The sequence below is a fragment of the Nostoc sp. genome, assembly GCF_036916735.1.
Classification (GTDB): Bacteria; Cyanobacteriota; Cyanobacteriia; order Cyanobacteriales; family Nostocaceae; genus Nostoc.
This window is the reverse complement of sequence record NZ_JBALFV010000088.1, coordinates 1-57,671: the sequence shown is the minus strand read 5'-3', so window position 1 is coordinate 57,671 and position 57,671 is coordinate 1. Positions and strand designations below refer to the sequence as shown.

Sequence of the window (57,671 nt, the reverse complement as noted above, 5' to 3'; positions counted from 1 at the left end):
GGTTCAGATAGCTGGTGTAATAGCAGCTAAGATCAACCAGTTGAATCGGGAAAATGTAGATGGGAGTAAGATTACCGTAAGTTGGAAAGCAGGGGAAAAATCGACTGACAATCAAGCGCAAAATAAAAGCGCCCCAGTCCAACAAAATGGCGATCGCTATGTAATCAAAGTTAATGACGAAGAATTAGTCGAAATCAACGAAGATACCCGACTAGCAGATACCACCAACAATCTAGCGCAAGATGCATTGCAAGCAACCAATCGCCTGCGGAGACTTCTAGGCAATGCATCTCCCTTAAAAGAAATTGCTAATTTACCAGTGCGTCTGCCAGAATCAATACAAAAGCTACCTCAAGAGGCTGTTGGAATAGTGCGAGCCACCTTGAGAGGCATAGCTTCTTATTACGGCTATGACGGTTCTGGTAATCGTACTGCTAGCGGACAGAGATTTAACCCAGAAGGAATGACTGCTGCTCATCGCAGCTTACCCTTTGGTACACAAGTCCGGGTAACCAACACCCGCAACGGTCGTTCTGTAGTAGTGCGGATTAATGACCGAGGCCCATTCGTTCGCGGTCGAGTCATAGACCTGTCTGCTGGGGCAGCTCGGGTTTTGGGAATGATGGGCAGTGGCGTAGCACCAGTACATATTGAAGTCTTAGGGAAATAGTCGAGTAGGGAATAGGGAATAGGGTTTTTCCCAATGCCCAATACTTCTCTACGAGAGGCTGCGCCAACGGCTTACCTCGGCAACGCTTGGCACAAGTCGCGGTTCCTGAGCGTAGTCGAAGGGGAGTACAAGTGCCCAATGCCCACTCCCCATAACAATTCCCCTAGCTCAATTATCTCTTCCCTCTATTTCAGATATAAACTAACGGGGGAGGGATCGATAAGAACTAGGGGTATTTTTGTGCGCCTGCTGACAACAGTCGCAGCTTTACGCTGCTATTTAACTAAACGCTGCTCAGAAAACAAGCTAATTGCGGTTACTGAGGATCTAAAACTAGATGAGATGACTGGCTGGTATCAGACGGCAGTCGGTCTGGTGCCAACGATGGGAAATTTGCATCATGGTCATTTAAGCTTAATTCAACGGGCGCGGCAAGAAAATTCTAGGGTGATTGTGAGTATTTTTGTCAATCCCCTGCAATTTGCTCCCAATGAGGATTATCAACGCTATCCCCGCACTTTAGAGCAAGACCAAAAACTGTGTGAACAAGCTGGGGTAGATGCAATTTTTGCGCCAACTCCGGAAGAGATGGCAGTTCCCCAGAAGAGTATACAAGAATCAAAGGTTACACAAGTTATCCCACCATCTGCTATGATAACAGGCTTGTGTGGTCGTTCTCGGCAAGGTCACTTTCAAGGTGTCGCTACGATTGTGACCAAACTTTTCAACTTGGTACAGCCTGACCGTGCCTACTTTGGCCAAAAGGATGGTCAGCAACTGGCAATTATTAAACGCTTAGTAGCTGACTTAAATTTGTCAGTAGAAATTGTTAGTTGTCCAATAGTACGGGAAGCTTCGGGTCTTGCCTTCAGTTCTCGTAATCAATATTTGACTGCAACGGCAAAAGAGCAAGCCGCGGTATTATATCGCGGCTTGCGACGAGCTCAAGCTGCTTTCCTTGCAGGCGATCGCAATAGTAACAGGTTGATAGCACTTGTCCAGGAAGAAGTGGCAATAGTCAAGACGATTTTAGTGGAATATATTGAATTGGTTGAACCGACTACGTTAATGTCTTTAGAAAAAGTTGAGGAGGAAGGAATGTTGGCGATCGCAGCTCGTCTTGGGTCTACACGTTTGATTGACAATATTATATTGCGCGATCGTCAACCCATTATCGCCATTGATGGCCCAGCCGGGGCTGGAAAATCCACAGTGGCGCGTCAAGTGGCAGCAAATCTAAATTTAGTCTATTTAGATACAGGAGCGATGTACCGAGCTGTGACTTGGTTAGTACTACAAAAGGGGATTGCCATTGATGATGAGTGTGCGATCGCAGAATTAACCAACCAGTCTAAAATTGAACTTACCCCTACCCAGGATTTACAATCGTCCGTGGGGGTTTGGATTGACGGTATCGATGTTACCCAAGCAATTCGCACGATTGAGGTCACATCTCAAGTATCTGCGATCGCTGCACAAAGTGCTGTCCGTCAAGCACTGGTTAAACAACAGCAAAATTGGGGAAAGAAAGGCGGTTTAGTCGCTGAAGGTCGAGACATCGGTACTCACGTATTCCCCGATGCCGAAGTGAAAATTTTCTTAACCGCTTCTGTAAGTGAACGCGCCCGTCGCCGCCAGGAAGACTTTCACAAACAAGGCCAACCCGAAGTGAGTTTAGAGCAACTGGAACGCGATATTGCAGAACGTGACTGGAAAGATAGTACACGTAAAGTTTCCCCTTTGCAAAAAGCGGCAGATGCGATCGAAGTTCAAACCGATGGCCTGAATATTTCCGAAGTCACAGCAAAAATTGTAAATTACTACCAGCAGCGTTTATCTCATCAGTGGTGATTGTAGCTTTTCCTAATCCAATGAGATACATCAGAGCAAGCTCTCGAAGAACAGGGAGGGAGTTGGGGTAGGGTTCTTTCAGCTACTCAACTGATAACCGCTATACCACTATTTGCTGTTAGTTTTTTAGTTCAAAAGGGTGGTAGATGAGTCATGATTCACTTACCATCCTTAAAACTGCACCCAAAAATAGCTCATCTGCAAAAGATTAACAATTTTGCTATTAGCTATATTTATTAAAATTTTTATTTTCCTATTCTAAACCTTAGCTTTATTTTAAGTACTAAATCATCACGCTTTCGACTGATCCTTAAAATTAGAATTAATCCCGCTACAGGTAGAAGCCAGAAAGCTTTAATTGTTAAATGCTAAGTAAAAGGTAGTTTTGCTGAAGGCAAAAGAACAGCAGTTGATCCGCTTGGAGAAACCCCTTCTCTGCCAGAGGCTTGTCTGTGACATGCTACTCGCGTTCGCCAACGTGTAGGTCTCGTAGAAAAGACTGCACCACCTCTACAAGGTAAAAGCTGCTCAGGAAGATGATTTCACTGGTTGGCATTTTACGTTTAACTATGTCTACCTACCTACTTAATTACTTATTGGTTTTTATCTAGGAAATATTAGTCATTTTTATTTATAGTCATTATTTCCTATTGATTTGACTTATTTTACTTATTAGACTAAGTACTTTGTTTTTATCTTCACTTTAGTAGTAAAATGACAATGTTAAGTTTTATGTTTCATCATTAAAAACATAAAACCTTAAAAATAAAAGCTGTTAATTTCCTAAGCTTCTGCAATAGCTTAAAACTAGAAATCGGTAAAGAGAGGATTTGACACAATGGCATTTGTACAAGAACCACTACCCTTCGATAAAAATGCTTTAGAGCCTTATGGCATGAAAGCTGAAACTTTTGAGTATCACTATGGCAAACATCACAAAGCTTATGTAGACAACCTCAACAAGCTTACCGAAGGTACAGAACTTGCTGATAAATCTCTGGAAGAGGTGATCCAAATTTCCTTCAAAGACTCCTCTAAAGCCGGAATTTTCAACAATGCTGCCCAAGTTTGGAATCACACCTTCTTTTGGAATTCCTTGAAACCAGCAGGTGGTGGTACACCCACTGGCGATCTCGCAGCCAAAATCGATAAAGATTTTGGCAGCTTTGACAAATTCAAGGAAGAGTTCTCTAACGCGGCCACAACTCAATTCGGTAGTGGCTGGTCTTGGCTTATTGATGATGGTGGTACGTTGAAGGTGATCAAAACACCAAATGCAGAAAACCCTTTAGCTCATGGTAAGAAGGCACTCTTAACCTTGGATGTTTGGGAACACGCCTACTACATTGACTACAGAAACGCCCGTCCAGCGTTCATCAAGAATTTTCTAGACAACTTGGTGAACTGGGACTTTGCTGCTGAAAACTTGGCTCAAGCTTATTAATTACAGAAAAGCCTGTCCAGCGTTCATCAAGAATTTCCTAGATAACTTGGGGAACTAGGACTTTGCCGACTAAAACTTGGCTTAAGTTTAATTAACTAAAAGTTTTAAAATAATTATCAGTTATTAATAATAATTGATAATTATTTTTTTAATCATAACTAAAAAACTGTTTATTATAAATGGTTTTAACAAGAGGTTTTACTAAATATAGCAATCCGATTTGATTCCAGAATTACTCGTAAAGACCGGCGACTGGGGACACAAAGACTAGCGGTAGTTGAATCTCGACTTGGCTCGATTACCGCGTAGCCGAAACTCGATTTTTGCAAAGTCGAAACTCAGTGCATCGCTGGGAAGAAGCAATAAAGGTGTACTGAGTTTTTTCAAAAATCAAATACGAGTCCTATATATAAATTAAAAATAATTAGTTAATAGTAAAGATTATCAGCAGCCATGATTAGCATCGTGGCTGTTTTTTATTGGCTAGGCATATAGAGCAGAGACTTTCTGGACAGAATATTAAAGTTATAGTTGACTTTCTTAAGATCCCATCTGTTGGTCGTAATGGTCGCAGCACTCCGTCTTCTAACTTCCTTGCGACTCCGTAAATAGCAGAGGTGATTTCTATCTCTAACAAGACTTACGCAAAAATTGCTAAAAAGCTTTATTTATCGAACTGCCTTCGCGCTTCGTGTTTTTCAAGGAGAAGACGCCTTCTGGTGCGTAGGCTTCCGCCAACCTGCAGCCTCTGGCAAAGAAGAATCTTAGAGTGCGCGTAAGTCTTACATAAGAGGGTATTGTAAACAGCCTGTTAATTGACAATTACTCTCCCTGATTTCCTTTGGTTTCTCTAAACTGCCTCCTGTATCATAAAGGAGGCAGTTTTTATTGTAAGGAGAAGGACGCCATTCTCATAGAGCCTTCAACCCTCATCAATTGCAAGCTAGCAAATCTGAGACTTTATACTCTTGCTTGTTTTAGTTGCTGTAGTTCTTGCTGAGGACACTATTTCCCCTGCCTCCTGTATCTTAAAAGTAGTAAGATTAAAATCAAAATATATGGATAGCAAAGAACTAGCCCAATATATCGAAGCAACTGATGGCATCACTAAACCTTGGCTATTGGTACAATTGCGTCTCAAGAAACTGCAAGAGCGTCGAGCCACGCTGACAGACGATACCTACTACAAAGAATTAAAAGACATTTACCAAGACTTGATGAATTTGGGAGAATGGTGGCGTGGTATTGAAGATGAGGTATTGTGAACTACTCATAGTTGCATACGGCTGAACAATTTGTTCTGTTTACGTTTAAGGTTTCTCTCTTGTTTGGCAAGGTGTTTAGGGTTATCATACTTGGAAACTTTTTTGCCGTCAGTAACAACTACAAAGTGTTTTAACCCTAAATCACTACCGTTTCAAACATCTTTAAAATTATCTCTATACAAAATATAAGTTGGAAACATAATTAATCTTTGGCTCGTCGTTCCGCTAGATTAACAATTTCTGTTGTTGTCAACTCATATCACAAACAAGACTGTCAGCGATTTACTTTGAATAAGTAATGATGATTTATCGTGCTTATCTAATCCCAAATATCATCTCCAAAAATAACTCAATGGAATTTCTGAATTTTTCTCCGGAAGTTCAGCACAATCATCAGAAAAAAATCTAAGTAAAGCTGATTAGTTGCTTTTTACTTGCACACCCACATTCACAACATGAAATCACATCTACTGGCGATTGCTTTAAGCAGTTTGGTTCTAGTTGCAGAACAAGCTAAAGCCTCACAATTACAGTCTTGGTACTATGATTCTAGCCAAAACCAATTAGACCTAACTACCACTTCGGGAATAGAACCAAAAGCCTTTTTATTAGATAATCCTAGCCGATTGGTAATTGACTTACCTGGAACTAATTTTAATTCTGATAGTGTCAAACAAAGTTTTGGGAATGCGGTGAGAGAAATTCGCCTCGGCAAACCAGAGTCTCAAACAACTCGTTTTGTCATAGAGTTAGCTCCTGGTTATGATGTAACTTCCCAAAATATATCAATTAAAGGAGATTCTCGTTCTCATTGGATTTTCAAATTCAATTCATTTGACCACCAAAACAATCCCATTATTGGGGAAAATAGAGAAGATATCGCCATCAAATCTACAGATGCATCTACATTTGCTGGAGTTGTAAATCTTGGTCAAGAGATGATTGGCATCACTTCTCAAATTCGCACTTTATTAACAAGTTATAAAACATTAAATTCAGGAATATTTTTCTTAGATTTAGCTACAGGAAACTATATAGATATTAATGGCGAAAAAAGATTTGCTGCTGCTAGTACAATTAAATTTCCCTTATTAGTGGCTCTTTTCCAAGAAATAGATGCAGGTAGAATTAAACTCACCGATAAATTAGTGATGCGGCGCGATTTAAAGGTTGGTGAATCTGGAACTATGCAATACAAACCCATCGGTACTAAATTTAACGTCTTAGAAACTGCTACCTTGATGATGACAATCAGCGATAATACCGCCACAAATCTGATTCTCGATCGCTTGGGTGGTGCAGCAAAAGTTAGCCAACGTTTTCGTAGCTGGGGATTGCAAAATACAGCACTTCGGAATCTACTTCCAGACATCGCTGGCACAAATACCACTAGTTCTAAAGATCTGGTCAGATTGGCGGCGTTAGTTTCTAATAATCGTTTGTTATCCCCAAATAGCCGCAATCAAGTTTTAGGCATTATGCGCCATGTCAAAACTAATAGTTTACTACCAGCTGGTATTGGTCAAGGAGCTACGATCGCTCACAAAACTGGTACATTGAGATTTATCATTGGTGATGCGGGTATAATTCAAATGCCCAATGGCAAAAGCTACTTAGCAGGTGTTTTGGTGCAAAGACCAAACTACGATCCCAAAGCTGGAGATTTTGTCCGTGAAGTTTCCAGAAGAGTCTATAATTACCTGGACAATACCAAAGTTAGCAATCTGGACAATACCAAAGTTAGCAATATAGAACCGATACTTGGCGATGCCTCCGGTGGTCACTGAGCTTCTTGCCTTGAGCGTACCCCTACGGGGAAGCAAGCTACGCGTAGCGTCTCGTAGAGAAGCCGAAAGGTATCGAAGTGCGGGCTACGCCTACGCACTCCTTAAATAAATATAGGGGCTTACAGTTAGCTGTATGCCCCTACATAATCTATCGGTATCAGGTATTTCGCGAAATGTTATTTCAAGAAATTTCGTATAGCACTACCGCCATACCTACCAACAGCAGGAATTTCCAGGAAGCTATCTGTAGCTTTGCCTGTACCATCGTCGGTAACAAATTTCTGATTACCTGGATGTCCATTGGGCACGAAAAGTTGCGGATGATCAAAAGGCGCTTTCTCATACCTAACTCGCTCATCAGTCAGTGCCTTTAAAAAGGCGACCAATTGCTGTTTTTCTTCTGGTGATAGATTCAGTGGGGGAAGAACTCCAAAGTCACCACCTCGATTGTAAAAATCAACCACTTGCTCTAAAGTTGCTTGACCTCCATTGTGGAAGTAGGGAGCAGTGAGTTCGACATTGCGAAGTCCAGGCGCTTTGAAAGCTCCGTTTGCAGTTACAGTTTCACTAGAATTCAACGGTGGATTGAGGACGGGAGGGTTTTCGCCAAGGAGAAGCTGAAATTTCCCTAACTGAGCCAATCGTGCCTCTGAAAGCGGATTATTCTGCACAGGGTCATTACCACCCAAACCGGGGTCGTCCGTAACAGGTCTAACGCCGATATTGAAGAAACCATTGTCTTCAGCGGGTCTTGCACCGAACGGCGCACGTTTGATTCGTCCGTCTTTAGCCACGCTGCTCACTGAAGCAGCTGTTAATTCCGATCCAACGTGACAACCAATACACAGAGCCTTGCCCTGGAACAGTTGTTGACCTAGTTGCTGCTGCTTAGTTAGGGCTGTGGTGTTTCCCTCTAAGAAGCGATCAAAGGGCGTATCGTTGGCAATGAGTGTAGACTCGTACAACTGAATTGCCAGCCCAAAGAACAGCGAGAAGTTATACTCCAACAGCGTGTACTCATCGGTGTTGGAAGAGTTATCAGCGCTATTGACAAAAGTCCGTCTACCTTTAGCATCAACCTGGATAAGTTGATTAGACTTCCACCACTCCGGGTTAAAGGCATCTTTAATCAGCTGATCGTAGGTTTTATCCTTGAGTCCGGGCTGAGGATATCTACTGTCTGCACCTAAAACGCTGTCTTGTGGATCCACAATCTGTTTGCCTAGCGGTCTGAGGCGAGATAACTTTTGCCCCAGGACTCGGGGGAGCTTTGTACCTCTAATTGACAGAACATTTTGCAGCAGTGTGCTCAGAGATTTACTGTCGCCAATTTGCGTCAAATTATCAGTAAGTTCATCAACGGAATTGAGTAGCGGTCCAACCAAAGTATCAGCAATGTTATCTAGATTATCTGGAGGCAGTTTGGTGAGAGATTTTTTGTTGTCAATTCGCCCGAACTTATCACCAATTTCTTGAAAAGTGCGACCATCACCCGACAACTCGAAGGAACTGAGTGGCGGCCCGAGCGCCTGAGAAGCCAAAGACGAATTACTCAGCCTGATTTTGACAAATTTAAGCTGATTTTGCTTTTCTGCTTTTACCACAGAGGCGTTAGGATCTCTTAAACCAAAGGGATTCACCCCATTAAAGATGTTCTGTGCCCTTCCATCCCAAAAGTTGCGGAAGTTGAATGCTGAATTAATTACGGTTGGGGTGTTACGCGGCTGGACGCGGCGCACATTTGTACCTCCGACGTTAAACACCGGATCTGGCTCCGTTTTTACTTTGTCTTCCGCGCTACCAGGGATGACATCAACAAACTTAGTATTGGAGACACCCTGAGAAGAACTGACATCATTTCGGTCAGATACAACGGTATTAGGATTATTCGGGTCTGACAGCTTGTGGAAGGGAAAATCTCCCGGTTTAAGTTGGTAGTTTGGCGCACCACCTATATTAAAAACTGTATCCGGATTCACAGTACCATCAGCGTTAATCCGCAAAAGCCCAGGAGAAATCTGATTTTTGGATCTATTGTCGGCTCCAGCATGGAAGTGACAACTAGCACAGGAGGTTTGTCCGTCGCTCCCAACCTGCATATCCCAAAAGAGAGTTTTTCCTAATTTGATTGCAGCTGCTTTGTCTTTTACGAAGTCTCCAAGATTGTCAGGCTGTGGAACCGATACGCTCTTGAGGGAAGCTAGCGGCAGTGTTACTTGGGCTGATACAGTATTTCCAGCTATTACTGCTGCCAGAATAATGGCAGCAATTGTTATAGTCTTTAAAAATCTTGATCTCAAGTAATTAAGCTTGTCATATCTGAATCTCCACCCTTGACGTTTTATTTTTGTCAGCAAAGATTTGAGTAAAAACCGACCTCTTGAGGTCAGTAGCAAGTAAATTGATAAGCCAGTAAGAAAGACTACTAAGCTTATTATGGGTATGATCCCCATAGATTTTTTGTAGTAAATTAACACCGAAAAAATTATACATCTGTAATCAAATTTCAAATGTAATATTCATGTAAAGTACCTACACAATTTACAAATTTTATGTGAGCAAAAAACCTATAAGACTACAAATAAATTCAGTTGGGTAGGTAAAGTATTCTATATTTAACCTGCATTAATCAGGTTATTAACATCAGCACTAATTTGGATAAAATATTTGAATGTCACTACATCAAAGTTCTGGTCGCTGGCGCTTAGGGCTAGCGTTATCGCTATTAACGGTATTATTGTGGGGCATTTTACCTATTACTCTGGCGATCGCTCTGCAAGTGCTTGATGTCTATACAGTCATTTGGTTTCGTTTTTTGATATCTTTTTTACTGCTTGGTATGTATTTAGGAATACGCGGTAAATTACCAAGGTTAGAACAACTGCGTTCTGCTTCTTGGAAATTATTAGCGATAGCTACCCTCTTATTAGGAACTAATTACTTTTTATTCATGCAAGGTTTAGCACTAACATCGCCTGGTAATGCTGAAGTTATCATTCAATTATCTAGCCTTTTATTAGGTTTCGGAGGATTAGTGATTTTTAAAGAACGTTATCGGCTGTATCAATGGATTGGTGTCAGTATTATGACTTGCGGTTATCTTTTATTTTTTCGAGAACAACTAACAAATTTAATTACAGCGCATGGCACATACATACTAGGTAGTGTCTTGATTGTGCTAGGAGCAACGGCTTGGGCTATTTATGCTTTGGCACAAAAGCAGTTATTACAATCTTTATCTTCCCCTAGTATCATGCTGATTATTTATGGGGGTTGTGCTTTATTATTCACTCCTCTAGCCAAAATACAATCACTTTTTATACTTGATAACTTCCATTTATTAATGCTCGTTTTTTGTGCTTTGAATACTTTAATTGCTTACGGTGCTTTTGCCGAATCATTAGAACATTGGGAAGCATCAAGAGTGAGTGCAGTAATAGCTCTTGCTCCCATTGTGACATTAATATCAATTGCAGCTGTATCAGTTATTGCATCTAAGTGGATGCCATCAGAAAACTTCACTTTTATCGCAATATTAGGAGCGGGTTTAGTAGTTACAGGTTCAGTAGCGATCGCCTTGGGAAAAGCTAATTAATTAGAATACTTTTCAGGATTTATACTGGGCTTTTCATCTAGTAAATTCGTGCCCTCTTCAAAGCTACAACATAAATACTGAGGCAGAGTATTTTTTATTTGTTATGATTTACTAGTGAAGGCAAACTATGGGGTCAGCCTCTTATAAGATGGATACTTTACCCATCTGTGTGACTCTGTAGGATCTGATTTTTGACTTGATAGCCAAAAGAAAATTCTTGAAGAAGAATTCAAAAATCAGAATTCAGAAGTCAGAATTAATTACTAGAGAATTCTAACTACTGACTCCTAAATTCTGTTTTGATAAAATCCAGGCTAATAACTTTAAGTAAACCAAGCAGGGCGCCAGAATAACTACCAAAGCCAACACCTGATAAAACCAGACTACCGAAATAGTTGAGCGATGAATAGTTTGTTTGGTAATTGGGCCAGCACCCTGAGAAAAAATTCCTTATTGCTGGCTCTTTCAATGGTGCTGCCAACGTTTGGAATTAGCAATTCTGTCTTGGCAGCAGAGCGGATTTATGCATCTTATTCAGCTTTAGAGCTTTCCATTTCAGTCACTACTTTAGAAAACTATGCCAAAACAGGTATAATTAACCAAGACTTGGCAGCCTATCAGCAATATCTGCCTCTTCAACAGCTTCAAGAATTGCGGCGGATTTTACTTAATCGTGTGAAAGTTAGTCCGGTAGTAGTTTCGCAACTCCTCTACACATCCCAAGGAGAATTGTTGCTGCATCGGTTAGCGCAAATCATTAAAACCAGTCACCCAGAACCAGGATTTGCTGCTTTGCGTTCGGCACTAATTTTAGCTTCTGGTGAATCGGAAGGCTTGACACTTTTAAATGTGTTGCGTAAATATCCCACCAGCAGCATTCGCCTTGACGTAGCGCAGACTTTGGAAATAGCTACGGAATTAGATAAACTTGTTAACCAAACCCATCGAGCGATCGCAGCAGTTTCGCAAGAGTCTAAAATAGAAGCTGCTACCATCAAACAACCGAATTTATCGCAATTGCCCGATTTAAAGGTTCCAGGAAAGTTTAAGTCGCAAAAATACACCCTAAAGTTTTTCGACTCATCACGCAATCGGCTTTTATTAACTGATATTTACATTCCCAATGTCCAGAATACCGCACCCGTAATTGTGATTTCTCACGGCTTGGGTTTAGATAGCAGCAACTTTCAATATTTAGCCACGCACCTAGCATCTTACGGATTTGCCGTCGTTGTTCCCAATCATCCTGGTAGTGATGCTAAACAATTACATTCTCTGTTGAATGGACACGTCAATGAAATAGCAGAACCAAGTGAATTTAAAGACCGACCTTTGGATGTAACATACATCCTGAATCAACTAGAAAAAGACAATCAATCTGATTCACGATTTAAAGGTCGCCTAAATCTGCAACAAGTCGGAGTATTTGGTCAATCTTTGGGAGGCTACACAGCCTTAGCCCTAGCAGGTGCTAAAATCAACTTTGAGCAGCTAAAACAAGACTGTCAACCAGCAGCACTGCAAAATACCTGGAATATGTCTTTAATGCTCCAGTGTCGCGCTTTAGAATTGAGCATCAGCAAGTCTGGCAAGGATTATAACCTGCAAGATGAGAGAGTGAAAGCTGCGATCGCAGTTAATCCCATTACTAGTTCTATTTTCGGCAAAGCTGGCTTAAGTCAAATCAAAACTCCAGTAATGATTGTCAGCAGTAGTGATGATACAGTTGCACCAGCTTTATCTGAGCAAATTTTACCTTTCTCCTGGTTGGCGAATTCACAAAAATATCTCGTCATGCTTGTAGGTGGTACTCACTTCTCCACTATTGGCAATGCCAACCCCGCAAATCAACAAGTAGCATTACCTGCCGATATGATTGGCGATGCTTCCCAAGCGCGTCGTTACATGAATGTTTTAAGTTTACTTTTCTTCCAAACATACATTGTAGGAAGACCGCAATACACCTCCTATCTTAACGCCGCCTACACTCAAAGCATTTCTAGTAAGTCGCTTGGTTTAAGTCTCGTTAAGTCATTGAATACAACCGAATTAGCACAATTGCTCGATATCAAAGGAGCCAAACTCGCAAAAAAAAACTCCCTAACAGCATAGTCAGCTTCGGATTTTGGATGTTGGATATTGGTGTTGCATTGCTGCATGTGATGATTTTTATTTGACTTTGTACAAATATAATTAATCAGAGCATGGCAGAGGGTTGTTGTTCATAATTATTTTTAGGCGTCAGTGGTAATTTACTATTTCAACTTCTGAAGCATTAATTATTAAACGAACCGCCAAGTACGCCAAGTACGCCAAGAGACAAGGAGTAATAATTGAGTGCAAGCTTATGGAAAATTGGTATTAGACAATCGCTAAATTAGTTAAGTCGCCTTTGTAGCCACTAATTTCAATAACAGCATCCGTGAGTGCAGAAAATCCATTAGTACTATCATTGAGTGCTACAAAAGTCCGTTGATGACTGCTTGTACCTAAGGTAAAAGTTGCCGCACCTTTAGCCACAAAAGCAGTTGCAGTCAATACTTTTTGTATGTCTGACAGATTCAAACTTGCAACAGTGCCAAGTTGAAGCAAATTGGTGGCAGAAACTGCATTTAGACCATCAATTTTATCTTCACCGATTTTCAAGTCAGTAATTTTATCAAAACCAGACAGCAGCGAATCACTTAGGTTATTAATCACAAATTTATCATTACCACAACCGCCTGTGAGGGTATCACTACCAGCGCCACCATTGAGGATATCATTACCTTTACCACCAACTAATTTGTCATTCCCTGCTAATCCAAATAGTTTGTCGTTGCCGTTTTTCCCGAAAATTTGATCGTTGCCAGTTCCACCAGTGAGTGTATCTTTACAGTTGCTACCGTATAAGGTTTTATTGGGTACATTTGCATCGTTGGTGGTTGTACTAAGCAGTTGACCGTTGGCATTATATAAATAACTGGTAACTGCATCAATAATACCATCGCTGTTATTGTCAATATCTGAGTCAGTTAGTTTGCCATTGGCATCGTAGTTGTAAGTAGTAATTTCGTCACCAAGTCCATCATTATTTTTGTCAACCACCTGTGCTGCTAGTCTGTTGTTAGCATCGTAGCTGTAAGCAGTTACCTCATCAATGATGCCATCACGATTATTGTCAATCTTTTCTGTAGTTAGTTTTCCCTTAGCATCGTAACTATAAATACCAACCGTATCAATTACACCATCATTATTGAAGTCATAACTGGCGGTTGTGCGTCCATAGGTATAGGTTTTGACATTATCAGCTATGCCATCGGGCTTGTAGTCATAAATACTATTAATAATTTCGCCCTTGCCCTTGTAGTCTTGGCTAGAGGATGTCAGATTGCCGTTAGCATCATAAGTATAGGTTGTGACACTATCAGCTATGCCGTCGCCATTGTAATCTTCGCTAAAGGATGTGCGGTTGCCCTTGGCATCATAAGTATAGGTATAGACATAATCAATTGAAGGGTTCTCAGTTTCGCCATTATAGACAGAATCAGCTATGCCGTTGCCGTTATAATCTTTGCTTTCCGATGTCAGGTTGCCGTTGACATCATAAGTATAGGTTTCGATATAATTAACTATGCCGTCGCCGTTGTCGTCACGGCTAAAAAATGTCAACTTACCATTGATATCATAAATATAAGTATTTTTTGATACATAATCAGCAATGCCATCGCCGTTGGTGTCTTCGCTTTCCGATAACCGATTGCCCTTGGCATCATAAGCATAGGTTGTGACACTATCACCGATGCCGTCGCTGTTGGTGTCACGACTTTCGGATGTCAACTTACCGTTGGTATCATAAGTATAGGTTGTGACAGAATTAAGGATGCCGTCGCCGTTGGTGTCTTCGCTTTCCAATATCCGGTTGCCCTTAGCATCATAAGCATAGGTTGTGACACTATCAGCGATGCCGTCACCGTTGTTGTCACGACTTTCGGATGTCAACCTACCGTTGGTATTATAAGTATAGGTTGTGACAGAATCAAAGATGCCGTCACCATTGTTGTCATAGGTTTTGGATATGCGGTTGCCCTTAGCATCATAAGTAGAAGTTTCGACATAATCAGCGATGCCGTCGCTGTTGTTGTCATAGCTTTCTGATGTCTGGTTGCCCTTGGCATCATAAGTATAGGTATAGAAATAATCAGCGATGCCGTCGCCGTTGTCGTCACGATTAAAGGATGTCTTGTTGCCCTTGGCATCATAAGTAGAAATTTCGATATAATCAGCGATGCCATCGCCGTTAGTGTCACGATTTAAAGATGTCTGGTTACCGTTGGCATCATAAGTAGAAGTTTCGACATAATCAGCGATGCCGTCGCCGTTGTAGTCATAGCTAGATGATATCTGCTTACCGTTGGCATAATAAGTATAAGTTTTGACATAATAAGGAATGCCGTTGTAGTCAGAGCTTTCCGATATCAGGTTATAGCCGTAGGTAATAACTGAGTTTATTGTCCCATCACTATTGTTGTCTATGCTCTGGGATATCAGTTTGCCGTCGCCATCGTAAGTATAAGTTGTGGTTGAGGTCATAAAGTTATCTTCCCAAATAAATATTTGTATGGCTCCAGTTGAATACTGGTATGGGTTTTAATGAGATTTATTTGAAGAGCGTAGGGAACAATACTGGTATCAGCATTCTCTCAGCGTCATAAATGCTTTGCAATCAGTGCTGAATACAGTAATTACCCAGTCGCATTAAATACCCTTATTGTATAAATAGAACTTAAAAAAAATTTATCGCATTCATTCTTATCACCATATACTTTAAAGAAATGTCACATTTAATTGCGCTATTGTAAAAATCAGCTTTACATAAGTTGATTTATGAGCCAGCCTGAAAATACTACTACCCAAGCTACTGCTCTGACTAACCATGATCGCAAACCTATTCATATACCTGGCTCTATTCAACCTCATGGCGTTCTCTTGGCACTCAGTACTCAACTAGAGATACTGCAAGTGAGCAACAATACCCAAGAACACTTGGGCAAAGCGCCAGAAGACTTGTTTGGCAAACCATTGAGCTACTTACTAGAAGCTCAACAAATAGAAACTGTAAAGCAGTGCTTGGTAAAAAAAATTGGCAGTCCTCATGCTTTCAAAGTATCAATAAATATTTTGGATCAGCAACGAGATTTTGACGCTATTGCTCATCGTACAGAAGAGGCTGTGATTCTGGAGTTAGAACCAACTGACTCAAAATCTGAGGTGAGTTTTTTAGACTTTCATGCTTTGGCGGGTGAAGCGATCGCAAAAATGCAAAAAACATCAAACCTGATAGAATTTTTGCATGTAGTGGCACAAGAAGTCCAAAAAATCATCGATTTTGATCGGGTGATGATCTATCAATTTGACCAGTCGGGAGCGGGTTGTGTTGTTTCAGAAGTCAAACGGGAAGATTTATCACCTTATTTAGGACTCCACTATCCTGCTACAGATATTCCAGCGCAGGCTAGGGAGTTATACAGGCGCTGCTTTCTCCGATTTCTCCCCGATTTAACAGCCGAACCTGTTAAGCTGGTTCCAACGGAAAATCCGACAACACATCAGCCTCTTGACTTAAGTTACTCTCTGCTACGAAGTTTTGATTGGTGTTGTGCTGAATATCATCAAAATATGGGAGTGAAGGCGCTTTTAGTGATTTCGCTGATTCAAGAGCAGAAACTTTGGGGATTAATATCTTGCCATCATTTAACACCAAAGTATATTTCTTACGAAGTGCAAAAAATCTGCGAATTTTTGGGACAGATTGTGTCTTCTGAATTAGCGCATAAAATTAATTATTCGGAATGGAACTATAAGGTAAAACTCAAATCACTACAATCTGATTTTTTAGAGTCTATTTCCCAGGCAGATAATTTTATTGATGCTCTAATTAAACCTGAAATCCGCTTGTTGGATCTTGTTAGTGCCACTGGAGCGGCAGTTTGTCTGGATAATGAAATTAGCCTGGTGGGAGCAACACCGAATATTGATGAAGTTCAGGCATTAATTGAATGGGCAGATATTCAAGTTAGTGATAACCTGTTTTCCACCGATTCTCTACCCAAGCTTTACTCAGAGGCGCTCAGATTTAAAGATACTGCCAGTGGCTTGCTGCTACTGCGGATTTCTAAAGTCCGGCGTTATTATATTCTTTGGTTTCGCCCCGAAGTTATCCAAACGGTAAACTGGGCAGGTAATCCCAACCAAACTATTCAAGCCGAGACAGATGCTAGCCTTACCCTATCTCCACGAAAATCCTTTGAACAATGGCAAGAAACGGTTAGATTAACTTCTCTACCTTGGGAAACTTGTGAACTTGAGAGTGCGATCGCTCTGAGTAATGCGATCGTTGGTATTGTACTATCTAACGCAGATGAGTTAGCTAAAATCAACCTGGAGTTAGAGCGCAGCAACCAAGAACTAGCCTCCTTTGCCTACGCTGCTTCCCATGACCTCAAAGAGCCTTTGCGGGGAATTTATAACTTCTCGACAGTGCTGCTAGAAGACTATGCCCAAGTCTTAGATGATGACGGAATTGAGTGCTTGCAAACAGTAGTTTCCTTATCTGTACGGATGGAAACTCTTATTAATGCTCTACTGCGGTTATCGCAATTAGGACAAGCACAACTGCGAGAGCAAGCAACTGACCTCAATGAATTAGTTACTCAAGTGATTGAAGTCTTTCGTGCTAGTCGCCAAGACTCCAGATTTGTGGATATTCGTATTCCTCGACCTTTACCAACAGTTCAGTGTGACCGAGTTCTCGTTAATGAAGTCTTCAGTAATCTCATTGGTAATGCCTTCAAATACAACGATAAGGCAGAGCAATGGGTTGAGATTGGCTACTTAGATGAGGGACTGGGGACTAGGGACTGGGGACTAGGGAAGATTTTTCTTAACCCAATCTCTAATCCCCAATTTCCAATGCCCCATGCCCAATCCCCAATCTTTTATATCCGAGATAACGGTATTGGAATTCCCCAGCATCACCTAGAAACTATCTTTCGACTATTTAAGCGGCTCCACTCTCAAGAAAAGTACGGTGGAGGAGCAGGTGCTGGACTAGCGATTGTTAAGAAGATTGTTGAGCTTCATAACGGCCAAATTTGGGTTGAATCTACCATAGGCATTGGTTCAACTTTCTATTTCACCCTGGAATAGTTTAAAATAATAACCAAATATATATTTTTGTTAAGTTCTTTTAAGACCACGAATGACAAAAAAACTTCATGAACCTCTGCTCGTTGTTGAGGACAGCAATGAAGATTTTCGGATGCTACAACGTCTGATGCAGCGCATGTCCGTCCAGAACCCCATACATCGTTGTACCAATGGGGATGAGGTGTTAGAGTTCCTCTATCAACAAGGAAGCGAACCCTTACGCAATTCTAAAGTAGCACTAAGACCCTCTGTTATCTTGCTCGATCTGAATTTGCCAGGTATTGATGGCCGTGACATTTTGGATCGGCTCAAGCAAGACAAGAGTTTTAAGGAAATCCCCATTGTTGTTTTTACTACATCATCTAACCCCAAAGATATTGAACTGTGCTACCAAAAGGGCGCAAATGGATATCTGGTAAAGCCGATGGATGCTCAGGAACTAAAAAAGACGATTCAGGCATTTGTGGACTATTGGCTTGAAGCCAATATGCCGCCTGTTTTGGGTTAATTTGTTTATTCTCTGTTGATCAAGTAGTAAAGAAAAAAGGATCATAAAAAAGACGGCTCAGAGGATATAGAAACACTTTCCTCTTTGAGTCACTGTGTCTGCTTGTCTTTTAGATGTGTTTTTCCCATTTTCTTGTTTATCTTACCGCTTATATTGCTTTATAAATTTTAAAGAATTTAGATTTTATTTACACTTAATTTTATATTATTTATAGAATTATGCAATAAAAACACAATCTGGATAAAAGGGATCTACATAGCTCCCCGATCCTCATACTTATTATGTTGGACACATGGACGCTACTCATCATCGATGATTGTGCAGCAGATCGAAAAATCTATCGTCGATATCTGTTGAAAGATCCGCACCAGTCTTACCAGATTTTAGAGGCAGACTGTGCAGAAGAAGCACTTGCTTTGTGCCAAAAAATGCACTTTGATGTCATCCTTCTGGATTTTTGCCTACCTGATATGAGTGGGTTAGAACTCTTCGATCAAATGCAGCAGCAGATATTTGAGACTTCTGTCCCTGTGATTATGCTGACAGGGCGCGGCGATGAAGAGATAGCTGTGCAAGCAATGAAACGGGGTGCTTTGGATTATTTGGTCAAGCAAAATCTAACACAGGATGTACTGCAACTAACAGTCCGCAACGCTATTAAGCAATCATGCTTGCAAGCCCAACTCTACAAAACTCAGGAGCGTCAACGCTTAATAGCCACGACTGCTTTAAGAATTCGCCAGTCTCTTAACCTAGAGCAAATTTTGAATACGGCTGTAGCTGAGGTACAGCAACTTCTGAAGTGCGATCGCGTCATGGTATATCAGTTCGCCCCAGATACCGACGGTAAGATAGTTGCCTCCTCAGTTGAGTCATACCGCACTGTAGCATTGTGCGATCGCATTGGGATGCAAGACTTGGAGCTGGGGACTAGGGACACTTCTCTACCAGAGGCTGCGCCAACGACAAGCTTAGTGCATCGCTGGGGGCTGGGGACACTTCTCTACGAAAGGCTGCGCCAACGACAAGCTGAGTGCATCGCTGAGGACAAGGAGACAAGGAAACAAGGAGACATACTAATAAATAAAGAAGAGTTTTCTCAACCCCCAATCCCTAATACTTCGGCTTTGCTCAGTACAAGTCCCCAATCCCCAATCCCTTATATTTATGAGCTTGGCTTATGTAATTGTGTCAGCCTGAAAGAGCAATTTAATACTGAGGCAAATTTGATGGTTCCCATTAATCTGAGTAACAATGGGAACCCAACCCTCAAACTCTGGGGTTTGTTGATTGCTCACCATAATTCTGGGGAACGACAGTGGCAAACTGATGATGCCCAAATGCTTAATGAAGTTTCGGTGCAACTAGCGATCGCTATTCAACAGGCGGAATTGCTAGCCCAAACTCAAGCAGCCCTTGCCAAAGAAAAGCAACTTAATGTATTTAAATCCCAAATAATTACAACGGTTTCCCATGAGTATCGAACACCGTTAACTTCAATTCTGGCTGCTGCATCAACTTTGGTAAAACATAGTCAGCAACTGGATGAGTCTAAACAACAGAGGTTCTTGGGAATCATTGAACACAAAGCAAGGTATATGTCCAAACTCGTGGATAATATGCTTCTGGTTAACCAACTTGAACTGGAAAAACCTAAACTTCAACCAATCTCAGTCGATTTACTAGAATTATTTTCTGAACTTTTAGAACAAGAGCGAGAAACGATAGGCGATCGCCACGAATTGATTTTTAAAATTACTGGTAATCATCATGAATTTTGGGGCGATCGCGGACTTTTGCAGCAAATTTTTACTAACTTAATGTCCAATGCAATTAAGTACTCTCCAGATGGGGGGACTGTAGAATTCCACCTCATTGGTAAAGAATCAGAAGTAATGTTTTATATCAAAGATCAGGGAATTGGTATCCCGATCACAGATCAAGAAAATTTGTTTCAATCCTTCAGTCGTGGAAGTAACGTTGATACAATCCCCGGTACAGGTTTAGGGCTGGCGATCGCTAAAGCTTGCGTAGAGTTACATGGTGGCAATATTACCTTGTCTAGTGAAGTGGGACAAGGAACTAAAGTTACAGTCAGCTTACCGAAGTTATTCCCAAAGGATTAAGTATCTTTATCATCAACTTCACCTCTTCAGGGAGCTTTGTAGTTTTTTCAACTGATTCCGGCCACATTAAACAATTTGTAATAGCCTTCAAGAAGAGATACCATCAAAAGATAAATGGCACATCAACAAAATATTTTTACGTCAATTTCTCAGCAAATAATGTGAAGAATATGGAAAGATGTGCCCTTCAGCAAAGATATCTAAGTAAATACGGTAGTATATAAAGTATTTGGTTATTTAGATGTTCTCTATTTTAAAACGAGACATCTACGCAAAATTTGCCCAAAAACAGTATAAAAATATCCAAGTAACCCAAAGCCAACTATTGACTATTTTCTCTTTTAGTAGGATTTAAACGCTGTCAATCAACCAAATATCAAGCGTGAATTCTAGTCATTCAACTGTCATATTTTTTAACTATTCTTGTTCAGTAATTTTCCCAAACTAGAACAATTAATTTAGCTGAAAAAGACCGATTATCCAGAATACACATGCTGATTAATTTGTACAGAGCTTAAGGATTAAATAGTTATATAGGATTATGTAAAAGCTATTCTGTAAGTGAATCTTTGAAAAAGATTACTGTTGCTTAAAGATGGCGAAAACGTATTATTGAGGGGGTTTATTTGTGCTTGAAAACAGCACTTAAATCAAGGTTGAGAACTGAAGTTATTGAAAAGCTAGATTTAGGTAGGTAAAAGTTATGGCAAATATCATTGGAACCAACGAAAATGATACCCTAATGGGCAATTATGACGGGGACACGATTAACGGTCTTGGAGGCAACGATACCATCATAGGTAACGGGGGTGAAGACACCTTAACTGGTGGCGGTGGCAATGATGAATTTGTGATCACAGGCTATGACACTAAGCGCATCACTGATTTTGGTGGCATTGGTAAAGGAACAAACCCAACACCAGGAGTCATTGCCGAAGTGGATACTCTAAAATTCCAGGGTGATAACTTAACTGGCTCAACTGCCCAAAATATGCTGCTGACCAAGAATGGCAGCGATTTGGAAATCAGCTTTGAAAATGTATATGACATTAATGGAGGTGCATTTTCTCCCAAAGTTATTCTGCAAAACTTTGCCTTGGAAAACCTAGATAACTTGAGCAAATCTACTGGAGCTACTGTAGATTTGGGTAATATAGAGTTTAATGGGCAAACTAGTATCACGGACAGCTTTGATGTCTTTGATGCCAACTCTACTCAAAGCACTATCTTCAATAAGAATACAGTCACCTTCCTTAACGACCTATCCAACAATGTTAACGGCTTTAATAATTCAGATGATGTGATCAATGGTCAGGAAGGTGATGACATCATCAACGGCTTGAGTGGAAATGACATCCTTAGAGGTGGTGTGGGAAATGACATCCTTAAAGGTAGTGCGGGGAATGATACTCTTGAAGGTGGTGTAGGAAATGACCTCCTTAATGGTGGTACTGGTAATGATTTCCTGAATGATAGCGGTTCAACAGGTGATAACCTGCTCTCTGAAGGCAATGGCAATGATACCCTTAACGGTGGTGCAGGAAATGATACCCTTGACAGTTATGCGGGAAATGACATCCTTAATGGTGGTGCGGGAAATGATACCCTTAATAATAATAGTAATGGTCTAGACAATGACACCCTCAACGGAGGCGCTGGTGACGATTACTTAAATGTTAAGTCTTTTGATTCTCATTTTGCTTCAACAGGTAATAACCTGCTGTATGGGGGCAATGGCAATGATATTCTTTACGCTTCTGGCGCATACTCAGAATATCGTGACGATATCACAATTTACAATTATCTATCGGGAAATAATACCCTTAAGGGAGGCGCTGGTGATGATCGCTTGGGTATTGATGCATCAAATGGCAATAACATCCTCTCTGGGGATGATGGTGACGATAGCTTGTTATTTGAGTATTCAACAGGCAATAACATCCTCTCTGGAGGCAATGGCAATGATCTTCTCCAGATTTTTAACTCCAGCCTCGACGACTCCGGCATTATCTACAAAGGTAATAACACTCTCGATGGTGGCGTTGGTAACGATAGCTTGGATATTCTCGAATCAGCAGGTAATAACATCCTCTATGGAGGCGATGGCAATGATCAACTTTATATATCAGTAGACAAAGATTCTAGCAATAATACCCTCAATGGAGGGAATGGCAATGATACCATTTCTCTAAGAATAGATGATTTGATAGGATCTACTACAGATTCCTTAGTGACTCAAGTGGTAGATGGAGGGACTGGGGACAATTTGTTGAGTGTCAATTACGACGAAACTACAGAAGGGATAACCTCCACAATCAATGCCAGTACTAACAGTGGAGCGATTACGGCAGGGAGCAATAGCGTTAGTTACAAGAATATTGAACGATTAGATATTTCTGGTACAGTCTACGATGACAATCTATTGGGAAGCAATGGTAACGATACCCTCTCTGGAGGGAATAGTGGCAATGATACCATAGATGGAGGGACTGGCGACGATTTGTTGAGGGTCTATTACGGTAATTCTACAAAGGGAATCACAACGACCATCAATGCCACTACTAACAGTGTAGTAGTTACGGCAGGGAGCAATAGCGTTAGTTACAAGAATATTGAACGATTAGATATTTTTGGTACAGCCTACGATGACAATATATTGGGCAGTAATGGTAATGATAGCCTCTCTGGGGGGGTTAGTGGCAATGATACCATAGATGGAGGGACTGGCGACGATTTGTTGAGTGTCTATTACGGTAATTCTACAAAAGGGATAACCTCCACAATCAATGCCAATACTAACAGTGGAGTGATTACGGCAGGGAGCAATAGCGTTAATTACAAGAATATTGAACGATTAGATATTTCTGGTACAGTCTACGATGACAATCTATTGGGAAGCAATGGTAACGATACCCTCTCTGGGGGGGGTAGTGGCAATGATACAATCAATGGAGGTAATGGTAACGATACTATCTTCGATACCCTATTGGGGGGGGATAGTGGCAATAATAGGATAGATGGAGGTAATGGGGACGATTTGTTAATAGTCGATTACAGGAATGCTACGAAGGGAATAATTTCTACAATCAATCCCACTACTAACAGTGGATCAATTACAGCAGGAACCAATAGCATTAGTTACAAGAATATCGAACAATTAGAGATTTATGGTACAAACTACGATGACAACATAGTGGGGAGCAATGGCAACGATACCCTCTCTGGGGGGGGTAATGGCAATGACACCCTCATAGGTGGGAACGGTAGTGATACTTTCGATTTAAATAATTTATACGCCGAAGGTGTGGATAGTCTTAATGACTTCGACCCCACTAATGACCTAATTGAGGTAGATATTTATTCAAGCGGTGGGTCGCCATCACCACGTCCACTTCTGACAAGTCAGTTTACCCTGGGAACATCTGCAACCACTAGCGATCAGCTATTTATCTATAACAGCTCTACAGGTGCATTGTTCTTTGATGGAGATGGCAGTGGGTCTACGTTGTCTCAGCAAAAAATTGCACAATTCCTTCCTGGATTGTTATTAACCAACAAAAATTTTGTTGTGGTTGGTTAATCTTTATTAGCCATCTGTTGTCACCAAGGGATGAGGAGGAAGAAGACCCGCTACCGCAACGCTTTCGCCGCGACAAGTTGACGTTATATGCATTCTAGTTGTGTTCTAGCAGGTTTAAAATCTTACTCACTAACTCCTCTGGTTCTAATGGCTTGGTAATGTGAGCTTGAAACCCAGCAGTCAGTGCTTTTTGCTGGTCAATATCTGCGGCATAACCGGTAAGTGCGATCGCCGGAATCGTTCCTCCCTGATTCGCTGGGCGCAAACGAATCTGCCCAATCAGCATGTAGCCATCCATATCAGCCATACCTATATCACTCACAATTACATCAGGAATGAAACTATTAAGTACTTGCAATGCTTTTAACCCAGACGCTACGGCTGTCACTTTTGCGCCATTTTGTTCTAGCAAAAATGCTTCAAACTTGCGTGAAAACTGATCATCATCCACGAGCAAAATTTGCAGGTTGCTTAAGGGAGTTTCTGCGCTTGATGTTTTAGCGTCGGCTGGCTCAAGTACAATTGGTGCTGATAGGTTCAAGATGGGTATTTGAACTGTAAAGGTTGTGCCCTGATTTTTACCCAAGCTTTCTGCCTTGACTGTGCCACCGTGCAGTTCTACAATTTGGTGGACGATCGCCAGCCCCAAACCCAAGCCACCAAATCTGCGTGTCGTCGAGCTATCCTCTTGCCGGAAATAATCAAATACATGTGGTAGAAATTCCGGTTGAATGCCAATGCCTGTATCGATCACCCGGATCTGAGCCTGCCCTGCAATTTGCCTTAATTCAATGATTACTTGTCCGTCATCTGGTGTAAATTTGACGGCATTTGTAAGCAAGTTCCACACCACTTGCTGCAAGCGGGCAGCATCACCAGAGATAGGTGCAGTCTGATCAAGATCGATCCGTAAGTTAATATTCTTTGCTTGTGCTGCTAAACGCACCGTTTCCAGGGCAGCAGAAATAACAGAGATTAAATTAAGGGGAGCCACCTTTACGGACAGCTTGCCCTGCATAATCCGCGAAACGTCGAGTAAATCTTCAATTAATTGTGATTGCAGTTTGGCGTTGCGCTCAATCGTTAGTAGTGCTTCGCGTTGACGAGCGGCATTGAGCTTGCCTTTTTGCAACAGTTGTGCCCAGCCCAAGATCGGGTTGAGGGGCGATCGCAACTCATGAGACAACACCGCTAAAAACTCGTCTTTAATCTGGTTGGCTCGTTGCAACTGTTCTGCGTGCTGCTGAATCGAGACAATTAGGTTTGCTCGGTCGAGGGCGATCGCTATCTGCTCAGACATCAATTGCAGCAAATCGATTTCTTCTGAGGTAAAGCGAGTGCGGGTGCAGCTACCAAACGAGATGGTTCCTAATAAGCGTTCTTGGACAATTAACGGTTGACTGATATAAGCGGTACCACTCTGGTCGCGGACAGTTTGGGCACGAGGATCGGTGGCAATTTCGGCGCGGTTGAGAACGATTTGCTGTCGTTCTTGGGCTGCAAAGCCACAGACGCATTCACCAAACTCAATCCACTCGAGCGCCTCAGCCAACTCTTGAGCCACGCCCTCATAGTTTTTCAAATGTAGGATGGGACGGTTGTCTTTTGACTCGATGATGTAGTTGTAGTAAAAGTCCAACCCTAGCTGGGGTGCGAGTTTGCCAAATAGGTTGTGCATCAGCGTCATCGGTTGCTCGACCTCCAGGAGATCGCTGGTGATCTCATAGAGCAACCGCAAGCGTTCATCGGCTTGCCGCTGTGAAGTGACATCGCGCATGATTTTGATAAATCCTTGCACGTCGTCGGCTTTATCACGTAAGGGCATCACAAAGCCACTACCCCAAAAGCGGCTACCGTCTTTTCGGATATGCCAGCACTCATTTTCTGCCTGTCCTTGAGTTTGGGCGGTCTGCAATTCCCAGCCAACGCGGTCTTTTAAGTTGTCTTCAAGGGAATAAAGGCTGCGACTGTCACGGCCAATCATTTCTGCTTCTGAATAGTTGAACAAGTGTTCGGCACCAGCACTCCAACTGGTGATCGCAGCGTTGGGATCAACGGTTAAAATGGCATATTCTTTTGCACTTGCCACCATTAACCGAAAGCGAGCTTCACTTTGTTTGAGGGCAATTTCGGTTTGTTTGCGATCAGTAATATCGTAGGACATTGCCAGCACACCATCAACTTCACCGCGATCATTGCGTAAGGGTGTGCCATGAGAGATATAGTAGCGATCGTGGCTGTTGTGCTCTAAGGCAAAGGATTCGCCATTGAGAGCTTGACGCAAGTAGGGTTCGTAGCTGTCTGCCAGGGCGGGTTCAAGGGCTTCCCAGAGTGTTTTGCCAACAAAGTTTTCAGTAGTCATGCCGACCCACTCCAGCGCTTCGCCTTCTGCAAGCTGGTAGCGCAAATCTCGATCCACAATGAACACAGCGCCATGAGGCAGTTTGGCCGCAACTTGACGCAAGCGGGCTTCGGCAAGTTGGCGATCGCGCTTTTCTTGGGCTTCTCGCAGCGCCCGTTGGACACAAGGCACCAACCGCCGTAAGTTGCGCTTTAGCACATAGTCGGTGGCTCCCAGTTTCAGCGCTTCAATCACCAATTCTTCGCCCATACTGCCAGAGACGAAAATAAAGGGTGTGTGAGGACAAAGGTTATGGGCAATTTCTAAGGCGGAAATGCCATCAAAACCGGGCAAGGCATAGTCTGCCAAAATCAAATCAAACGCATTGGTTTCTAATGCTTTCACAAACTCAGCGCGAGTTTCTACCCGGAGCAGTTCAAAATTAGCGCCGCCATCGTTCAGGGTGAAATGTATCACCTCTGCGTCGAGAGGATTGTCTTCGAGCAAAAGAAACCGCAGTGCTGTCATAACTACACCTCATGCTTTGGGAGCGAAAAGTAGAACGTTGCGCCCTGGTCGATTGCGCCTTCTGCCCATATGTGTCCGCCATGTCGATGAATGATCCGCCGTACAGTGGCAAGCCCGACTCCCGTGCCCGGAAATTCTTCCTGGGGATGCAACCGTTGAAATATGTTAAATAGTCGATCGCAGTATTTCATGTCGAACCCTGCACCATTATCTTTGACAAAGAAAATCACTTTCTGCTCCTGTTCAATACTACCGATTGTGATGGCAGCTTCGGTGTTATTGCGGGTGTACTTGACGGCATTCGACAGCAAATTTTGCAGTACTAGCCGTAGCAGTACCGGGTCAGCCTCTACCGTTGCCAATGGCTGGATTTCCCAATGTAGCGATCGCCCCACCAGTTCTAGCTGCAATTGTTCTTGCACCTGCTGTACCAATTGACTGATATTAACAGTAGTTAAATACATTTCTGTCTGTCCCAGGCGGGAAAATTCCAGCAAGTTGTCTACCATTTTTTCTGCTTCAAGAGCAGATTGCGTGATAATGTTGAGAATCTGCAAACTGGATGCATCGACGAGGGTTGCATTGAGCTTGGCTTGCAACTGTTCGGCAAAGCTCCTGATGTAGCGTAGCGGCGTTCGCAAGTCGTGGGATATCGAGGAAGAAAACGCCTCCAGTTCTTGGTTGATGGCTTCTAGTTGAGCCGTGCGAGCTTTCACCTGTTGCTCCAAGCGCTCATTGAGTGTTTGTACCGCTTGCATCACCTGTTCGCGGTAAGCTGCTTCGCGTCGCAATTGTGCCAGTTGGAGGTTGGCATTGACTCGCGCTAACAATTCTCGTGCCGAGAAAGGTTTAATTAAGTAGTCATCTGCCCCAGTTTCTAAACCCTCCACCCGTGATTCTTCACCAGCACGAGCAGAGAGCAAAATAATCGGGATTGTCTGGGTATTTGGTGAAGCCCGTAGCGATCGCAGCAACTCAAAGCCATCCATTTTCGGCATCATCACATCTGCTAACACCAAGTCATAGATGGCACTTCCACCACGCCGGATCGCAGTCAGTGCGGCTAACCCATCATTTACAGTTTCCACCTCGTAATACTGGTTTAACAACCGCCTGAGATAGCCGCGCATGTCGGCGTTGTCATCCACTAGAAGAATACGCGCCCTTTTGGAGCCTGGAGCTTGAACTTCCGAGCTTTGAGCTTGAACCTTCGAGTTTTGAGCTTGAACCTTCGAGTTTTGAGCGTGAACCTTCGAGCTCTGAGCTTGAACCTCCGAGGTTTGAAATTGAAATTCTGTGCTTTCTTCAGGTAGCCAACGTAAGGCTTCTTCAACAAAAGCATTCGCCGTTACAGCCGTCGATGCCAGTGTTGAGGCAACCCAAATTTGGTCGGCGGGTAGATGGGCGATTCCGGTGGGGATAGTGACGGTGAAGGTTGTGCCTTGGTCTACTGCGCTCGTAACCGCGATCGCGCCGCCGTGCCGCTTGACGAGTTCCTGCACCAGAGACAAGCCAATGCCTGAGCCTTCATAGCTGCGCCCCTTCGCGCCTTTGACTTGATAGAACCTCTCAAACAGGTGAGGCAGTTCTGAAGCGGAAATACCTACGCCCGTGTCGCTGACTGTCAATTCAACTGTGTTTGCTTTGGGTTTGAGCGAGACAGAAATCATACCCTCAAAGGTAAATTTTAAGGCATTGGAGAGTAGATTCAATACAATCTTTTCCCACATCTCGCGATCTACGTAAATGGGATCGGGTAGGGGAGGACAATCGACAACTAACTGCAAATTGGCATTCTCAATCGCCGAGCAGAAAACACTTGCCAGTTCAGCTGTGTAGGTAGATAAGTCGGTGGGTTCGTAGTTTGCCTTCAGGCGGTTGGCTTCGATGCGGGAGAAGTCGAGCAGGGTATTGACCAGTTTCAGCAAACGCAAGCTGTTGCGGTGGGCGAGTTCTAGCCGTTCCCGTTGTTTTTGAGTTAGGGGATTGGCCGAATCGCTCAAAGCATCCTGCAGGGGAGCTAGCAGGAGCGTCAGTGGTGTGCGGAATTCGTGGCTGACGTTGCCAAAGAAGTTGGTTTTAGCGCGATCAAGTTCTGCCAGCGATTCAGCGCGTTGGCGTTCTTCTTCACGAGCGGCTTGTTCTCGAATCAGCCGAATCCGATTCTCCTCTGCCTGTTTGCGATCGTTGATGACGCTGAAAACAACGGCAACCTGTCGGTCTTCGGGTTTTCCAACGGGGAATGCATAAATGTCAAACCAGCGCTGCAACTCTCTGGCATAGTTCTCAAGGCGAACGGATTGACCGCTCAAAGCAACATTGCCATAAATTTCAAACCAATACTCTTCGTGGTTTGGAACCAGTTCGCGCATCCGTTTACCAAGCGCGTCTGTCAGTCCTGTTTGTCGCTCAAAGGAGGGACTAATTTCCAAAAAGCGATAGTCAATCGGTTTCTCGTTTTGATCAAAAATCACCTCAATAACGCAAAAGCCATCGTTGATTGACTCAAACAGCGATCGATATTTCGCTTCCGATTCGCGCAAGGCTTCTTGAGAACGTCGGCGCTCCGTCACGTCACTGAAGATGAGAACGAATTGATTTTCTTGCGCCTGCTGCGGCTTGAAGACGTAGAACTCATACCAAATTCCGTCTGGCGCGGCATATTCCTCGCGGCGCTGGGGCTGACCGGTGCGCGCCGTCTCACCGAAAACATCGCGCCAATACTGTTCATAGGGTGCCAGTTCGCTCATGCGGCGACCCTTGGCTGACTGTCCGATCATCCGCACCGCAGCCGGATTCTCGTCGAGGTAGAAGATGTCCACGCAGCGCCCCTCTGCGTCGAAGATCGCCTCTGCAAAGTAAAAGCCCTCGTCAATAGACTCAAAGAGCGTGCGATATTTCTCCTCGCTTTCACGCAAGGCGTTCTCGATGCGGGCGCGTTCGACACGCGGGAAAATCCGGTCGGCGATGTTTCGCACCAACTCGATTTCGTCTTCTCGCCAATCGCGCGGCGCGGTGTCAGTGACGGCGAGGTAACCCGTCCAGCGTCCGCTGCTGTGAAAAGGCACGACGAGAAACGCACCGATTTTTAGGCGGGCGTGTGCGTCCGCGTCTGTTCGCTCATCGTCAGCGGTGTTGCGGATGACGAATGTTTCTCCGGCGCGGTTGGCGCGCGCGAACTCTTCGGTCAGGTAATCGGTGAGGCGAAAGGTCTGCTTCAAACTCGGCACGTGCTCTCTGTTCCAGCCGTGATTTACCGTGACAAGCCCTCGCTCCTCGTCCACATCCACAAAAATGCACGCGCTCAAGTTCAGATACGCACCGAGCCGCGACCCAACCGACTGCATAATTTCGTCGGGAGTTATCAGACGCGATAGATCGTCGCCGATTTCGACCAGCAAACTCTGATTCGCTTCGTGGCGTTTGCGATCGGTGATGTCGGTGAACAGGAGCGAGACGCGGTTGTCGCCAGAGCCACCAACGCGCAGAGCGTAAACGTCGTACCAGATGCCCATCGCTTCGGTGTATTGGACGAAGCGCACCGGCGAGCCGGTGCGCGCGACTTCGGCGAACCGCTCGAACCACGAGCGTTCGAGGTCAGGCTGAAAATGGCTGATCCGCTGGCCAATGGGATTGATATATCCCGTCTGCTGCTCGAACGCTGGATTCGCTTCGGTGTAAATCCAATCAACGGCATTGCCTGCGCCGTCGAACAGCAATTCAAAAATGCAAAAGCCTTCGTCGATCAAATTGAACAGCGTGCGGAATTTTTCTTCCGATTCGCGCAGGGCGACTTGGGCTTGCCGCTGCTCAATCAGATCGGCTGCTTGGCGGGCGAGTAAATCGAGAAAGCGCAGTTCTCTTTCAGACGGCTGATGAACGTCGCGCCAGTGCGTCGAAATCATTCCGACGAAGTGCCCGTCGCGCGAGATCAGCGGCGTGGACTGCATGGCGCGGATGCCACAGAGCCGATAATGCCAGATATCCTCGGTTCCGGCGACGAAATCCCAAAGCTCTACGTCGGGAACGATTACCGGCTCGCCGCGCGTCAACGCCAGAGCGCATGAAGTCGTGTCCTCCAGTTGCACCCATTCCCAAAACTTTGCCGATTCGGGAGCGAACCCTTGTTGAGCGAGAAGGAACAACTCGTTTCGTTCGGGCGAAAGCATTTGAATACTCGCCATGTCCGAACGCATCACCGAACGCGCTGCATCGAGAATCTGTTCGTGAAACGCGTTAATGTTATTTTCTTCGATCAAACTGCTGCTGATGCGCTGCAACTGTTGCGTGTCGGCGAGTTCGATTGCCAGTTTCGCTTCCGATTCGCGTAAAGCGACTTGGGCTTGTCGCTGCTCAATTAAATCAGCCGCTTGGCGGGCGAGTAAATCGAGAAAACGCAGTTCGCGATCGCTCGGTCGATGGTGTTTGCGCCAATGGGTTGAAAACATACCAATCGTTTTGCCAGAACGGGTAATCAACGGCGTGGACTGGGCAAAGAGATAACCTGCCTCCAGATGCATTCGGCACGAACCGTGGGGGTCTTCGCTTTCTGGCACATCGTAATTTATAAAAGTGCGCTTGCCCGTTGCCAGTGCAATCCCACAAGGCGTGTTTAAATCGGCATTGACTCGATAGAAATGCTCGCTCATATTTCGCTCAATGCCTTGTGTAGCTAGCAGCAAGAGGTCTTGCGTTGCTTCATCCAGAATTTGCACTGTTCCGGCATCTGCCTGCATGAGGGCGATCGCAACAGCTATAATCTCCTGGTAAAGCGTCTGAATGTCGCCTTCGGTTACAAGCCTCGCGCTCAGTTCGTGCAGCAGCTGCGTATCTTTCAGGTCTGACTCGACGGTTGCTTCGGCTTGTTTGCGAGCAATGGTATTTTTGTCAAGTTGCTGCGCTTCCAGCAATGCCCGTTGTACCGATGGCACTAACCGCCCTAAGCGTTGCTTGAGTACATAATCTGTCGCGCCCTGTTTGATCGCTTCAATTGCCAATTCTTCGCCCAAACTGCCAGAGATGAAAATAAACGGCTTCTCAGGACGTAGGCGACGGGCGATCGTTAGTGCTGCAATCTCATCAAAATTAGACAAGGCATAGTCTGCCAAAATCAAGTCGATTTCGTCGGTTTCCAGTGTTCTAATAAAATCAGCACAAGTCTCTACCCGCAACAGTTCACAGTTAATACCGCCCTCGATCAGCGTGGCTTGCACGACTTCTGCATCGGTTAGATTAGCTTCGAGTAAGAGAAACTGAAATGCGGACATTATTTTCCTTTTGGTTTTTGGTAATACCCAATGACAAGTGCGTGCGATCAACGGTTTCTTCGACATTTGCCGAGCAGATTTGCACCAGTGCCTTCATATTTCCATTGGTCACAAAAAGCTCTTTAGCCACCTACCTTAACTTCATTTACGGTAATAGTCAGGCAACGCCCGACCGAAGAATCTTACAGATCCGTTCCAGAAAGCCTTAAGCATAAATAATTACAATTTATATATATTTTGCCAATTTCATTCTAAATTTTAGTATCCTAAACTGTTTATCATGTTTCTACAACAAATAGCAGTCCCCCTTAGAGGTTGTTTGAAAAGTCATAATTGATGTATCAAATATTTTTTACCCCACCCTAATCCTCCCCTTGTCAAGGCTAGGGTGTACACACAAGTATGACCAGCATAGGTTTCAACTCTTTTAGTAGTTTCGTAGGGTGCGTTACAATACTTCTCGGTTAGCGCAATTATTCGTTGCAGATCCCCCCAACCCCCCTTAAAAAGGCTTGCTCCTAACCCTCTTTTACCCCCTTTTTAAGGGGGTCGCCGTAGGCGGGGGGATCTGAATTTAGGACGACTCAACCCTTATCCGAGAAGTATTGGGGTGCGTTATGGACACGCCGAAATAACAAATGCGTTCGCCGAAATAACAAATGCGTTCGCCGAAATAACAAATGCGTTCGCCGAAATAACAAATGCGTTCGCCGAAATAACAAATGCGTACGCCGAAATAACAAATGCGTACGCCGAAATAACAAATACGTTCGCCGAAATAACAAATGCGTTCGCCGAAATAACAAATGAGTATGCCGAAATAACAAATGCGTTCGCCGAAATAACAAATGAGTTCGCCGAAATAACAAATGCGTACGCCGAAGTTACAAAAGACAGATGACACCCCTTGCCAGTTATCTTTAATTATACCGACCTACTTAACTAATGATTTTGTGTTATTTCAAGGTTTTCTCAACTTAAACAAACCATTTGACTGGACTTCCCACGACTGCGTGGCGCGGGTGCGAAAATTATTGCGCCTCAAACGTGTGGGACACGCAGGAACCTTAGATCCAGCTGCTACAGGAGTTTTACCGATCGCACTTGGTAAAGCTACAAGATTATTGCAATATCTGCCAGAAAACAAAGCTTACAAGGCTACTATTCGGCTGGGTGTGCGGACTACAACTGATGATTTACAAGGCGAAATCATCACTTCTCAAGCTTGTGCTGGATTGAGTTTGGTAGAAGTGAAAACTGCACTGGCACAATTTGAAGGCAAGATTGAGCAAATACCACCTAGTTACAGTGCAATTCAAGTGGATGGTAAACGCCTCTACGACTTAGCACGCCAAGGGAAAACGGTGGAAGTTCCAGTGCGAACAGTGGAAATTTTTCAGATAGATATTTTGGACTGGAGAGAAGGAGATTTTCCCGAATTGGATGTAGCGATCGCCTGTGGTAGTGGTACATATATTAGAGCGATCGCTCGTGACTTCGGTGCAATTTTAGAAACTGGTGGAACTCTTGCGGCTTTGATCCGCACTCAAAGCAGTGGTTTCGATTTAACAGATAGTCTTACTTTGACAGACTTAGAAACTAAACTGCAAGCCGGAATATTTCAACCGATTTGTCCAGATGCAGCTTTACAACATTTGTCATCTGTTACTTTACCAGCAACAACTGCTCAAAAATGGTGTCAAGGTCAGCGAATTTATTTAACTTTCGATGTTCCTGAAATAGTAAGAGTTTATGATGAAGAAACTCGCTTTTTAGGTATTGGGCAATTACAAGATGAAGTGTTGATTCCCCAAATGGTTTTTGAACCGATTTCTTAAAAGTGTGATAAGTTAAAGGTTTTAATTTGAACACATGAATATTAGAAAATTTAGATGCCCGTAGACTAGTTCAAGAATATCTCGAACTATGTGATTATAAAGTTTGCGGCTACTAGGATGAGTAAGATAAATATTATGAAATAATTACTTTGCCTCGTATCCTCGAAACAGAATTAGTTAGTAGTTCTATTGGCTTTACTCACAAAAAACGCTTTCTAAAGCTAAAGTTTGTTTTCACAGTCTCTGGTATTGATGCTATAGATAAGCCAAGTCATAATGCTCAAAGAATTGGTGAGTTGCTTCTTGTCTATAATGAAAATCTAGGATTTGTAGATGAAAATTGGCTTTTAGATATTAATTCCCCTTTTTTGGATATCAAACTTCCTCACACCTGAATCCTATAGCAGCTTGAACTGTAATCGAACACTGCAATGCTTGGCAGCTAGCCGTATGACACGATTAGAAAAATAATATAACGAACTACTATGACAGAAAGGCCAAATCGAATTGAGACAATTTTAGAGCGGAAAGCACAAAGGGCTGAAGCGAATACGACAAAGATAGAAGCGATCGCTAGACAGGAGAACGACGAGTCATGAGCGATCGCCATTCTACTACCACTGCTTTCCGTCTCAATGTCTACATCCAAGGTCAAGGATTTCCCATTTTGGGCTTGCATGGTCATCCTGGTACTGGTCGTAGTCTTTCTGTCTTTACCAATCATTTATCAAAACGTTATAAAACTTTTGCCCCTGATTTACGTGGATACGGCAAAAGTCGCTGGAATGGCAATTTTAATATGAATGACCATTTAACCGATTTAGAAGCGCTGCTAGACCGCTTTGAGATTGAAAAATGCCTAGTATTGGGATGGTCACTTGGGGGCATTCTGGCAATGGAACTGGCATTACGTTTGCCAGAGCGGATTACAGGGCTGATTTTGGTGGCGACAGCCGCAAAACCCCGTGGTAGTCATCCTCCGATCACTTGGCAAGATAATTTATATACTGGTGTTGCGGGCCTATTAAACTATATAAAACCGAGTTGGCAGTGGAATATTGAGACTTTTGGTAAGCGATCGCTTTTCCGTTACTTAATCCAACAACATACATCTGCTACTTACAACTATATCGCCACTGATGCAGTACCAGCTTATTTGCAAACCTCTGGTGCTGCGACTCGCGCCCTTTATAGTGCAATTCAATCGGGATACAACCGACTTCTAGATTTGGAACAAATACAATGTCCTAGTTTAGTACTTGCTGGTGAGCAAGACCGCCACATCACATCTAATTCCAGCTTAGAAACTGCTCAACACCTCAACAATTCTCAATGGCAGTGCTATCCCAACACCGCCCACCTTTTTCCGTGGGAAGTTCCCCAGCAGGTGCTCAATGACATTGACCATTGGCTCGAAGTTCATCCACAGGTAATTGGTAGTCAATAGTCTAATGGTTAAAATTTTTGACTATTGACGAAGAAATGGAGAGTGAAAATGTGGTGACGCGGTGAGTGAAAAAGACACAGTAACGCGGTGAAAGAATTCTTTGTGTCACCGTGTCTTGCGTCCTTGCGTTCCATTCATTCTCTGGCCTAACTTAACTTAAATCTGACCGCCAAAGACAGGCTTTACTTTGCGGTCAAATCTTTCCCCCAAGTCTTCAGCGATTGTTAAAGCATTAGGTTTGCAGCGCTTGACATTCACAGAAATTCCCGTAGCTCCTTCCATCTCCAAATCTTCTATATATCCAACGCTTGACAATTTTGCATCAGAAGAACTCAGAAATGGCCCGAAGTAGTATGTGCAACGGGGATTTTGCGTCACAATCTCCACCCACCAAGCCAAGCCGATGAAGTCGAATGTGTTAATTAACACTTCCTTGAGGTTATGCCAAATGGTTTTCATGGTTTTCGCCAGTTTATAAACGTCTACAAGGTGTTAAACAATATGTGCTTTATTATCTTTTACATTTCTTTATACTCTGTTATGTTCTTTTTTTAAAGAAGTTTTTTGTAATTTATCAAGGTGGTGGGTATTTAGCGATCGCTGGCGATAAATTTCATAAAGTGTCATACCTGCTGCTACAGAAGCATTGAGACTAGGAGTCTTACCCTGTAGAGGAATCGATACTAAGAAATCACAGGAGCGTTGAGTTAACATACTCAGACCTTCGCCTTCTGAGCCGATTACTAAAACAATTGGGCCAGTGAAATTGACTGTATGCACAGGTTCGCTTCCACTTGCAGCAGTGCCGTAAATCCAATAACCAGCTTCTTTTAATTCTTCTAAAGCGCGGCTGAGGTTGACAACTCTAGCTACAGCAAAGTTTTCTAAAGCGCCTGCTGCCACTTTCATGACAGTAGAAGTGATCCCAGATGCCCTTCTTTGGGGAATCACCAATCCTTGAGCGCCTATTGCTTCGGCGGTGCGAATAATTGCTCCCAAGTTGTGGGGATCAGTAATTCCGTCAGCCACTACAATTACGGGATCGCTTACAGCTTTTGCCTGTTCAATTAGATCCGGCAATTCCATGTAGGCGTAAGGAGCAACTTGTGCCGCCACGCCTTGGTGATTAGCTCCGTTGGTGAGATAGTCTAAGCGCTTGGGTTCAACCTCATCAATAACTGTGCCATTTTCCTTCGCTTGCAGGAGAAAATGGTGAAAGCTGGGATCGTACCGCAGACGGGTAGTGATCCAGAGACGGTTGAGATTGCGCTGATTTTGCAATGCACTCAATACTGAATGACGACCATAAATGAGATCGTTATCTTCTTCTGTCGGTTGTGTAGATACAGACGGCTTGGAGAAGTTACGATTTTGTTGTCGGGAGTTGCCAGAAATGGGGTTGCTATCTATTTTCTTGGGATTGCCAGTGGGATTAGCAACAGAGATAGGATTGCTATCTATTTTTCTAGGATTGCCACTGGGATTAGCAACAGAGATGGGGTTGCTATCTATTTTTCTAGGATTGCGAGTGGGGTTAGTAACAACACGCTTACCCGGAATTTTTACAGGTTGTCCCCGATTTGATTCGTTAGAAGTCTTGACTTTTCTTGGTTTATTCTGCATTTGAGTTATGGATATAGCGTATGGTTGATCATCACAATTACCTCAATTTCTTAAACCTAATCTAGTGCTGTAGCTACTGTGAAATTTAGTTGTCACTTTTCTACATGAAGCATTTGTAACAGTTCGGTTAGGCGCTGGTAATCGGTGAGATATAAGTAGCCAATTAAGGTTTCTAGACTAGTTGCCTGTTGATAAATTTCGGGATTAAGCCGCTTAGGGCGTCCTGTAGCGGCGTTTCTACCTCGTCGGATAATTTCTAATTCGGTGTCCTTTAGATGAGGAATAAGCGATCGCAAATGTAGCGCTTGTGTTTCCGCTCTTACCTGCTCCACTACCAGACGATGGTAAATTCCTGACCGCTGCAATGGCAGCAGATAGAACATTCTAACATATAACTCATAAATTGCATCCCCCAAATATGCTAAAGCAGTAGGAGAAATCTGTTGCACTTGTGAGAGGGAAATCTGTTGGAATGGCACTGTAGTTGTCAAGAGTGCTTGAGTCCAAGATAAACTCTGTTTGGGAGTTTCATCTTGTCCATTTAATAGCTCTTGCTCCTGTGACTTCACAAATACATCATTCCTTGACGGGCTACATTTGGCAGGCATTCTTCGCCAAGACTGATTTTTCTAAAGTCTGCCATGATAGTATATTTAGCATAATCAATACTATCAAAATTACTTTTTAATTTCATCTTTTTGATTGAGAGTTGGCATTTTAAATCACCCTGATGTCAACACCTATAAACCAAATTTCGCCTACTTCTTGTGGTTTGTGCCTAAGATGGGTAAAATTTTGACATTAAACTCACCCTGTTATTGATCATATTGCCATGCTTACTTAGTAAGCAACAATTTATAACTATACAGTATCAAGTTAAGTTTACCTATAGACAAATCTGCTGGCTTTGTATTTATTACAAATTTTTCAGACTTAATTTTATCATCCAATATTCTAGCCAACGATTACATACCCAATAACTGGCTGTGTCTACCTTTAATTATTGCTCAACTTTAAACATAATAGCTTAACTGGCTTTGTGCCTCTCCCACAAGGAGAGAGGTTTTCTGCCAGAAATTTTAAAAATTAAGCTATCCGATGTTGAATCTGGATAGCCGAATTGATCTCTCGGTTCAAGCAATCAAGACTACTTGACGTTTTCTAGAGCTTCTTCAACTGATTTTTGCAGGGAGAGAAACTTCTCTAGGCGAACAAGCTTGACCGTTTGAGTTACCCGGGCATTTGTGACGATTTGCAAAGTGCCTTCAGCAGTTTGAGCCTGCTTGGCTAGCTGCACCAAAGCACCCAAGCCAGAGCTATCAATAAAGTCGATTTGTGAGAGATCCAAAATAATATGCTTAGGGCCCTCGTCAATCTTACTGCCAAGTACCTTGCGAAATGTCGGCTCAGAAAAGGCATCTAACAAACCTGTGAGGCGGAATAGCTGACAGTTATCCCGGACTTCACGAGTGCCCCTCAGGCTAACGGTTAGATTCAATGGATCAGCAATAATTCCCTCCTCATGAGTTAAAGTGAACGCTCAAGTATAGATGGTTTTTGAGCAAGTTGTCTACAATCTACTGAAGTAGGGGATTGAGGATTGGATACTGGGTATTGGGGATTGGAAGAAAATAGTATTTTTAATCTTATTTTCTATTCCCTATTCCCCATTCCCCAGTAAAGAGCAATGCACTGAGTTTCGACTTTGCAAAAATCGAGTTTCGGCTACGCGGTAATCGAGTTTCGGCTACGCGGTAATCGAGCCAAGTCGAGATTCAACTACCGCTAGTCGTTGTGTCCCCAGTCTCCAGTCCCCATTCCCCATTCCCTATTTTTACCTCACTTCGGCTGCCACGGTTTGACGTGCTGTTCGCATGGCTTGAACAAATTGCTCAAACAAGTAATCAGCATCGTGAGGGCCAGGACTGGCTTCTGGGTGATATTGGACGGAGAATACAGGTAGAGATTTATGACGTACTCCAGCAACGGTACGATCATTTAAGTTCAGGTGGCTGATTTCCACAACTGCCGTAGGCAAAGAATCTGGATCAATAGCAAAACTATGGTTTTGGCTGGTAATTTCTATCCGTTGTTGTAAACCGGCAGGCTGATTTAAACCACGGTGACCAAATTTTAGTTTATAGGTTTCTGCCCCTAGTGCATGACCTAAAATTTGGTGTCCCATACAAATACCAAAGATGGGTTTTTCACTTAACAAGAGTGCTTTGGCAGTTGCAATCCCTTCAGTAACGGCAGCAGGATCGCCAGGCCCATTAGAAAGAAACACACCATCTGGATTGTAGTTGAGGATTTCCTCTGGTGGCGTATCAGCAGGTACAACAATTACCCGACAGCCGTAACTTGTTAAGCGACGCAAAATATTGCGTTTTACGCCAAAGTCAAGGGCAACAACGGTAAAGGATTCCCCAAGATTTTCCGCAGCTTCAGAGTTGAATTCCCAAGCTGGAATTGTGGGATCTGACCATTCATAAGCCGTTGGGGTGGTAACTTCCCGAACCAGATTCAATCCTGCCATGTTGGGAGCCGTTAGTACCTGCTCGAGCAATTCTGCTTCATCGAGAATGGTTGTGGAAATGCCACCGTTCATGGCTCCAAACATCCGAATTTTGCGGGTGAGGGCCCGGGTATCGATGCCGTAAATCCCTGGTATTTGGTTTTGTTTAAGGTAGTCTGGTAAGGATTGTGTCGATCGCCAGTTACTCGGACGGTGACAAATATTCCGTGCGATCGCACCCCGAACCTGGGGCACATTTGATTCCTCATCTTCAAGATTGACGCCAGTATTGCCTAATTCAGGATACGTAAAAATGACAATTTGACCGCAGTAACTTGGGTCGGTTATTACTTCTTGGTAGCCGGTCATACCAGTGTTGAACACTACTTCTCCGATCGCGGTTCCCGTAGCACCGAAAGACCAACCGCGATAAGTGGTTCCGTCTGCCAGGACAAGTAAAGCTGGAATTGCGTCAGACAGGGGCATAGGCGATAGATTAGGGATTGGGTACTGGGGACTTGTACTGAGCCGAGCCGAAGTATTGGGTACTGGGGACTTGTACTGAGCCGAGCCGAAGTATTGGGTACTGGGGACTTGTACTGAGCCGAGCCGAAGTATTGGGTACTGGAAAAGTTTTCCCTAGTCCCTAATCCCCAGTCCCTAGTTCCTAGTCCCTAATACTGCGATTGTTAATTATCCCATGAGTTGAGCAATTGGGAGTTTTTAGAATAGTTAATTAAAATTAAAAGGCAATAAAATTAGCGGGAGTGGCTTTGGCAAAGCTTGGACGGTTAAAATTAATTATGCTTCAGTCTTTTTTATCCCGTGCAACCTTAATTTTTCTATCAAGCGCTCTAGCGGTTTTGTGTGTTGCCTGTAGTGAAGACCAAAGGAACAATGCGACTGGTGGCAATGATCAACCCGCGCCAATTGGGGAGCAGGCATCAGTACACCCCGCCGTCGAACCAACAACACCAGCAGTTACCCCTACCCCAGAAGCACAGCCGCTAGAACCGCTAGAGCCGTCTGAAAGTGAACCAAGTCTTTTTGAGATGGGGCTAGATAAAGCCGTTGGCGCTTGGAGTATCAGCCAATCTGCTCAATCTCCAGCTGATTGGATTTTGGTGGCGAATCAGTACCAGGATGCGATCGCGCTGATGCAAAGAGTGCGGCGACAAAGCCCAGAATTTGCGATCGCTCAAACTAAAATTACTGAATATCGCCGCCAAATTAAATATGCCCAAAGGCAAGCTAATCCTCGCCCTGTGCGCGTTGCCGAACCGAAGAGGATAGTAGTAGTAGTTCCCCAAAAAATAACCACACCAAAGTATACCTCACCTCTATCACCTCCACAAGAAATAAACCCGTTACCGCCAAAACCAGCTTTGCCCTCATCAGTAGTGGTAATTCCAGATCAGGAAGTATTTACAGCCCCGATTAAAAGGCGAATTGGGGGAACGCCAATTGTTGAAGTCACCTTTAATGGTCAGCAACAATTTGACATGATTGTGGATACGGGAGCCAGTGGCACTGTAATTACCCAAGGAATGGCCAATAGTTTGGGAATAGTGCCAGTAGGGAAAGCTAAGGCAAATACCGCCAGTTCCAGAGCTGTAGAATTTCCTGTAGGCTATGTTAATTCAATGGCAGTTGGCGGAGTAATAGTGAATAGAGTAGCAGTAGCGATCGCAGGTACGGAACTAGAAACTGGACTTTTAGGACATGACTTTTTTGGTAACTACGATGTCACCATTAAACGTAATGTGGTAGAGTTTCGTCCGCAATTGCGATCGCAAATCAATTCCCCAGAAACTCAACTAACTGCTCCAACTTCGTCCAAGCTACCCCGCTTTGTAGGATATCCTTAGCGATTTTAATCCCTTGGGCGTGATCGAGGAATGCGACTGTACCCGCTACTTGCAGTGCCAACGATGCATTTAAAGCAACTGCGTCCTGTTGCGCGTGAGTTCCTTTACCTTGGAGTACCGCCTTGAGAATTTGTGCATTCTCTTGGACATCTCCACCCCGAAGCATACCTATGGAAGCAGACGTTAAATCCAAATCTAGGGGATTAATGGTAGTTAACTGCACTTCTCCCTCCGATAACACCGCTAAGTCAGTTTCATCTCCCAGCCCCGCCTCATCAAGTTTTTCTCGCCCGTGCAGCACAATCGCCTTTTCCTTACCCAAATTTTGTAAAGCTTCGGCAACAGTTGCCAAAAGCTTAGGAGTAAATAAACCCACCACCTGCCCAGTTGGACGCAAGGGATTTACTAACGGCCCAAGCAAATTAAAAATTGTTCGCACTTTCAAAGTCCGCCGTAATGAAGCAACCGCCTTCAGTGCTGGATGCCAACCAGGGGCAAACAAGAAAGTGATCCCGACTTCTTGTAGTGCGGCTTGCACCTTTTCATTAGAAGCACTTAAGTTTACACCCAAGGCTTCCAATACGTCTGCACTTCCTGTAAGACTTGATGCGGAACGATTGCCATGTTTAGCGACAGGTATACCAGATGCTGCGGCAACAAATGCAACTGCTGTAGAAATATTAAAGGTTGATGACCCATCTCCACCAGTGCCACAGGTATCTATTAGGGGGATTGGGGATTGGGTAGATTCTTCCCTAGTCCCTAGTTTTGATTGAGATTGTAATACTTCAGCCATACCGGTCAACTCGTCGGCAGAAATGCCTCTAAAGTTCAGCGCTGTTAATATAGCTCCTGATAATTCTGGGGGAACCGCTTCACTGAGCCATCCTTGCATCAATTCAGCAGCTTGAGTACGGGATAAGGATTGGCCATCTATTAATTGTTGCAGCAGGACATACCAGCTACCAGAGGATTCTTGAGCAGGGATTGGGGAAGTTATCATACTAAGGTTTGTATGTTGTAGCTATATTGAGAGTTATGGGGTTATCCTACCGGAAAATTGGAAGCTATTAAAGTTAGGGTTAAATTTCAAGGCTTAATTGCAAAGTTGGACTAGCAAGATTCTGAACTTGTGATTTTTTTTCCAAATCAAGTTTAACTTCGTAGTTAGTAATGAATAACTCTTTTCCTTTAGCCGCACCACTTTGTTTATAGTTATTCATTCCATACTGTAATTCCCACTTCGAGATATTAGCCCATTGAAAGTTTTCTATAATTTGTGTTGAGTCGTCGTAGGTAATTAACCAGCGATGATGACATTGTTGCAAAAGTTCAGAAAATCTTTGATGTTCAAAAAAAGTGTGCAAGTTACCATCTTTACCATATAGCTTTGATTTAGTAGCACTAAAATATGGTGGATCTAAAAATAAGAATACATCTTTACCCTCTGATTTCAATAGATGGCTATAATCTAAATTCGTAATTTTGACGTTTTTTGATAAGATATTTTCTAACTTTTCAAGTCGTTCTATTGAAGAATCAGTAAAGCGCTTATGAAAAGCTTCTTGGGAAAAACCACCTGATTCTACAGTTCCAGAAAAAGTAATTCTATTAAGAACGAAAAAACGAACGGCTCTTTCTAAATCAGATAATGTATTGACATCTACACTGGTCAATTCTAAAAACAATAATTTGCCATCTATATACTTTACTTTTATATGGCGAATTTCTTTAACTAACTGAGCTAGATCGGATTGGGCAAATTTCCAGAATAAGAAGAGTTCGCGGTTTAAATCGTTAATCCAAATTTTGAGATAGGGAAACTTTTGTCTTAAATAAATAAATACAGAACCACCACCCACAAAAGGCTCTCGAAATTCTGAAAAGCTTTCTGGGAAGTATTCAGCTATTTGATTTATTGCTTTTGATTTACCACCAGGATACCGCAGAGGACTTTTAATCATAACGAAAAATTATAACCTTCCAAAATTACTGGATACTTCTATTTTAAGTTTCTGATTATTTTGAGCTTCTAAAGCCAATTTTTTGATAATGTTTTTTTGATTGGCATTAAAAATTTTGGCGTTGCTGAATTAAAGTATGAATCAGGATGTAGAGACGTAGCACTGCTACGTCTCTACAAAGATTTTGGTATTATGCAAAATCATTTTCATACATGGAATCAGCAACGCCAAAATTTTAATATTTTTCTGGAGTTAAGCTACCAAAGCTCATTTCTATGCCTCGTTCTGTACCCTATCAACCTAAAACTACGTATACGTAATATACATTACTGAATTTTGCCTTGATTTGATGTTGCATTCTCGTAAAATTCTGTTACATTACTTTACAGGCAGTGACAACTATTACAACGTAAAAGCTCGGAGTATTATTTATGGCAAACGTTAAGAAGACTACGCCTTCGGTTTCAGAAGATCCTAATGCTTTGCGCTGGGGCTTCACTCCTCAGAGCGAAAACTGGAACGGTCGTTTTGCAATGATTGGTTTTTTATCTGCCGTTCTACTTGAAGTGTTTTCTGGTCAAGGGATTTTACACTTCTGGGGCATTTTATAGATTTAAACGTTTTTAGCTTCATTAGATAATCAGGCAAGGCAGCGATTCGTAAAATCGTCTGCCTTTCCTTTAGCAGAGAATTCTGTTACCGTAATGAACGAAATATTACACGACCTGGAGATTCTTCTTGATTAATTCGTGCATATACCCGAAGACAAGTTAAGACTTCGCCAGGAATACCACCACAGTCTAGTTGTAGGTCATCCTTGGATACAGTACAAATATCTGCATAAAGTCCCGATAATTGGCGAATTCGCACTTCATTACCTGCATTAATTGCCTCATCAGCGACTTTCTTTAGGATGCGCCGTGATTCATGTTGTAGCTTTCCCCACCAAGAATAACGTTCAGCTGGTGGTACAAATACTAGGGAATGTATCGCTTCGTCCATGTCAATCCAGGCACGGAGAATTGATAGGGAATCAGTATTTTTCTCAGCTTTTTGGGTGCGTTGGAAGCGATCGCTTAAAGCATCAATATATTGATCTCGCTGTTCTGCTTTGGAGTGTAAGGAAATGACATCGAAGCTAAAAACGCTCTTTAAAGCATGATGTAAATCTGGGTCTATTTCGATAAAATTCATATATAAAAATAGGAATGCTGCTGAGAAATCGGATACATTCCCTTGGGGAATTTGAGAATTTGAAAGTGCCTGTTGATATAAGGTCAATCCCTGAGTTTGAACAGTACCACTAAGGCCAGGGTAGATAATTTCATCGCGGATAAAGGGAAGTTGATAGAGGTTAGAATTATCTGCGATCGCACCAACTTCTTGGGCTAAATCTAAGGTGCGCGATCGCCAAGTTGCAGCCAAATCCTCTGGTACTCGCAGCAGTTTGCGTTGAATCTCATTCCACAAATCAGAGTCCGTTGTGCTTTGCAATTGGGAATTACCTAGATAATAATTAAGTTCTGAGTCAGAATCGAAAACTTCCCGCAGGTGACTTAGTTTTAAATCATCTGGCGCATCTTCCCAAACAGCATTTTGTTGTGAGGGTGAAGGTTCCAATAAGTTATGAAGTTCTTGCAGCACCTCATCACATATTTTAAATCCTGGATCTAGTGGAAATTCTGTACGAGCCTGATTTAAAGTCGCCTCTAGTCCATACAAACTAAACCGCAGTAATTGGGCTATCTCTGAGTTTTCTATTTCTAATAATTGACGCAAGTGCTGCATGAATCTCACCTCCAAATATTACTTGTATGTGATTCTTAGCGAATTAAATTTGGTAAACCTTTGCGTTTACTTTGCGCCCTACCCTGCGGGAAGGTGAAGCGCCTATGCGTTTAAAATCTTTATTTTTCAATACAGAAGAATGCAAAGGTTTAATGCAAGAGTTAATGTATGCCACAAAATGGATCGCGTTCTTTATCAACTTCGTTGGGCTGCAATTCTAATTCAACAAGATAAACGCATCCTTCTTCTTTGAGGCATTCTTGACTGTTTGATGTCCAGTAAGGGACTTCACCAGCGTGCATCCGTAGAATACCTTGATCGTCGAGAGTTACACGATATTGGCAAGGGTAATCTGTTGTCACATCTGGTTTGCTGAGTGCGCCAATCCTGATCCATTTTTTGCTGTTGGTTTCGGCGTCTGTTTGATAAACATAGAAGGTGTGCTGGCCTGTTTGAGGGAAGGGAGGTAAGGGATTACTAATTAACCCAATCCCTGGTTCCGTTACACCATCGCGCAGATAGTGAAATTTTTGAAACAATTTACTACCATCATTTCCTACTTCAAACACAAGATGATAGGCATCTGGTTGATCAACAGTTGCAGACTCAATAACATTGACGGCAATATCACCATCATTTAAATCTTTATTGAAGCGTTCCACAGCAATATTCCAGTTCAATTTGCCATCAACAAATAACGCTGAATTTTCTGAAACTACCGATTCCAAATCAATGCCAGGAATGTCAATTAAATAATGGGGATTTCCCTGACAAAGCAACACACTAAATTCAAGGGTTTGGTCAATTTCAAACTGGATTTTAAGTTTTCTCAGAAACTCTGCTTCTTGCATTCCCAGTTTATTCATGAGGTTTTTGCCGTCGAAGCTACCCCATAGTCGTAAATCTCCATCTTCGTAGTCTTGACGGTAAATAATATTAGTTAATTGGATTCCTTGCCATGCAGTACGAACCTTAGCAGCAGTTTCCCAAGGTGCTAGTTGATAAAGTTCTTGTCCAGCTTTAAATATAGTTAGCAAATCATTACTTTGAGTTTTGCGTTTGAAGTTGCAGGGTAAATAATAAAATAGGTTTTTGACATCAATTTCTAGCTGGTTTGCTCCCTTACGCAGCAAGGTTTTTGATTCTTCTGGATCGAACCTTAATCTTCGCAGTTTCTCGGCATAGCAAGCACCAGCGGAGGTGGCTAATTTGGTAAATTCCAATACAAAGGTAATTCGTTCTGGATTCCACACAAAATATGGAGATTTACTAAATTCCTGGTAAATTTGGCGCTGCACTATGTCTAAATTACAAGTTTTTCCAGACAAAATTAACCAATCAACTTTTTGGGAATTCCAAGAATCTTTGGTGATATCATCAGGACGCAAGCGACTTTCCATCAATCCTTTGGCAATACCGATCGCTTCTTTAATCCCAGAAGTGGCGGCTCGTTCAAATTGGTGGTTATCTAGGGTAATGCAGATGCTATTTGGATCGTTGACTTGCAATTTAACACTGCTTTGGGTGAGCAGTTCGGAAATTTGCTGCTCAGAAAGTGTGAAGGTTAATAGAGAATTATCTGCTGGTGGCTTTTGACCAAGTTTAAGTTTAGCTGCTTCCGCATAATCCCAGAGGATATAAAATGATTGCAGGCGTTGGGGCGCTTGTTGCCAACGAGTGGGTAATACTTTCTCGGCAATATCTAGGGCATCTTTGTAAGCAATATCACCTTCTGGATTCTCTTTATCTAGACATTTTAAAAGACTGCCACTTTTGAATTTGCCTTGTTCTAAAAAGCGCTCGTTTAACTCTGAGTTAATTAAATCTTCTAGCTTTTCGCTTTGTATATTACCTATTGCTACTGCTGTCAATAAAAAATCTGCAATCGCAACTTTTAATAATCTCAAAATTCGCAGTGTAATTAACTCACCACCTAACTGTAAATGACCAGATGAACCTAATAATTTGGGAGTGAGTTTATAGTAACGTCCTCCTAAACCTCGGTCTTCATAATCGGCAAAATTAGGAGTTTTATCTTCTAAAGTCAGTTCAATTAAAGCTAAGTCTGTAGTTCCCCCGCCAATATCCAAAACGAGAACATTTTGTGACCATTTGTTTCCTGCTTGGCGACAACGGGTTTTGAATGACTCGATGCCAATGTTGAGATTACCACCAAATTCTCGCCATAAAAAGAATATTGCCACAGAAACAGCTTCATCATAAGCAGTTTGCACATCGTCGATCCCCAACTGCTCAACTAATTCCTTAACTTCCTTGCGAACAACTGGTGGAGCAACAGTGGGGTAGGTGACAACTGCTGTTAAAAAATCTCCTTCTGAAAACCTGCGTTGGGTGCGTTGGCGGTAATCTTCAGTTAACTCGATTAAATGCGCCCAAGCTGATTGGATCAGTTGATTAGCGGTAATTATTTCTTCTTCACCATCCAAAATAATTGCAAACAAACGATCCTGACCAAAATAGCGTTTGGGTGAATGGTGAAACTTGCTGATAATTTCCTTTAAAGAACCGCTTGTACCTTGAGCGATCGCTTTTTTTCGGTTATCTCTAGCTTCCCTACCCATCCGCAGTTTTAAGTCGCTTAACTGCGAAATTTCTGACTCGCTAGGAATTTCCGTATCGCGGCGATCGATATCCAACACAACTGGGATTAGATTTTGCGACTCTAGGGTAGGGACGCGAAATACCTCATGATAGATTTGGTAAAGTTTTTTGCTGACAGCACGGCGGAATCTCTCACTGTTTCCTAAAGAAACTTCAATTTGGCGAATTGCTTCCAAAAACCGCTCTTTATTGTCACTTTCAAAGACTTCACTCAATTGGCTGGGTTCTATCTCTAGGTTTCTGCTAATTTCTACAATAAACTTTTCCCAATCATCAGCACTGACATCTGGTAAAGCCACTGAGGCGGGAGAACTCAGCCATTGTGATAAGCGATCGCGCAACCGCATTTCCTGTTCTTTGGGTAAAATTTCTGCGATCGGTACTTCAATTGGATCGAAAAGTGTAACTGTAGAATTCGATGTACCAAAATCTAAAGCAAACCATCCTGGAAATCTTTTTTGTTGTTTCTCGCTTGGTTCTTGCTCGCTATATTTGTTGAGTTGAAAAGGGTTCATTATAGTATCACTTACTGTTGTTCGTTTTATAGTTGCATCAGGTGGAGGTGAAAATACCCATCAATCCCAAATATTGGTTCTTTAACTTCAACTGATTCAAAGCGATAACTACTAGTTTCGGCTGGTGGCTGTTCTACTAACTCGAAAAACAATCCTGGGACACGTTTAAAAATTGCATAAAAAATTGCATCATGTCTCACAAATACATCCTCATAGCGTAGCGATCGCAATCAGTCACTTTCTGAGTTGGCTTATCTCAAATCATCTAAGTAAGATACAGCAGCAAGTTCTGAAATAATCTGCAACCAAGTAGGAATTGCAATCTCAGATGGCAAGTCTCCAGCCACCAAATATCTCAGCAAAGTTTCTTTTTTTGAAATATTTTGTAAACTAGGAATAATTTGATCCAAAATACCTTCAAGTTCGGAATTAATTTGCTGATTAATTTCGCTAACATACTGGACAAGATGGAGGCTGGCGCTAGCAGTAATTTCATCTCGCAGTCGCAGAACAAAAAGTTGGTGATTACTCGATCTAGGTAAACCTTGGCTTTTTTCTGGTGCCCAGTCAAAGATTTGACCAACGTTGTGTTTATCGTCTTGACGCGCTAGAGGAAAGATAATTTCGGGCGCAACAGTTTTGTTTTTACTACTGATTTCGGAGATGATTGCTTCCTTCCATTCGTTAGGATCGCATCCTAGTAATAATTTGTAAAAGAGATCGGCATCTTCAAAACCAAATTTTTCTTCGATTTCTTGTTCCATTTGTGGGTGGAAAAATGCTTGCAATTGTTCGCGTTCTGGGGCAACATAATTTGACAATTGATTCAACAAATCTACCACTGCTTGATGGATGCGATCGCGGGCAAAATCTTCTACTTCTTTAACGGTTTTCTCAAATACTGGATAAAAATCATCGCTTTTAGTCGGAAGGGAACTATTGACCCGATTTCCCCGATCAAATAATTTCCCAGCTGCACCTTTAGATTCTGCCAGAGCGATCGCTCCATTGTTGGCTTTGTTGAAGAGTAAAGTCCACTGGTTCCAATTCAGTATTCTAAAAGTAAGTTCGTCTTTTACTACATCGCTGACAACAACACCGCGCCGATCTTTGAGTGGTTCTTTCCCTAAATCTTTTTGAAAATTCCTGTAGATTTTATCCAAGCTTTCGACCACAAAGCGCAATTCGATAAAGGCGGGACTATCGCCTGTGGGGATACCTTGATCGTGAATTTCATCTATGATGTCCTTTAAGTGATCTTGTTGCTGACTCACCACATCAGCCGATCTCCGAGTATCTTCATACAGTTGCTTCAGACCATGAGTCGCTACGTGGGTTTGAATCAATTCCCGCAGCTTACTAAGTCCCCCATCTTGACTAAAGTAACCTAGCTGTCTGCCCAAATAACTGCGAGTGTTAGATTCTAGTAGTCGTTCACTTAAGTGCTGCCATTTTTCTTGTAGCCGTTTAGACCGATCTAAATAATCAGGATAGTCTAAGTTAGCCAAAAACTCTGTTGAACCTGCTTTCACGGTACTAGAACGTTTTGCCAATTCAGCTAGTCCCAACAGTGGCGATAGTAAAACGATGCGGTCTTTTTGGATTGTAAACGCTTCTGCACCGTCAATGGTAGTTTGCAGAACTTTGAGTTTTTGGAAAACGGTTTCTTCTTGTAAATAGCTATCTTCAATCAGTTGGTCAAGTTCTCTTTCGCCACCTTCGCCCTCTAGGGGTAGTTGATCGAAGCGACCTACACCTACAAGAATTAAATCTTTTAGGTCTTGTCCAGGTCGCTGCTGCTGCATCATCGTAAAGATTTTATTGGCGCGATCGCTCCCAGGAGATTTACCATTTAGCAATACCAAAATTGTCTGTACTTCTGCCAATTCTCGCAGCGACAAAAAGGTATCCCTAGCCCCCGAATTAGCAGCCCCTAATCCCGGAAAGTCGATGAGAATAAATTTGGCTGCACCTGCAAAATCCCAAATTTCCCGTGAGATTTTCACATCAATATCCACGCGACGGATCAGTGGGAAACTGTTTTGTAATAACTTTGTTGGTAGTCTTTGGGGTGGACTCGGTAATCGGATATGCGCTGGCGGTAAATCCTCAAATTTCAAAGTTTGAATTGCCATTGGCTGTTCGACTAGCTGTAGCCCCTCGCGGGCGGTGGTAGCATCAATCTGGTAGCGCCCACCACACATAACTTCCCCATAAGCTTGATAAGCCCGCAAGAATAGTACTAACTCTCGCAGTAAATAACGTAGCTCTAAATTGTTACTGCTATTCCATGCTTCTTCACACCAGCCAATAATATCTGTACCAGAGTTGAGTTTCGATACTGGTATAGGAGGAAGCCCGGCTGCTGTTGTCCGTTTATTGGCTTCCCCTAGCATGAAGCGTAGACACTCATGTACTCCTTCATGAGAAAGATAATCTACCGTAAAATTACTTAATTGTGTAGTTGCAAAGTCCTCTTGTGGTATGATGTGTATAGCGGTAACATTACCTGTAGTGGGGTTTTCGCTGACCGGCAAAGCATCTGCATATCCAATTAGACTGCCTAAAAGTAAAGTTTTCCCACTACTGAATTCCCCCATCACGCCGATTTTTACAGGTGAAGTTGCAAGGTCTACAGTTTTCTGGGCAGCTGACCGCAGACGCAGGAGACAGTCATCAAGACTAGCTGGAACCCAATCTTCTTGTTTTGAAGGGTGCTGGGGCACAGAATCTATCTTTCGGAGGATGAATTCGCCGTACTCCTTAAAACGGCCCAGTTTATCTGGTTCCATAAAGTAGTTTCCGCCTAACATTAATTTCTCTGAGCTTTATAACATATAAAATGCGATTGCTAGCCATTGTTAGAACCTGTTGAGATCACATTTAGCATTTCCTTATTTAATTTGCGATTTTGGGATCAGGCGTTTTGAATGGTCAAGACAATTTTGATAAATCGGGTTTGAATTGGAAAATTGAAGAATAATTCAGAAGTAACTAAGTAGAGTTTTATACCATAACTTGACTAAATACTCCTTATTAGAGATGTGTGTATTAAACCCTTTTATACCCTTTATTTTAAGACGATGTCCGAAAAATATTAAGTGAATATAATTCGTTACTACACAAGCAAAGTCTACTTACGCAGAAAACCTAAAAAATCAAAAATTTCCAATCCAAGGAGATGGGTTTTGTCTGTATAGCAATCCTAAATGATTTGTAAACTTCTCTCCTTCTTACCTGCGCTTTTCTCTGCGAGATGCTTGCTGCGCGATAGCGGTTCGATAATTTTTACAACTCGAATAGGATTGCTATGTAGCCGCGACTTATAGTCACCAGGACTCTAATTCATGCTGAATTCTTCTTGATAAAAAATCAATATTGATTTGATATGAATTTTCTGATTATTGTAAATTTATGATAAAGATGTAAATATTTTATAATGAATCATATAGTTTTGTTAAAGCTAAATCATGTTTTTGAGCAATGCGATTACATAGCTAAAATGAGCTTATAGAGACTTTTAAGAATATCCAAAGCTAACAAATTTTTCTAACATAGAAATAGCTTAGATTTCATGAAAAATGCTATAGCTAATCTTAATGATGAAATTAGTATTTTTTCAGTTTATTTATAGTAATAACATAATTATTTTGGATATAAAATCAAATAAAATCTTAAGATAAATAGCAGGTTGACATGAAACCTATATATCTATTAACAAATTCTATTTTCAGACTCTTACCTTAATAATTTAGGTAGAGCAGGCAGGCAAAAGTGTTTTCTAAAAAGGTGCAGAGCAATATTAACTAAATCATGGTCGAAGAAGATGAAAAAGCATTTTGCCAGCAGGCGCGTCTGTACCTGCGCCTAGAGAAGAGATAGGCAATATCTGGACTTGCAGCGTCCATCCAGAAGATAGACAGCAATGTGAAGATATATACCTAAGAGCATTTAGGGCGCATAATTCGTTCCAGAGGCAATATCGCCTGCGTCGGGCTGATGGCGAATATGGCTGGATTTTAGATACAGTCGCGCTACGGTTTGCAGCAGATGGTAGCTTTATTGGTTACATCGGTTATTGTGCGGATATAACAGAAGTACGACCTTTCTTGAGAGAAAGTTGCTCGGCATTTACAAATTATTCTTGTTGTCTGCATGAAATTACAGAGCAAAAACAGGTGGCAGAATTAGCAAAAGCATTAGAACAACTACAAGCTGAAACTGCAAAACGTCAAGCAGTTGAAACACAGTTACGCCAAAAAACATCAGAATTTGCAGCGATTTTGCAAGTGCTTCCTGATTTATACTTTCGTCTTGATGCTGATGGAACTATTCTGGATTACAAGCCAGGAAAGATGGATCATCCGTATATCTCAACAGGAGATTGTCAGGGCAAGAGTTTGCGAGAATGCTTACCGATTACTGTAGGCGATCGCTTTCACCAAGCAATAATTCAAGTACTTGAAACTCAATATGAAGTCAGTTTTGAATATACCTTAGCGCTACTAGAAGGGAAAAATAATTTTGAAGCTAGGTTATTACCATTACCAGACCAGCAAATCATAGTTATTGTCCGCGACACCAGCGACAAAGTACAAGCAGCATTAATAGAAAGCGATGCTAAGTTTCGCAGCATTGTTGAAAACGCCCATGACATTATTTTTGCATTGACTCTTGAAGGGGTATTGTCCTACGTTTCTCCTAATTTGACCGATATTTTAGGGTATGAACTTGCAGAGGTTGAAGGTAAATCCTTAATTTCCTTCATACATCCTGACGATGTGCTTATTTGTGAAGATTATTTCCAAAGAATTTTGACAACAGGCGAAAAACAAGACGCAATTGAATATCGAGTAAAACATAAAAATGGCAGTTGGCCATGGCATACAAGCAACTCATCTGCTATTAAAGATGCCAATGGTAATATTTTAAACTTTGTTGGTATTTGCTATGACACCACTGAGCGCAAACAAGCAGAGTCAGCTTTAGCAGAACGAGCGCGTTTAGCACATTTTCGTGCCGATGTAGACGCAGCCCTAACCCAGAGTGACAGCTTACAGAACATGATGCGCCGTTGCACTGACGCTTTAGTTGAACATCTCGACGCAGCCTTTGCTCGCATCTGGACGCTGAACAAAAAAGACAATATATTGGAGCTGCAAGTCAGTTCTGGAATGTATACCCACATTAATGGGTCTCATAAATGTGTGCCAGTTGGTCAATTCAAAATTGGTTTAATTGCCCAAGAGGGCAAACCCCACTTAACTAACTTTGTGCAGACAGATCCTCGTGTAAGTAACAAAGAATGGGCAAAGCAAGAAGGTATGGTTGCCTTCGCTGGCTATCCCCTAGTTGTTGAAGATGAAACTGTAGGAGTGATAGCCATGTTTGCCCGCCAAGCCATAACAGAATCAACTTTCACAGCACTGGAATTTGCCGCCCAGGAGATTGCCATTGGCATCAAGCGCAAACAAGCAGAAGTTGCATTAAGAGAAAGTGTGCAACGGGAAGCCCTACTCAATCATCTTTCTAATCAGATTCGAGCTTCCTTGGATCTCAATTATATTGTGGAAACCGCAGTGCAGGAAATTCGTAACTTATTCCAGATTGATCGCTGCGCCTTTTTTTGGTATCGGCAAGACGCTGAGTTACCTTACTGGGAGAGAGTATATGAGGCGAAAAGCCCCTGTTTCTCCTGTTTGGTTAATCAGCAAGAAGCAACTAATGCAGAAATCGAACTAATTGCAGCCAAAACCTTGAACAGAGAAATCATCCGCATTAATGATGTTGAGGCTATGAGCGATTGCACTGCACAACAATTTTTGCAGAATTTCGGTTTCACTGCTTTTATGTCACTCCCCGTATACACCCAATCTGGGGAAATTGGCACATTTAACTGTGGTTCTTGTAGTGGCTCTCGGCCTTGGTTGGACAACGAAGTAGAATTATTGCAATCAGTTACAGTTCAACTAGCGATCGCCATCGACCAAGCTAAACTTTACACCCAAAGTCGTATCGCTGCCCAAACAGCCCAAGACAAAGCCCAGCAACTAGAAGCAGCGCTGCTAGAACTTCAACAAACCCAAGCACAACTGATTCAAGCTGAAAAAATGTCCAGTTTGGGACAATTAGTTGCAGGTATTGCCCACGAAATCAATAATCCCGTCAATTTTATTTACGGCAATATTAGCCACACCCGTGAATATATCAAGGATTTGCTGCACTTGGTAGACCTTTATCAACAGAACTATTATCCACCAAAACCAGAGATTGACCAACAAATCTACGCGATTGATTTAGACTTTCTCAAGCAAGATTTGCCCAAAATCCTGGATTCTATGGACATGGGAGCCGAACGTATCCGGCAGATTGTCTTATCTTTACGCAATTTCTCTCGCCTTGATGAGGACGGCACAAAGCCAGTAGATATTCATGAAGGTATTGATAACACTTTGCTGCTGTTGCAAAATCGCCTGAAAGCCAAATCAGGACATCCCGAAATTCAAGTAATCCGAGACTACGGCGACCTACCACCAGTAGCGTGTCACGCTGTACACATGAATCAGGTGTTTATGAATCTATTGACAAATGCGATCGATGCTTTAGAAGAGTCATTTGTCATTAGTCATACCTTGCAAAAAGGCGAAGCGTCTATGTCATTAGTAAACAACACTGTACAAAGGACAAATCACCAAGAACGAATGACTTTTCCCCAAATTCGTATTCGCACTTTTATTCAAGAAAACCATGTAATTATTGGCATTGCTGACAACGGCCCGGGGATGACTGAGGAAGTACGCAAACGGGTATTTGACCCCTTCTTTACTACGAAACCCGTCGGTAAAGGCACGGGCATGGGGTTATCAATTAGTTACCAAATTGTTGTAAGAAAACATGGTGGGCAAATCCAGTGTATTTCAGCACCAGGAGAAGGTACTGAGTTTGCGATCGCGATTCCATTCAAGCAGCAATTCGATTTGTAGACATTACGCAAATTTAATTAAAAATTAATCAAAAATTAACCTATTAGTTGTTAACTAATATTAATTCACTTTTTGCTGCAACATTTGAACCCCCCAACAACCTGAAATTTACAGGAATTGGGGGATTATTTCTTCTAATACAAGGAGTAGAACTACAAATGTTGCAGTTGAATCATTTAAAAAACATTGTAATGGTAGTATTATTTTTGCACTGAAACCGTGATAACTGATAACTGTTGACTGTTCACTGATTCTAAGATATTTCTTAGTTGAGGCAGTTCGGGAATAAAAGCAGGGGGAGAGAAGAATTATGATACAACCCCAAAATCAAAATAGTATCACCTACACCCGCGTTATCCACCTAAGTCATGTAATTGACATAGATATTCCCCAATGGCCTGGCGACCCTCCAGTAGAATTTGAAACTGTGGCTGAACTGAATAATGATGGCTATTACCTGCGACGTTTCTCCTTGGGGGAACATAGCGCTACTCATATCAATGCCCCTAATAGTTTTCATAGTTCTGCCGTGGGAATTGACCAATACCCAGCCCAGTCTTTAATTGTACCTGCGGTGGTCATCGATATTCGCCAAGCCACAGCAGTTAATCCTGATTATGCCTTGACTATTGCTGATGTTCTGGCTTGGGAAGAAGAATATGGTGAAATTTCTCCTGGTTGCGTAGTTATACTGAATACTGGTTGGCAAAAAAAGTGGTTTGATAAAAGTGCATTCCTAAATCATGATTCTCAAGGAATTGCCCACTTTCCGGGTTTTGGCAGCGATGCAACTCAATTATTACTGGATGAACGGCAAATAGCAGGGGTAGGAATTGATACTCACGGTGTAGACCGCGGACAGGATAACAGTTTTGCTATTAACCACTTGGTGTTGGAGAAACCGCGCATTGTATTGGAGAATCTCACCAATTTGGATCAATTGCCACCTAAAGGTACTACTCTAGCGATCGGCATTCTCAGGTTGCGTGGTGGTTCTGGTTCTCCTGTGGGGGTATTGGCGTTCGTGCCTTAATTTTTTATATCGATATTTGCTTCTCACGCCAATTCCCGAAACTTGAGGGTAACCTGGAAAGCAAGCAAACTAGGTATCGTTTACTGGTTCTTCAGAAACGGCTGCTTTTGTTGGCGCTACTTGTGGACGCACTCACAAGCGCGTCTGTTTAGAAATATGTTTGCTGGGAAGCCTAACTACTAAGGTGTGATCCTTACGCTGTCTGTGTAGAAGCTGCTTTTAAGTCTGTGGTCGATTTTAACTGCTTAATGCTGGCTTTACAAATGCGATCGCCAAACATAGGCATCATTCACCGTGAATGATGCCTACTTGTTGCTTATTACGCCGTCTGTGTAGAAGCTGTTTTTGAGTCTGCGGTGGATTTTAACCGGGTGATAGTGGCTTTACGAATGCGATCGCTCTTGCGTACCCCGCCTGTCATTTCGTATTCTCGGCTGTCTTTACCATACTTCAACGCCACACCACTGACTAAGCGCTCTGAAGTTTCGCGAATGGTCTTTTCAAGGGTTTCTATTTTTATTTTAGCTGAGTCAATGGCAGTTAGCATCATATTATACTCGTCAATCTCGTTGCGGAGTTGCTCGGTTAACTCGGTTAAATGGTTTAAACTGATCGAATCACCGAAATCGAGGCTGGAATTAATCGATTTAAATCCGATTACTTTCTGTTCAGTTCTTTCTAGCACGGTAGAGCTTTTTTTTTGGCGTGGCATCAATGGATACTTTTTACTAAACTTATCTTTCTAGAGTGCCTCAATGGGACAATGTAGCGGTTCAGTAAAGCTTACGAAAGAAATGTATTTTTTTAACTACATTTGCCTCTTTATCCAGTAATTACACTTGACTAGAGAATAAATAGTTGAGAACGGCTTGTCTTGTGAACCAACAGCCTTGTCTTGTTAATGAATGGACTTGTCTTGTTAACCAACAGCCTTGTCTTGTTAACCAACAGCCTTGTCTTGTTAACGAACGGGGTTGTCTTGTGAACCAACAGCCTTATCTTGTGAACCAACAGCCTTATCTTGTGAACCAACAGCCTTATCTTGTGAACCAACAGCCTTGTCTTGTGAACCAACAGCCTTATCTTGTGAACCAACAGCCTTGTCTTGTGAACTAACACAGGACTTACGCAGCAATGATTAGTCATTGCGACCAAAACGCAGTGTAGGGAAGCAATCTCGTCAAGACTGGGATTGTTCGCTTTGCTTGCAGAGAGGGGCTTGTGATATTATTTATATAAGTAAGCTGATAGGCGCAAAACCCTGTGTCTTCAGACCAGGGATGTAGCGCCAACGGTGAATTTATTCACCGTGATATTTATTATTT

General features: G+C 42.6%; 36 protein-coding genes and 1 pseudogene (1 of these 37 running past the window's edge). 19 read left to right on the top strand and 18 right to left on the bottom strand.

Annotated elements, in window-relative coordinates; all coding sequences use genetic code 11:
- From V7L20_RS19630 to V7L20_RS19615, 4 genes are all read left to right on the top strand, one after another.
- Positions 1–670, top strand: the 3' portion of a protein-coding gene (locus V7L20_RS19630) for a septal ring lytic transglycosylase RlpA family protein (protein ID WP_334745694.1). The gene continues 431 nt to the left of window position 1, outside the view; 670 of the gene's 1,101 nt are visible here — the last part of the coding sequence; the start codon falls outside the window, past its left edge; it ends in the stop codon at positions 668–670.
- A 240-nt stretch (positions 671–910) separates the two neighbouring features.
- Positions 911–2,521, top strand: a complete 1,611-nt coding sequence (locus V7L20_RS19625; RefSeq protein WP_334745693.1) for a bifunctional pantoate--beta-alanine ligase/(d)CMP kinase — start codon at positions 911–913, stop codon at positions 2,519–2,521.
- Between the two features lie 838 nt (positions 2,522–3,359).
- Positions 3,360–3,965 carry a superoxide dismutase gene (locus V7L20_RS19620; protein WP_334745692.1) on the top strand — a complete coding sequence of 202 codons (606 nt, stop codon included), beginning with the start codon at positions 3,360–3,362 and terminating at the stop codon, positions 3,963–3,965.
- A 1,058-nt stretch (positions 3,966–5,023) separates the two neighbouring features.
- Positions 5,024–5,230 carry a hypothetical protein gene (locus V7L20_RS19615; protein WP_334745691.1) on the top strand — a complete coding sequence of 69 codons (207 nt, stop codon included), beginning with the start codon at positions 5,024–5,026 and terminating at the stop codon, positions 5,228–5,230.
- Positions 5,231–5,256: 26 nt separating this feature from the next.
- Here V7L20_RS19615 and V7L20_RS19610 read toward each other — a convergent pair.
- Positions 5,257–5,379 (bottom strand): annotated as a pseudogene (locus tag V7L20_RS19610) (RNA-guided endonuclease TnpB family protein); the annotation flags it as partial.
- A 306-nt stretch (positions 5,380–5,685) separates the two neighbouring features.
- Between V7L20_RS19610 and V7L20_RS19605 the strand changes: the two are divergent.
- Positions 5,686–7,017, top strand: coding sequence for a serine hydrolase (locus tag V7L20_RS19605; protein WP_334745690.1), 1,332 nt, complete (start codon positions 5,686–5,688; stop codon positions 7,015–7,017).
- A gap of 176 nt (positions 7,018–7,193) precedes the next feature.
- Here V7L20_RS19605 and V7L20_RS19600 read toward each other — a convergent pair whose 3' ends face one another.
- Positions 7,194–9,470, bottom strand: a complete 2,277-nt coding sequence (locus tag V7L20_RS19600) for a cytochrome-c peroxidase (RefSeq protein ID WP_442943584.1) — start codon at positions 9,468–9,470, stop codon at positions 7,194–7,196.
- A gap of 218 nt (positions 9,471–9,688) precedes the next feature.
- On the opposite strand from V7L20_RS19600, the gene V7L20_RS19595 reads away from it, so the two are divergent.
- A complete protein-coding gene (locus tag V7L20_RS19595) occupies positions 9,689–10,612 on the top strand; it encodes a DMT family transporter (RefSeq protein ID WP_334745688.1) in 924 nt (307 codons plus the stop codon).
- Positions 10,613–11,014: 402 nt separating this feature from the next.
- On the top strand, positions 11,015–12,724 hold the full coding sequence (locus tag V7L20_RS19590; protein WP_334745687.1) for an alpha/beta hydrolase: 1,710 nt from the start codon (positions 11,015–11,017) through the stop codon (positions 12,722–12,724).
- A gap of 249 nt (positions 12,725–12,973) precedes the next feature.
- Here V7L20_RS19590 and V7L20_RS19585 read toward each other — a convergent pair whose 3' ends face one another.
- Positions 12,974–15,184 (bottom strand): bluetail domain-containing putative surface protein, encoded by a 2,211-nt coding sequence (locus V7L20_RS19585; RefSeq protein ID WP_334745686.1) that lies wholly within the window; start codon positions 15,182–15,184, stop codon positions 12,974–12,976.
- Positions 15,185–15,478: 294 nt separating this feature from the next.
- On the opposite strand from V7L20_RS19585, the gene V7L20_RS19580 reads away from it, so the two are divergent.
- The 4 genes from V7L20_RS19580 to V7L20_RS19565 all read left to right on the top strand — a co-directional run bounded on the left by V7L20_RS19580 (position 15,479) and on the right by V7L20_RS19565 (position 24,014).
- Positions 15,479–17,800, top strand: coding sequence for an ATP-binding protein (locus V7L20_RS19580; protein WP_334745685.1), 2,322 nt, complete (start codon positions 15,479–15,481; stop codon positions 17,798–17,800).
- Between the two features lie 52 nt (positions 17,801–17,852).
- Positions 17,853–18,308: a response regulator gene (locus V7L20_RS19575; RefSeq protein WP_334745684.1), complete on the top strand. Its 456-nt coding sequence runs from the start codon at positions 17,853–17,855 to the stop codon at positions 18,306–18,308.
- 281 nt (positions 18,309–18,589) lie between these two features.
- Positions 18,590–20,434, top strand: a complete 1,845-nt coding sequence (locus tag V7L20_RS19570; RefSeq protein ID WP_334745683.1) for a hybrid sensor histidine kinase/response regulator — start codon at positions 18,590–18,592, stop codon at positions 20,432–20,434.
- A gap of 703 nt (positions 20,435–21,137) precedes the next feature.
- On the top strand, positions 21,138–24,014 hold the full coding sequence (locus V7L20_RS19565) for a calcium-binding protein (RefSeq protein WP_334745682.1): 2,877 nt from the start codon (positions 21,138–21,140) through the stop codon (positions 24,012–24,014).
- 94 nt (positions 24,015–24,108) lie between these two features.
- On the opposite strand, the gene V7L20_RS19560 is transcribed toward V7L20_RS19565, so the two are convergent.
- Positions 24,109–26,883, bottom strand: a complete 2,775-nt coding sequence (locus V7L20_RS19560; protein WP_334745681.1) for a response regulator — start codon at positions 26,881–26,883, stop codon at positions 24,109–24,111.
- 2 nt (positions 26,884–26,885) lie between these two features.
- On the bottom strand, positions 26,886–32,150 hold the full coding sequence (locus V7L20_RS19555) for an ATP-binding protein (protein ID WP_334745680.1): 5,265 nt from the start codon (positions 32,148–32,150) through the stop codon (positions 26,886–26,888).
- Between the two features lie 610 nt (positions 32,151–32,760).
- Between V7L20_RS19555 and V7L20_RS19550 the strand changes: the two genes are divergently transcribed.
- The 4 genes from V7L20_RS19550 to V7L20_RS19535 all read left to right on the top strand — a co-directional run bounded on the left by V7L20_RS19550 (position 32,761) and on the right by V7L20_RS19535 (position 35,435).
- Complete coding sequence (locus V7L20_RS19550; protein ID WP_334745679.1) at positions 32,761–33,051, top strand: hypothetical protein; 291 nt, start codon at positions 32,761–32,763, stop codon at positions 33,049–33,051.
- Positions 33,020–33,988, top strand: a complete 969-nt coding sequence (gene truB, locus V7L20_RS19545; protein WP_442943583.1) for a tRNA pseudouridine(55) synthase TruB — start codon at positions 33,020–33,022, stop codon at positions 33,986–33,988. Before V7L20_RS19550 ends, truB begins: the two co-directional genes overlap by 32 nt.
- Before the next feature lie 149 nt (positions 33,989–34,137).
- On the top strand, positions 34,138–34,383 hold the full coding sequence (locus tag V7L20_RS19540) for a hypothetical protein (protein WP_334745678.1): 246 nt from the start codon (positions 34,138–34,140) through the stop codon (positions 34,381–34,383).
- A 200-nt stretch (positions 34,384–34,583) separates the two neighbouring features.
- A complete protein-coding gene (locus tag V7L20_RS19535; RefSeq protein WP_334745677.1) occupies positions 34,584–35,435 on the top strand; it encodes an alpha/beta fold hydrolase in 852 nt (283 codons plus the stop codon).
- A 156-nt stretch (positions 35,436–35,591) separates the two neighbouring features.
- On the opposite strand, the gene V7L20_RS19530 is transcribed toward V7L20_RS19535, so the two are convergent.
- The 5 genes from V7L20_RS19530 to carA all read right to left on the bottom strand — a co-directional run bounded on the left by V7L20_RS19530 (position 35,592) and on the right by carA (position 40,059).
- Entirely contained in the window at positions 35,592–35,894 is a 303-nt protein-coding gene (locus tag V7L20_RS19530) for a DUF1816 domain-containing protein (protein WP_334745676.1), read from the bottom strand.
- Between the two features lie 69 nt (positions 35,895–35,963).
- A complete protein-coding gene (gene rlmB / locus V7L20_RS19525) occupies positions 35,964–37,058 on the bottom strand; it encodes a 23S rRNA (guanosine(2251)-2'-O)-methyltransferase RlmB (RefSeq protein WP_334745675.1) in 1,095 nt (364 codons plus the stop codon).
- A gap of 92 nt (positions 37,059–37,150) precedes the next feature.
- Positions 37,151–37,627, bottom strand: coding sequence for a Mini-ribonuclease 3 (locus tag V7L20_RS19520; RefSeq protein ID WP_334745674.1), 477 nt, complete (start codon positions 37,625–37,627; stop codon positions 37,151–37,153).
- Positions 37,628–38,205: 578 nt separating this feature from the next.
- Positions 38,206–38,556 carry an STAS domain-containing protein gene (locus V7L20_RS19515; protein WP_199326607.1) on the bottom strand — a complete coding sequence of 117 codons (351 nt, stop codon included), beginning with the start codon at positions 38,554–38,556 and terminating at the stop codon, positions 38,206–38,208.
- A gap of 336 nt (positions 38,557–38,892) precedes the next feature.
- On the bottom strand, positions 38,893–40,059 hold the full coding sequence (gene carA, locus V7L20_RS19510) for a glutamine-hydrolyzing carbamoyl-phosphate synthase small subunit (RefSeq protein WP_334745673.1): 1,167 nt from the start codon (positions 40,057–40,059) through the stop codon (positions 38,893–38,895).
- Between the two features lie 317 nt (positions 40,060–40,376).
- On the opposite strand from carA, the gene V7L20_RS19505 reads away from it, so the two are divergent.
- Complete coding sequence (locus tag V7L20_RS19505) at positions 40,377–41,441, top strand: retropepsin-like aspartic protease family protein (protein WP_334745672.1); 1,065 nt, start codon at positions 40,377–40,379, stop codon at positions 41,439–41,441.
- Here V7L20_RS19505 and trpD read toward each other — a convergent pair.
- Both trpD and V7L20_RS19495 read right to left on the bottom strand, forming a co-directional pair.
- Positions 41,371–42,444, bottom strand: a complete 1,074-nt coding sequence (gene trpD / locus V7L20_RS19500) for an anthranilate phosphoribosyltransferase (RefSeq protein WP_334745671.1) — start codon at positions 42,442–42,444, stop codon at positions 41,371–41,373. The two genes, V7L20_RS19505 and trpD, sit on opposite strands and share 71 nt — an antisense overlap.
- 79 nt (positions 42,445–42,523) lie before the next feature.
- Positions 42,524–43,405, bottom strand: a complete 882-nt coding sequence (locus V7L20_RS19495; protein ID WP_334745670.1) for a DNA adenine methylase — start codon at positions 43,403–43,405, stop codon at positions 42,524–42,526.
- A 431-nt stretch (positions 43,406–43,836) separates the two neighbouring features.
- Here V7L20_RS19495 and V7L20_RS19490 point away from each other — a divergent pair, with 431 nt between their 5' ends.
- Positions 43,837–44,016: a high light inducible protein gene (locus V7L20_RS19490; protein ID WP_273763134.1), complete on the top strand. Its 180-nt coding sequence runs from the start codon at positions 43,837–43,839 to the stop codon at positions 44,014–44,016.
- An 85-nt stretch (positions 44,017–44,101) separates the two neighbouring features.
- Here the strand turns inward: V7L20_RS19490 and V7L20_RS19485 are convergent, their stop codons facing one another.
- The 4 genes from V7L20_RS19485 to V7L20_RS19470 form a co-directional block, all read right to left on the bottom strand.
- Complete coding sequence (locus V7L20_RS19485) at positions 44,102–45,193, bottom strand: hypothetical protein (protein WP_334745669.1); 1,092 nt, start codon at positions 45,191–45,193, stop codon at positions 44,102–44,104.
- A gap of 161 nt (positions 45,194–45,354) precedes the next feature.
- Positions 45,355–48,330 (bottom strand): molecular chaperone, encoded by a 2,976-nt coding sequence (locus V7L20_RS19480; RefSeq protein WP_334745668.1) that lies wholly within the window; start codon positions 48,328–48,330, stop codon positions 45,355–45,357.
- Between the two features lie 26 nt (positions 48,331–48,356).
- Positions 48,357–48,530 (bottom strand): DUF2887 domain-containing protein, encoded by a 174-nt coding sequence (locus V7L20_RS19475; RefSeq protein WP_334745667.1) that lies wholly within the window; start codon positions 48,528–48,530, stop codon positions 48,357–48,359.
- 51 nt (positions 48,531–48,581) lie between these two features.
- Complete coding sequence (locus tag V7L20_RS19470) at positions 48,582–51,122, bottom strand: proteasome protein (RefSeq protein ID WP_334745666.1); 2,541 nt, start codon at positions 51,120–51,122, stop codon at positions 48,582–48,584.
- Between the two features lie 1,047 nt (positions 51,123–52,169).
- On the opposite strand from V7L20_RS19470, the gene V7L20_RS19465 reads away from it, so the two are divergent.
- Entirely contained in the window at positions 52,170–55,313 is a 3,144-nt protein-coding gene (locus tag V7L20_RS19465; RefSeq protein ID WP_334745665.1) for a PAS domain S-box protein, read from the top strand.
- A 310-nt stretch (positions 55,314–55,623) separates the two neighbouring features.
- Positions 55,624–56,346, top strand: a complete 723-nt coding sequence (locus tag V7L20_RS19460) for a cyclase family protein (protein ID WP_334745664.1) — start codon at positions 55,624–55,626, stop codon at positions 56,344–56,346.
- A 319-nt stretch (positions 56,347–56,665) separates the two neighbouring features.
- On the opposite strand, the gene V7L20_RS19455 is transcribed toward V7L20_RS19460, so the two are convergent.
- Together V7L20_RS19455 and V7L20_RS19450 are read right to left on the bottom strand one after the other, a co-directional pair.
- On the bottom strand, positions 56,666–57,058 hold the full coding sequence (locus V7L20_RS19455) for a hypothetical protein (protein ID WP_334745663.1): 393 nt from the start codon (positions 57,056–57,058) through the stop codon (positions 56,666–56,668).
- Positions 57,059–57,307: 249 nt separating this feature from the next.
- The gene (locus V7L20_RS19450; protein WP_334745662.1) at positions 57,308–57,481 is read right to left on the bottom strand and encodes a hypothetical protein; all 174 of its coding nucleotides are present in this window, start codon (positions 57,479–57,481) and stop codon (positions 57,308–57,310) included.
- Positions 57,482–57,671 lie beyond the last annotated feature (190 nt).

Excerpts from the sequence above, each read along its gene's own strand:
- V7L20_RS19595 (WP_334745688.1), top strand. The coding sequence starts at position 9,689 with ATGTCACTACATCAAAGTTCTGGTCGCTGGCGCTTAGGGCTAGCGTTA.
- V7L20_RS19555 (WP_334745680.1), bottom strand. The coding sequence starts at position 32,150 with ATGTCCGCATTTCAGTTTCTCTTACTCGAAGCTAATCTAACCGATGCA.
- carA (WP_334745673.1), bottom strand. The coding sequence starts at position 40,059 with ATGCCCCTGTCTGACGCAATTCCAGCTTTACTTGTCCTGGCAGACGGA.
- V7L20_RS19580 (WP_334745685.1), top strand. The coding sequence starts at position 15,479 with ATGAGCCAGCCTGAAAATACTACTACCCAAGCTACTGCTCTGACTAAC.
- V7L20_RS19535 (WP_334745677.1), top strand. The coding sequence starts at position 34,584 with ATGAGCGATCGCCATTCTACTACCACTGCTTTCCGTCTCAATGTCTAC.
- truB (WP_442943583.1), top strand. The coding sequence starts at position 33,020 with ATGCGTACGCCGAAGTTACAAAAGACAGATGACACCCCTTGCCAGTTA.
- rlmB (WP_334745675.1), bottom strand. The coding sequence starts at position 37,058 with ATGCAGAATAAACCAAGAAAAGTCAAGACTTCTAACGAATCAAATCGG.
- V7L20_RS19575 (WP_334745684.1), top strand. The coding sequence starts at position 17,853 with ATGACAAAAAAACTTCATGAACCTCTGCTCGTTGTTGAGGACAGCAAT.
- V7L20_RS19585 (WP_334745686.1), bottom strand. The coding sequence starts at position 15,184 with ATGACCTCAACCACAACTTATACTTACGATGGCGACGGCAAACTGATA.
- V7L20_RS19495 (WP_334745670.1), bottom strand. The coding sequence starts at position 43,405 with ATGATTAAAAGTCCTCTGCGGTATCCTGGTGGTAAATCAAAAGCAATA.
- V7L20_RS19615 (WP_334745691.1), top strand. The coding sequence starts at position 5,024 with ATGGATAGCAAAGAACTAGCCCAATATATCGAAGCAACTGATGGCATC.
- V7L20_RS19620 (WP_334745692.1), top strand. The coding sequence starts at position 3,360 with ATGGCATTTGTACAAGAACCACTACCCTTCGATAAAAATGCTTTAGAG.
- V7L20_RS19530 (WP_334745676.1), bottom strand. The coding sequence starts at position 35,894 with ATGAAAACCATTTGGCATAACCTCAAGGAAGTGTTAATTAACACATTC.
- V7L20_RS19605 (WP_334745690.1), top strand. The coding sequence starts at position 5,686 with ATGAAATCACATCTACTGGCGATTGCTTTAAGCAGTTTGGTTCTAGTT.
- V7L20_RS19455 (WP_334745663.1), bottom strand. The coding sequence starts at position 57,058 with ATGCCACGCCAAAAAAAAAGCTCTACCGTGCTAGAAAGAACTGAACAG.
- V7L20_RS19505 (WP_334745672.1), top strand. The coding sequence starts at position 40,377 with ATGCTTCAGTCTTTTTTATCCCGTGCAACCTTAATTTTTCTATCAAGC.
- V7L20_RS19480 (WP_334745668.1), bottom strand. The coding sequence starts at position 48,330 with ATGAACCCTTTTCAACTCAACAAATATAGCGAGCAAGAACCAAGCGAG.
- V7L20_RS19470 (WP_334745666.1), bottom strand. The coding sequence starts at position 51,122 with ATGGAACCAGATAAACTGGGCCGTTTTAAGGAGTACGGCGAATTCATC.
- V7L20_RS19565 (WP_334745682.1), top strand. The coding sequence starts at position 21,138 with ATGGCAAATATCATTGGAACCAACGAAAATGATACCCTAATGGGCAAT.
- V7L20_RS19485 (WP_334745669.1), bottom strand. The coding sequence starts at position 45,193 with ATGCAGCACTTGCGTCAATTATTAGAAATAGAAAACTCAGAGATAGCC.
- V7L20_RS19460 (WP_334745664.1), top strand. The coding sequence starts at position 55,624 with ATGATACAACCCCAAAATCAAAATAGTATCACCTACACCCGCGTTATC.
- V7L20_RS19490 (WP_273763134.1), top strand. The coding sequence starts at position 43,837 with ATGGCAAACGTTAAGAAGACTACGCCTTCGGTTTCAGAAGATCCTAAT.
- V7L20_RS19560 (WP_334745681.1), bottom strand. The coding sequence starts at position 26,883 with ATGACAGCACTGCGGTTTCTTTTGCTCGAAGACAATCCTCTCGACGCA.
- V7L20_RS19590 (WP_334745687.1), top strand. The coding sequence starts at position 11,015 with ATGAATAGTTTGTTTGGTAATTGGGCCAGCACCCTGAGAAAAAATTCC.
- trpD (WP_334745671.1), bottom strand. The coding sequence starts at position 42,444 with ATGATAACTTCCCCAATCCCTGCTCAAGAATCCTCTGGTAGCTGGTAT.
- V7L20_RS19600 (WP_442943584.1), bottom strand. The coding sequence starts at position 9,470 with ATGGGGATCATACCCATAATAAGCTTAGTAGTCTTTCTTACTGGCTTA.
- V7L20_RS19570 (WP_334745683.1), top strand. The coding sequence starts at position 18,590 with ATGTTGGACACATGGACGCTACTCATCATCGATGATTGTGCAGCAGAT.